We start from the raw sequence: 57,671 nt of genomic DNA, 5'->3' as shown, positions 1-57,671 counted from the left end.
GGGCCGCGAAACACCAGTGTCATGGCAGCCGGAACAAAGGTCAACGACAGAATCATCGCACCGGCCAAAGCAAAAATGACGGTCATCGCCATGGGGCGGAACATTTTCCCTTCGATTCCGGTCAGACTGAGAATCGGCAAATACACCACGGCAATAATCAATTCACCATACATCGTCGCCTTGCGGACTTCCGCCGCCGCCGAGCAAATTGTTTCTTTGAGCTCCTCTTTTGAAAGCGTCCGACCAAGCTGGTGTTGTCGTTCGCCAATACGTCGAATGGCGTTTTCAACCATGATCACCGCACCATCCACAACCAGCCCAAAATCAATCGCACCCAGGCTCATCAAATTTCCGGAAACTCCGAATACATTCATACCAATGGCCGCAAAGAGCATCGAAAGCGGAATGACAGTCGCCACCAGCACGGCGCCACGCCAGTTTCCAAGGAGGACAATCAGAACCAGGATCACAATCAGCGCGCCTTCGACCAGATTGGTGATGACCGTTCGCAGGGTCCGGTTCACCAGTTCCGTCCGGTCATAAAAGGGAATCAGGGACACGCCTTCGGGAAGTGATTTTTTCACCTGCTCCACTTTGTTTTTGACACCTTCGACCACGGTTCGAGAATTGGCGCCTTTGAGCATCAAGGTGATGCCGCACACGATTTCACCTTCTCCGTCAGCCGTTACCGCTCCCTGCCGAACCACGGCGCCCGTGACAACCGTGGCCACGTCTCGAACAAAAATAGGGATGCCTTCGGGGCCGGTCTTGATCACGATTTCCGCGATATCCGCTGAATTGTTTACTAATCCAATTCCCCGCATGACATATTGTTCCGCGCCATGTTCGATATAGGCACCGCCGACATTGGCATTGTTCCGGGCCACCGCGTCCAAAACATCACGTAGCGTCAACCCAAGACCGTGAAGTTTGGTCGGATCAACCTGCACCTGATATTGCTTTTCCAACCCGCCGAAGCTGTTGACTTCGGTGATGCCTGGCACGCCAAGCAACTGGCGGCGAACAATCCAATCCTGGACCGTTCGGAGCGAAGTCGGGTCATAATCGCTGCCTGGATCAGCTTTTAATTCATATTGATACACTTCGCCAAGGCCGGTGGTGATGGGGCCCAGTTCCGGCGAACCGAGGTTTGGTGGAATCTGTTCGCGAGCCTGGGCCAGCCGTTCTGAAACCAGTTGGCGGGCAAAGTAAATATTGACACCGTCGTGAAAGACGACCGTCACCGCCGACAACCCAAATTTTGAGACCGAGCGAATTTCTTCGACATCCGGCAAACCGGTCATGGTAATTTCAACCGGGAATGTAATTTGCCGTTCGACTTCGAGTGGCGACAGGGCCGGCGCCGCCGTCAAAATTTGAACCTGGACGTTGGTTACATCCGGCACGGCATCAATCGGCAACCGACGAAAGCTGTACCATCCGCCGCCGACCAGCAGAAGCACCACCAACCAAATCAGCAGGCGGTGAGTGACTGAAAATCGAATAATGGTGTTGATCATAATTCTTAGGGTTCGGGGTTCGGGGTTCAGGGTTCAGGGTTCGGGATTCGGGGTTTGGAATTTTTGGGCTTTTTTATTTTGCAACAGGCCGTAAACGACCTGCCTCAACTCAACCACTGCTACGCAGCGAAAACCCTGACAAGGTAATATGATACTTTTTTCATGCTTCATCCTTTCAGAAGCCTTAAACCCTGAACCCTGAACCCTGAACCCTCAGTGATCGTGCTCACCCATTTCACCTTTGAGCAACTGGGTTTTCAGCGTGAAACTGCCCTGGGTGACAATTTTTTCGCCGTGCTGGAGTCCAGTTCGAAGGCGAACCAACCCGTTTGATTCTTCGCTGATTTCGACTTCACGCACTTCAAAGGCGCCAGCTTCATCGGCTTTCGGGAGAAACACTATTGCCTGGTTACCGACCTGTTGGACCGCTTGTGCTGGTATGACAACTTCATTGTGCGGGGAAGCACTGGCGTCAGGTTTGACTCTAAATTCAATGGTGACAAACATTCCGACCCGTAACGTCTCTTTCGGGTTGTTGACCTCGATTCGAACCCACGCCGTGCGGGTATTTTCATTGATGAGCGGATCAAGATAGTTGATGGCACCTGTCAGCGGCTGATCTTCAGGATTGGGAGTCCGAATCGTCGCCGGGTCGTTGGGTTTGAGTTTTCCAATTTGTGACACTGGCACACTGGCCATGACCCAGACAGAAGCCAGATTCGAAATCGTAAACATCGGCTTTCCCGGATCAACGCCAACCCCGGCGTTGACCAGCCGTTCGGTGACGATGCCCGACAGCGGAGAATGAATCGTAACCTGCGCGGTATCTTCGTGGTGGTCACCATGTTCGCCAACCACTGGCGCGCCAAGGGCTTTAAGGCTGTCGCGCATATGGGCGACATCCACTTCAGCCGTTTCAACCGCTGCTTTGGCTTCCTGGACTTCGCGATTGAGATTGATGTTGCTTTGAAAATCGAACTCGGCTTTTGCGGTTTTGTAAGCCGCTTCAGCCGCCGTCAAATCTCGACCAGCGACAATTCCAGAATCAGCCAGTTTGCGGGTTCGATCCAGGTTGATTGACGCTTCATCGAGCCGGGCCCGTGCCTGGAGCACGCCAACTCGATTTTCCACTTGTTGGACACGTTCGTAGGTTCGCTGAGCAATGGCCAGCCGGGTTTCAGCCTCGTGCAATTTACCGTGCATTTCGGCAATCAATGGGCTCGAAAGCCTGGCGAGCACATCGCCGGTTTTGACCCGACTGCCGAGTATCACCAGAACTTCATCCAGACGTCCGGAAACAAGGGATGAAACTTGCTGGGTTTGCAGTTGGTTGGGCTCAACCGATCCGGTGACCTGAATCAACCCGGCAGTTGATTTTGAATCCACAGTCTCAATTGTGATTCCGGCAGCCTGGAGCGCCTCAGGTGACAGTATGACTTCCGCTTCGTGATGCTCTGATTCGGCATGGTCATCGGTATGAGTTGCACTTTTGTTGCCGCTCCGGAGCCAGATAAACCCGACAATTCCGGCAACCAATACAAAACAAAGGGGAATAAAGAGAGCTGGTCGCAAAAAAACCGGCGTCTTAAACGGACGGAGGCCATCTTCAATTTCTGGTTCAACGTTCATGGGACCTTCTCCTGAAATGTGGGTCTGGAACCCAAACTTCACACAATTCCACGCTTCAAAGTAATACCATTTTGGGAATGAAAGGCTCGTATCCGAAGACAGGCAAGTAGTTCAATCAACTGAACCGAAGTGAGCTACTGACGACTGGCTACCGACGACACCCTGGTATTATTGCTTGATGGAACCGATGAATTGGGGAACAAAACACAATTGTATGGGTCAAAGAGTCTGTTGAATCAGAGTGATTTTGGAGGGCGAAACAACCGCTGCAGCCGGGAAGACCCCAGCACAACCCTCTCCGCAGCAAAAACCAGCGGAGGTATATCAGGTCGGGCAAAGGTAAAGACCGTGGTGGATGTAATGTGTGAACAACAGCCAAAACAACAATGGTCACAGCCAGCATCGTCATCCCCAACATAGTTTCCCGAATACATCTCAGGCTGGTTAGTTGCGGAGGCAGCGGGTTCATCCAGCGACTGATGGGCCGGAGTGGAATGTTGGTCAGCGCACACTTCGATATGTCCCACACAATGTGGAAATAAAACATCCGCAATCATCAGGTCAAACCCGACGCAGAGCAGGAACGCGAAAGCCAGCATTTTGTGGACTGACTGAAACGACATGGGCCTTGTCCAATCGGCTGAAATATGCACAACTGCTTATGTAATGGGCAAACCTTACGCAAAATGAGCCCAGAGTTCAAGCTTTAGCTTGTCTTCAAACAAACAATCGGGCCATTCAACTGGTGTCAAGCCGTTGAAAGACTTGTCAGTACCACCTGCGTGAGCGGGTGGGAGTTGAAAGCAACCAGACTCACCCACTGACGCGGGTGGTACTGACTCCCTGACTCTCTGATGTGTCTCCAACACAAAATTCGGTAGAAGCAGGAATAACCATTGTGTATCAGGGAAGCACCAAAAAAATAAAGGTTGACAGAACCAAATCCTTGCTTAATATATGAACACTTGCTCATATGTTGAAAGGTTCATATGCCCGAACATTCCACTTCCTGCCTGACTGAACACGCCGGAGACGCTCTGGTAAAAGACTCAACCGTTTACTTGCTGGATGGCACCACGGCCTTCCAGGTCGCCGAACTCTTTAAAGCTCTGGCTGACCCCACCCGCGTGCGAATCATCAGTTTGTTGGCTGAAAAGGAAATGTGCGTGGGTGAAATTTGCCTGTTGCTTGGAATGACCCAATCCGCTGTGTCACATCAGTTGCGGTTACTCAGAACGCTCCGACTGGTGACGGTTCGCAAAGATGGCCGGCATGCATTCTATGTTCTGGTTGATGACCACATTCGCAGTCTTTTTAAACAAGGAGTGGAGCACATCCAGCACGGGTGATTGACTTCCGCTCGTTCAATACCGACCCCGAAAGAGAAAGGAATTTCCTATGTCCTGTACTGTTCACAACGATCACACCCACGTTCATACCGAAAATTGCGGCCACGTACGCGTTCAACACGAAGACCATGTTGATTATCTGCACGATGGCCACCTCCACCACGCCCACGGTGACCACGTAGACGAACACACCCTCGCCGTCAGCGAAACCAATCCCGATAGCTGCGCTCCAACTGAATGCGAATGCCACCACGATGGCTGCGGACACCTGCAGGTTCCGCATGGCGATCATATGGATTTTCTGGTCAATGGGCGGCTTCACCACATCCACGGTGATCACTGTGATGACCATGGCGCGGTGGCCACGCAGTAAAAGACCTTCGTTGATGACAAGGAGATAGGGTGACAAAGTGACAAGGTGACAAATGAGGACTGTTCAATTTTTTCTGTAACCAGTCAATTTAACCTGGAAAAACCAAGTAACTGGCTCTTTCTTTAGTCATTAAGCATTGAATATAAACAGTTTATCTAAACTTAAAAACGAGCTAAAAAATCCAGTCTAGCCATTTGCACAAAAAACTAAAAAGTCTCAACTGAAGTGATGTCACCTTGTCACCCTGACACCTTGTCACCTGGTCCCCTTGTCACCCTGTCACCTTGTCACCTTGTCACCCAGTCAGCTTGTCACCCGGTCTCCTTGTCACCCTGTCTCCCTGTCACTCTGTCATCTTGTCTCACTTTCCCTGTTTTTTTTCATCTTTTTATCCAATTTTGAAGTGGATGCCTCGCATCCTGAAACAATCAAGTAATTCAATCAAATGAACTTAGGGAACTACTGACTACTGACTACTGACTATAAACCGGCATTCTTTATCCTCCACAATTCGGATGGCTTGAGTTCTCGGGCAATTCGGTTTAGTTTCAAGCCCTCGGTCCAACTGAGAAATCAATCCACTTCAATTACGTTTCGGTTTTACCATGACAAAGGGACAAAACAATTGTGTCAAAACAGTAGCGGTGTTTAATCAAGCCGGAGGTGTCGGAAAAACCACCCTGACTCGGGATCTGGGATTTGAACTTGCCGGGCGTGGGTCACGAGTATTGCTGGTGGATGCTGATCCACAGGGAACGCTGGGGGTTTTCTTTGGCGAAACACCCGCCGAACGGCCCGTGACGGATCTCTTCTGGTCATCAATCTGCATGCGTGGGGGACCAAAAGGGGATCCGATCCGAATTCAGTCAGAATTTGGAGTCCACCTCGGGTTGGCCAACCATACCTTGATTGATGATGAATGGGTACTGGCGCAACAACACGACCCGGCCCGCCTGCTGGGTGTTTTTGACCGCCTCAAAGCTAAATATGATCTGATTTTGATTGATTGCCCTCCCAAAATTGCTGAACTCACCCATCAGGTGCTGCTGGCGGCGGATGCGCTTTTGATCCCGGTTCAACCTGAAGGAAAAGCTGTGGTTGCGTTTGCCGAGGTCCATCGCGAAATTTTGCAGGTTCAACAACGACGAACCAATATGCGGCTGCCCACGATTGAAGTTTTGGGAGTTGTCCCCACGATATTTAACCCGCGACTGGTTTTGCACCGTCATCATCTGGAAGAACTTCGCGACCGGATTTGTGCTTCGTTTGGATACCCGTTGTTTCCGGCCATTCGCGATTACGTCAGCGTGGCCGAAGCCGGCACGCAAGGAATGCCGCTCAAAGCCTATGATGCCAGATGTGCCGCCAACCAGGATGTGAGTGCTGTGGCGGATAGGCTCTTTGACCAAATCAAAGTGCCCAGTCCGTTGAGTGAGGTGGTCAATGGCTAAAAAATTGCGCTGGAGCGTTTCGGCTGAACGACTGGCCCAACTTTCCCAAATGAGCCAGGACTCACCACCAGGCTCAATGCCCGTCGAACCACCCCAGCAGATCCTTGAAAATCCACAGGTCATTTGGGTTGATCTGGATCAAATCCGCCCAAATCCCTTTCAACCTCGACGCGAAATGTCAGCAGACCGGCTTGATGAACTCAGTTCCAGTATCCAGGCACACGGCTTGTTACAACCTCTGGTTGGAACCCCAAATGAAGATGGGAGTTATACCTTGATTGCCGGTCATCGTCGGTGGGCAGCTTCTCGCCAGGCTGGGCTCAAACATGTGCCGCTCATGGTTCGAACCGTGAATGAACCCGAGCTGAAATTACTGGCGCTGATTGAAAATATCCAACGCGAGGACCTGCACGTCGTGGATAAAGCCCTGGCCTTGGCCGATCTTTCAAAAAATCTGCCAACCACAAAAGATGCGGCAGGGGTGGTTGGCTTAAAACGCACCACCCTGGCCAACTGGCTTCGGATTGCTGAACTGAGTGAAGCAGTCCTGGCGCTGTGCCGGCAAAACCCGGAAGCGACGCTCAATGGAATGCTTCAACTCTCCCGACTGGCTTCCAACCAGCAGGTTCCAGCGGCCAAACGATGGCTTTTGCGGATTAAGGATCAGGGATCAAAGGCACAATCCGAACCGCTAAAAACTCAAGCCTCATCCGTCGCGGCTCAACGCTTTAAGGTATACCTCCCGGAACGGGAGTTTTCCTGCACGGTTGAGGTCCGATCCAATGCCCATCGGGCGGTTTTGTCGGATGAAGACGTGCGGCACTGTTTACAACTGGCTGCCGATCAACTTCGAGAACGCCTGGCCTCTGAATCGGAACAGACAGTTTTAACCTGAATTTTCTTCCGAACTTCTGCTGAGGAAATCACCCTTTTCGCAACCGACTTGATTCATTTTCAGTGTATTCTGTGTATGCTGTGATTTCCTTGTTTAAAATTCGATCCGTGCTGGGTCACCAGGAACCTTTTCCGGCAGACTGAGATTACTGGATTTCAATTCGCTCAATTCGGGAAGGAAACGATATGCAAAATTTTATTCGCGGACAAAAGGCTCGATTATCTGAACTCGTCAGTGGTTTATCGTTTGAAGTTGTATTGCAGGTTGGTTTTTCCAGCCCAACACCAATTGATTATTGTTGTTTTGTGGTTGATGCCTCCCAACGGATCATTGATGATCGGTATTTAATTTATTCACGCCAAATGCAGTCCCCCTGCGGATCAGTTCGGTTGCTTGACGGTCCAGGGAGCCCCGCCGCCCGATTTCTGGTCAACCTCGGCAGTTTACCCAAACAATCGCAAAAGCTGGTATTCACGGCGACCATCAATGGCGCTCCAGTCATGAGCCAGCTTGCCTATGGTGCCTTGCAAATTATTGCCAGCACTGGTCCAGCCATCCAATTTCCATTGAGTGGCGCCGATTTTTCGGCTGAAAAATCAATTATCATCGGTGAAATTTATCTGAAAGATGATTGGCGATTTGCGGCGGTCGGTCAGGGATTTGGTGAAGGATTAAGTGCGCTCCTGCGGAAGTTTGGTGGAAACCAGCCGGCGAGTGGTTCCCCCAGCCCAGGGCAAGCGCCTGAAATTCCGACACTGGTTCAACCGGCTCCGGCGTCACGGCCCCCAGCCGCCTATCAAACCATGCCGATAAGTAGTGCCCGGCCTGACACTTCACCAAACCTCCCGCTCCAGGCCACGACCCCATTTGGACAGAGTAACTTGCCACCTGTGATGCCCCCCCCGCCCGCCGCACCTCGCGCCCCTCAAGCACCAATGCCACCAACCGTGGCGGCACCGATGGCGCCACCACCACCATACAACCCCGGCGGTCAACCACCTGCTGGATCCGGGATTCCAACCGTGGCGGCTGGTATACCACCCGTGGTCAATTCACCATATGGACAGGTGCCCCATTCTCCTCCACCCCAGAACCAATCCTGGGGTGCGCCACCACCCAACCCCAATCCCTACACCCCTCACGGTCCACCCATCAATCAACCGCGCCAGCAAGGGTCAAAACTTGGCAAAATCCTGGCCATTGGCGCCTTGCTGGTCGTGGTTTTGTTTGGCGGATTGATTGGGATTGGTTTGCTGGTGTCTAATTTTAATAAACCCACGGCTGAACAAGTTGCCCGCGAACGTCAGGAAACCGAGCTCAAAGCCTATGCCAAAGAGCTGGCGGCCCTCACAGGTCTGGACTCCGCCTCCGGGCGAGGGTACACAACCGGGAAGATCTATGTTGTGGATAAGGAATTGGGAATTGGTGATTCGCTGAACTATTCGGTCAAAGCTGACTGGCAGGCGAAAAGCAAAGATGAAATCGGAACCGTGGTTTTGGTCAAAAAAGATGAGAAGGTAATCGGCCAGTATGACCTGGAAGGCAACGGCGGGAAAGTTGATGCCAAAGTTCACATTTGGACAGTCACCGTGATTGATTTGAAAAACAAGTTGATCACTATCGAAGACGAAATTGCCGGTTCAGACCCACCACTGAACATCAAACGGAAAAAAGGGGATCGGACAGCCGAGTACGGTGGCTATCCAAAAGTGATTGAATTTCTTGAAAAATTAGACCGAAAGGTTGATTCAGCCTCTGGTTCATCAAAATCATCCAGCGCCAGTCCCACAGTTCCAGCCAGTGATTCCGAGGAAACACCAGCGCCAGGAGGTAACGGGTGGAAACAACCTTAAAAAAAATTCACGAAGGAAAACCCCAAAGTTAGATGAGGCCGCTCGCGTTCCTTCGTGAATATTTCGAGGTTACGGTTTATGTGCTCCCCGATGTTGGCCTGAAATCCCAGTCAGGCCAATTTATTTTCATTGATCGGAATTTTCTTTCCCAAACCTGGTCGTTCTGGCCAAAATTGAAGTCACTTTTTTGTTTTCTGCGGTTTATTCACCCATTTTCCCATTTGGAAGTTTGGTTATTGGAAAACAAAGTGTCTGAATGCCGCCGATACCTGATGCCCTCGGTTTTGTCCGCCAGGATTTTCCAAACCGAAATCTGTTTGGTTTTCACTCCACTTTGCAAATCAGCCGTTCAACCCTATTATTAGCGGACTCAACGGTTCCATTTGGTTTTACTCTCAATGATTTGGAAAGGGGTTCGTCATGCATATTCTCGCTGTTGCCAACCAGAAAGGTGGGGTTGGCAAAACGACTATTACACGTGAGTTATCAGCGTGCTTTGCGTTACGTGGGTATCAGGTTCTGGCAATTGATTGTGATCCACAGGGAAATCTTACCCAAAGCTGGGTCAATACGGATGTGTTTGAAGGCACCCTGGCCCACGTACTGATTGAACCTGAAATTCAACAGGGCCAACGGCGCGAACCGCTTTCGATTGCGGATACGATTGTCGAGTCACCGATTAAAAACCTCGATCTGATTCCCTGTGATATCCGGCTGGCCCGTTTTGAACAGCAACCTGAATATTTAATGCATCGCCTCCGGAAACAGCTTTATGAGCATGCCTCCAGTTATGATTTGGTGTTGATTGATTGCCCTCCTCAGCTTGGCAAATTGCTGTCTGCCGCTCTGTATGCCGCCCACTTTGTGGTGATTCCCTGTGCGGCAGATGCTATGGGATTGCAGGGCCTGGCTGATCTGGCTCATACCATTGACCAGGTCCGGAGCAATGTGAATGCTGAATTACAAACCCTTGGGGTGGTCGTCAATTTATACAAACCGACGCGGAATTTATCGGCTGAGTCCAGGGCGGCAATCGAGGATGTACTCCCGCTGGTCAAACACGTTTTTGACACCAATATTCACGACTACGCCAAGATTGCCGAGGCACCATCTCAACATTTACCCGTCGTTATCTACAGCGAGGATCATCGGGCAGCAGATTTGTTTTGGGCCTTAACGGATGAGATTCTGGACCGACTGAATATGACTCGCCAAAAAATTTCGGTGGTGAGGTAAGTGAGCCATGACAAAACCTAAATCAAAAAATTCAAATGAAGATGTCCTGCGCAAACCGGCGGCGAAAAAGCTTGGGTTAAAAATCAATCCGATTGGGATGCCTCATGATTTTCTGCTGCGAAATCAAGAAAAAGCCGAATCTGAGCCTTTGACACCAGCCCCTTCCATCATGCCTGAGGCCAGGGGATCAGAGCCTTCACCGCCTCAAAACACACGTCATACAGACATTTCAAACCCTGGTTATACGGGGGTTCAAACCCCTAGCTATACAGAGGTTCAAACCCCTAGCTATACAAAACCCTATTTAGCCTCCCAAACTATTGAAAATAAAGAACAGCACAGCATTCAAAGTGAGGGCTATACAGAAGGTCAAACCCCTAGCTATACAAGTTCAGAACTGTATAGCTCGCTGTATAGCTCGCTATACAAGGGTTCAAACCCTCGTATAGCAGACGTTCAAACCCAAAGCTATACAGAAGTTCAAAACCCTCTCAAAGGCAAGAAGACAAAACTGGTTGCAATCCGACTAAATATTGACCTAATTGAACTTATAAAATCAGAATGCCAGCAATCCGGTGAAACATTCACAGTGTTTATTGAGTCGGCTGCTATACAGCGGTTAAAACAAGCTGCTATACAGCGTTCGAACCCCGTGTATAACTCCCCCCCTGCACCCCCCCATGATGATATTTTGATGATTGATGATAATATCATCCGCGCGCATGCGAGATTTGCTATACAACCCTGGTCGCCGCGCGATGATCGCGTGGGGAGGCGGTTCAACGGGACAGATCCGAGGTTGATCGACATCGCGATGATCTTGACGGTTGAGCGCAAACTCCGGGGAAACACCTCCCGCATCCCGATCAAGAGTTTTTCCTACTTTGTCCCTGAGCTGGAAAGCCTCATCGAGGATCACCGGGAAAACCGGCTGCCACTTTCGCTCGATGATTACCACCGTTACGTCCTGGACGCCTGGGAACGGCGAATCAAGCCTCTCCGGGACGAAAAGTGGCAGCTCAACGAATCCTCCCCGGAAAAACAATCGCCAAAAAAGAAGAAATAACCCTAAGTCCTTTTTTTTCTTTTTGTTAGTAACAATGAAGCAAGGTCAGATCGGTAAAATCACCTCAAAGCCAGCATCCCGAGCCAAGGTAAAAACGCTTTAAACGCCCGTGGAGCGATTTTAAAAACCAGGAACGATTTACTACTCGTTTTTTGAAAAAAAACCTCAGGAAAGCCAAATAAACGCCATTAAACGCTATTTCACGATTACGTCACACCCCCGAAAAAGACAAAAAACCAAATCACTCCCGTTTTCCCTCCACAAACAACCTTGAAAAGTTTTCGAGGGCCGGGCCGGGATTGTGGACTGAAAATCTCCAGGAAAAATACTTTAAATTTCGGGAAATAGTAGCTTGAAATAATTTTATAGAAAATCCCGAAAAGACGACTTAATTCCTGTTATTTTCTCACGGAAAATTAAAGTATTTTTCTCTCTTGAGTGGGATTATTCGCACTTCTACTGAACTTTGTGTTCGAGATAAATCAGGAGAGTCGGTGAGTCAACCTTACCCGCGCCAATGTAGTGGGTTGGCTTGTTTTCACCCCTGCCTCCGCTTATGTAAGCAGGGGTGAAAAGTCTTTTATTTTCCAGCCCTAACTTGACCTGACACAGAATGTGATAAGAACGCATAGAAAACTTCGAATAGAGTCGTTTTTGGCTTTGAAAAAATTTTCTGTTTACAAAGAATATTCAACCTGTTTTGTTAAACAAAAACCAATCAATGAAAAGAAAAAAAGAAAAAAAGCGACTCAAGCAGGGAAGAAATTTCAACCAGCAACGTCTATTCACCCAGATACCGTCAAAAAACCATCTTGAATTCCGACATTCATCCCCAAAAAGCAGGTGAATATCCAAACCCAATTTCAGTTCCATGGTTCCACCGAAAATGAATTTGAGTGCGTGCGCGCCGCGCAGGCCGGGAGCCGAATTGCATTCAGACAACTTTATGACCAGTACCGGGACACAGTGTATAACCTGATCGTGTACCTCATTGGAAACCGTCTGGAAGCAGAAGACTTGCTCCAAAACACCTTTCTCAAAGCCTACCGGGCCCTGGCTGGTTTTCGATTTGAAGCAAGCTTTAAGACGTGGATTCTCCGCATTGCCCACAACGAATGCACCGACGCTCTGAGACGAAATCACCCAGACATGGTCCCTATCGAAGATCTTTTTGGCAGCCAGGAGGAAATAGACCATTCGCGGCTTCCAGACGATCTACACCTGCAATCGGAGCGACAGGAGGTGTTGGCCCAGGTGCTACTCGAACTCTCACCGAAATTACGGACAGTAATCATATTAAGATATGTTGAATCATTGAGTTATGAAGAAATAGCAGATGTTTTGGAATGCAGCATTGGGACGGTTTCATCGCGACTTCATCGGGCATTGACGGAAATGGAGGCGCAGTTGCGCCCATTCAAACGGATGCTGTAACCGCCGCTTTCAATAATCCCAGAATTTACTAAAACTGAACCTTTGTGAGGCTGATATGTGGTGTTGGAGAATTGATATACAACGAAAATTGATGCCCTATGTGGATTCAAGACTGAACCCACGGGCGGAATTCAAAATTGAACAACACTTGCTGGATTGTCCTTCGTGCCGGGTCAGAGTGGATCACCTCCGCCGTGGCCAGCGATTTGCCCTGGCCCTGGAACGGCATCAATCCTCTGATTCAGGCTGGGAGGCATTGGAATCGGCACTGGATGCCACCCCCAATGAGCGAACTCAACCGGACCCCCCTCGATTCCGCCTGGAATGGCTAACCTGGCACGGAATGGCGGTGACAGCCGGGTTCGTGGTTGGAGCAGTGCTTGTTTTTTCAGTCTGGTTTGCGTTGAACTCTGACATCACCAGTCCCGTGAAAGGCAAAATACTTAAAAACCTGGTTGGGGAAGAGGAAGACCAGGCTTTTCACGAGGTATCAATTTCGAAGATTGAAAGCAATACCGAGCCTCATATTGTGGTCGAAGGTGTGGTCAACGAAGTCAGAATTGATGCCGACGGAGACCTCACTTTCCGGTTGGTTGAACACGTCAACCAATCGTCGCCCTTTGTGGTCTGTGAAGTGCTCAATCCCCGTCAAATCAAACCGCCTTCACCAGGTGAGCGGGTAAGAGTGTATGGCGTCAGCCGTTATGACAACAAACATACCCACCAGTGGTATGAGGTACACCCGGTGATGAATATTGAAATCGTCAAGAATGAAAAATAAACCTCAGCGATGACGGAACATTGCGGGGATAGAGATAAATTCGTCATTTTCCCAGGTCGTTCAAAAAAGAAATAAATCTTGCACAGAAAGGGCTTAGCTCCTTTTTTTTATGGAGAAACCAATGTATAGCCGATGGATCTTTTGTTGTTTGGTGGCGGGTCTCATTGCGGTCTCACCTGGTGCGACTTCATTCAAAACGCTGGCCGCCCCCCAAGCAAAAACTCAAACCACTGTAACCGGAACGGTAAAGGACCGAACCGGAAAATCCTTCCCGGATGCCAGAATTACCTTGCTCAATAGCCAGCAAGCCATCATTGCCACGGCACGGACTGATGCTGAGGGAAAATTTGTCTTTTCAGCCGTTCCGCAAGGAACCTTTGAAGTCAATGTTGAAGGGCTGGGGAATTTACAGGCTCGTCAGGCAATTCAGGTCACGGATGGCAGTCCAGTGGAATGTGAATTGATCCTGGACTTTAGCCCGTTTACCGATGTGGTAACCGTGACGGCAGATGTCGGCCAGGTTCAGGATAAAGATCAATTGGGTCAACAGGTGAATGTTATTCCGGCAACCACAATTCAGGAACGTGCCACTGAGGTGATCGCCCAGGTTGCCGCCGGGGAGGTTGGTGCCGCGTTACAAAGAACGAGTCCCACGATTGGCGGAATTTACGTCCGGGGGCTGACTGGGAAAAACGTGGTTGTGTTCATTGATGGCGTCAGATATTCAAATTCCGCCCAACGCGGTGGAATCAATACGTTTTTGAACTTGATTGAACCCTCAAACCTGCGCAGCGTCGAGTTGTTACGAGGACCAAACAGCTCTCAATATGGCAGCGACAGTTTAGGGGGCAGCATTCAGTTTGTATCAAGCCCGGCAACATTTTCCACCACCGGGTTTGATTTTCATGGGCAAACCAGCCTCTTTGCTAATTCCGCCAGTGCCACGTTTGGACAGGCCACCCGGTTTGGTTTTGGCGGGAACAACTTTGGCTTTTTGGTGAACCTGGCAGCGCGTCGCACCAATACGCTGAGGCCGGGAAATGGCATTGATACCCATGCTGCGGTGACCCGGTTTTTAGGACTTCCATCCAATATCATCAATGGAAACCGGCTACCCGACACCGGATTTACGGAATATGGCGGAAACATTCGGTTCAATTATGCTTTTGGCGGCGGAAATCAGTTTATTTTCAACTATCAGCGCAGTCAGCAAGATGGCGGAAAACGCTATGACCAGTTGCTGGGCGGGGACGGCAACAACATTGCTGAACTGGAAAACCTGATGCTTGATTTCGGATATGTCCGGTTTGATACCCAGCGCCTGGCGATTGCCGACAATTTTGCCGTGAGTTTTTCCTTTAACAGCCAGCGGGAAGAACGTATCAATCAGGGCGGAAACGGGAATCCGCTTGGTTCCATCACGTATCAACCAGAACGGACGCGCACCTATGGGCTGCAATTCTTTGGGAACAAACGGGTCGGCAACCATAACTTGCTGCTTGGTGGAGATTACTACCACGACCGTCTCATTTCTCCAGCCTTTACCGTGAGTGTGGTTTCGAACTCTCAAAACTTTTCGCGACCCCGGGTACCCAACAATGCCTTCTATCACAACTATGGGTTTTATGCTCAGGATGTGTGGAAAGCAATTCCTGAACGTCTCAACATTTCGGCCAGTGTTCGATATGGCGCCGCATCTTACAAATCCAGAGCCATAGACAGCCCAATTGTGCGGGGCGAGCGACTCTGGCCAGATGATTCCTTGCGGGTTGATCAAGTGACCTTTCGAACCAGCGGGGTTCTCAAGTTGATCGGCGGGTTATCGTTGGGAGCAAACTTTAGCCGTGGTTTTCGGGCGCCGCACATGACGGATCTGGGCACCCTGGGATTAACCGGAGATGGTTTTGAAATTGCCGCACCCGACGTGGTCGGTCTGGGGGGCGAGGTTGGCAATTCAGCCAGTTCAAGAGCCGTCACCACGGGGCGACCCGTCACGCAGGTCGGTTCGGAAGTCAGCAAAAATTACGAATTGAGCCTGCGGTTTCGCAATGACTGGCTGGATACGGATTTTGGTGGGTTTATTACCGATATTGACGACAATATCCAGAAACAAGCCCTGATTTTGCCACAAGGCGCCGTTGGGAAATCCCTGGGAGGTGAAGTGATAACCAGTCAGCTTCCTTCGGGCGTGGTCTTTGTTGATGCCTCAACCAATCCGGTTTTGGTCCGCTCCAATTTTGACAATATCAGACTGTGGGGCCTTGAATATTCGCTGGATGCCAAACTGAACGCTGCCTGGAGCCTGGGTGGAAATTTCACCTACATTTATGCCCGCGACAAAGCCACCGGAGTACCTCCCAACCTGGAAGGCGGAACCCCGGCACCCAATGGGACGCTCCGTTTGCGATACAATCCTTCTGGAAAACGATATTGGGTTGAAGTATCAGGATTTGCGGCGTATCGGCAAGATCGTCTGTCTTCGCTCGATTTAAGTGATCGCCGAACTGGCGCCAATCGCTCACGGACCTCAATCCGCAATTTCTTTTACAACGGAGCAACGGTTCGAGGGCTGGTTGCACCGGGCACGGATGGCCGTTTCGGTACCGCCGATGACGTACTACGCCAAACCGGAGAAACCCTTGAGCAGGTTCAAAATCGTGTTTTGGGAAATTTAGAGCAATCCCCGATGTTTCCCTATGTTCCTGGATATGGACTGCTCAATGTTCGAGGTGGCATTCGACTGACAGACAATCAGGAACTTTTCCTGGCACTGGAAAACATTACTGACGCTTCGCATCGGGGAATTAACTGGGGGATTGACGGACCGGGAATTAACTTTACCGCCCGCTACACCATCAAGTTTTAGTGTGAGTCAGTAGTCAGTAGTTGATGAGTCAGTAGTCAGTAGTCAGTAGACAAAACCCGGATCGTTGAATTCGTCGAATTCTTGAAAAGAATTGTTCCTAACTGACTCAAATCGAACAAAATACACTTGACAGACACTTCAAAATCCCAACACTCGACTACTGACTACTGACTACTGACTACTGACTCCCACCCTAATTCGTTTTCCGAGCCTTGCGTAACTCAGCTTCAAGTTGTCGAGCCAGGGATGGTTTAGCCGGCTTTATCGCTTGCACCAGTTTTTGGGCTTCGTCCAACCTTCCAAGCTTAATCAGAACCAATCCAAGGTTAAATTGAGCTTCAGGAAATTGTGGGCGAAGCTCAATTGCTTTTTGGAATTCGATCAGCGCCTGGTCATATTCACCCAATCGAAAATGACTGATTCCAAGGGTATTGTGAGCCTCGCTCAACAATTGTGGACGCAAATCCGCCAGTGCCGTCCGGGCTTCTTCCGCATGTTTTCCTTCAGGGTAGAGTTTGAGATAACCAAAAAAGTCTTCCGGTTTTTGGCTGTTGGAAATGAACTGCCATAACAGATCATCATCCAGTGGAGGCAGGGGAGGACTGGCGGGAATGGTGGTCACTGCCTGATTGGAATTGGCGGAATCGGCAGCTCGGGTTTGATCTTCTTCAGGCTTGACCACAACTGGTTTTTTGCCTGCAACCTTCAATCGTTCAATGGTGGTGGTCAGCTCGGCAATTTGTTTTTCAGCCTGTTGGCGTTGGGTTCGTTCCCGTTCCCGGTCAGTTTGAAGGGTTTCAATTTGCTGTAATAGTTCTGGATTCGGGTTGGTTGCAACCGGAGTTGGGACGGGTGGCGGGGTGTTGTCGGCGGTGGTCGGAGGTCCTTCAGGTGACTGGTGTGACCGAAACGCGATAATCGAAAGGGTTGTCGCCAGAACAAACATGGCCGTCAACCCGGCCAGAATTAACCCTCCGGGTGAAAAAGCAGGGCGAAAAAAGTCTTTGATTTTTTCCCACCAGCCTTCCCTTTCACCCAAAACCGAGGTGTTGAAAGCTGGAACTGATTCGGAATGATTGACAAATTCAAGAATGGCTTTGAGGTTTTTATATTTTTCTTGCCGTTCTGGCGCTCGGAGAAACACTGACTCAAACTGCTGGGTTTGATCCGTAGGGAGTTGATGGAGCAAATATGCCACAATCAATTCATCTTCAAGTACTTCTACTTGCTCAAACAACTCATCGTCCTTGAGATATTGTTGTTCGAGTTCAACCTGTTCTGTTTCAGGAAGTTCACCCAGCAGATAGGCGGTTAGTTTTTCATCAGGAAGGGTCATAAGTAATTTTTCAGCGAATGTGGGTGAGACACATCCCAATGATCAGGTCAGGGCTGAATGACACCTGATGAGGGGGTGTTGAGTCAGGTCCCGCGTCAGTTGTGGGGCCTCTGAAAATGAATCAAATGAGCGTGAATTGATCCTGAGGTTTGCTTTCCAAAAGGGAGTTGAGCTTGAAATCCTTTCTTACCAGAAGTGGTTCAATAGAACGCTGTGAGAGCTTGAATCCAGGGCACTTGTTTAAATGAGACCAGGGTTTCCCGATTTTGCACAATGGCGGAACAATGCCTATTTATCATCAAGTGCCATTTCTCAAAAAATGTTTCATGCTTTTTTCTGAAGGCTGAGGGAGCGGGTCAAACATTTTCGGATGCTTTCTTCGAGCCTGGTTTTCATTCGATGAACCCGGATTCGAATAGCGTTCATGGGCAATCCGAGTACTTCAGCCAGGTGTTCCCGATGGTTGATCTTTGAGTCGGTGTCCTGGCGATAATATTCGAGAAAGAGCGAGCGATTTTCGGTTGTCAGACGAGAGAGAGCGTGTTCGAGGCAGGTGAGCCGTTGTTCACGCTCCTGGCGTTCGGCTTCTTCAAGTTCGAGGATGGTTGGGTGGATTGCTGGTTCAGGCGGCTGGCGGTTGGTTCTTTCATCCCGCTCGATGGACTCACCCACACGCAATTGGATTTTGCGATATTCACGCAGCACGTTGCGGGCAATGCCATAACAATAGATAAAGGGATCCGTTGCCTGGACCTGGACTCCTTCACTCAGCTTTCGTGCCGTACGAGTGAAGACTTCATCAACCAGATCTTCAGATGAAGCTGCCCCCTGACTGATGAAAACCTTCAACAGCCGACTTCGCAGCTTTTCATAAGCCACTCCAGCCGCTTCTCGATCTGAATTGAGCCATTGGAGCAGGCTTTCAAACTCATTCAGTTCATTTTGAAGGGAAGAAGAAACACTTTTGTTGACCACGGGTAGGTTGACTTCCTCGGTAAGTACTCAATCAAATTCGATCTGGTTGAATTCAATTTGTGCAAAGCCATGTTAGATGCGATCAAGAGGAATGTTAACCCCAAAAAGATATTTCGCCGTCAGGGATGACCGGGTTGACGAAATCGGGGTCATCATCCAACTGGGAACCACTCCTTTTCCAGGTGGATTTGAGAACCAGAACCTGTTTGGGGATTGAGCCATTATTCTTTGGTTGAAGCCTCGTCATCGTCATTGGAAATGCCCAATCGTTTCAATTTTTCGACAAACGTGGTGCGTTTCATATTCAAGAGCCTGGCGGCTTGCATTTTGTTTCCGCCAGTTTTTTCCAACGATTTGCACAGCAGGTCGCGCTCCAGTTCGGTCACAATCTGATCAAAATTGAGGCCCTGATCGGGAATGGTGTCAATGGGTTGAAACAAAGGGGTTTTGGCTGTGCCTTCACTGGCAGTCACCGCTCGCAGGATATCTTCTGGCAGATCCTTGGGCAGAATGGTTGTGGTGGCGCCGCTCAAAGCCGCGGCGCGTTCCATTGAATTCTGGAGTTGCCGCACGTTTCCCGCCCATTTATAGGACTTCAAAATTTCCAGGGTGCCTGGCTCAATAGATTTTTCAGGCAGGCCGACGTTGAGACAAAATCGCTTGAGAAAATACTCGGCCAGGACGGGAATATCTTCTGGTCGTTCGCGCAACGGAGGAAGGTGAATATTGATGACGTTGAGCCGATAATATAAATCTGGCCGAAATTTGCCTTCCTCAATTCGTTTTTCCAGATCAGCACTGGTGGCAGCCACAATGCGGACATCAACCTTCACGGTCCGCGAAGAACCAAGTTTTTCAAATTCGCGTTCCTGTAACACCCGTAATAACTTGGATTGGAGCGGAAGGCTCATATCTCCAATTTCATCAAGAAATAAGGTGCCACCTTCGGCTTGTTCAAATCGCCCGTCGCGAGCTGTCACCGCCCCCGTAAAAGCGCCTTTGACGTGGCCAAATAATTCATCTTCGAGCAGATGTTCCGGAATCGCCGCACAGTTGAGAGCGATAAAAGGTTTGTCAGCCCGTAGGCTTTGCAGATGAACCCGGCGAACCAGCAACTCTTTACCCGATCCGGTTTCGCCTGTGACCAGCACCGTGGTGTTATAGGGGGCAATCGCTGCGACATGGGCCAGAACTTTTTGCATGGCCGGGGAGGTGGCAATTAGTTCGCTTCCTTTGGACTGATCACCGGTTCCGCTGGCCGGAGTGGCTTCAAGCCGGGCGGCAGCAACATTGATCAAATTGAGAAGGTGATTGAGGTCAAAGGGTTTGGAGAGGAAATCTTCAGCACCGCATTTCATTGCTTCAACCGCCATTTCAACGGTGCTTTCACCCGTAGTCACGAAAATTGAAATTCCAGGACTCAGCCGCAGGAGATGAGGAATGAGCTGAATTCCCGACATCCCAGGAAGATTCACATCTAACACTGCGATATCAAATTTTTTCTGAGAAGCCAGGACAATTGCAGCTTCAGACGAGGCAACGCCCTCGACCTCAAAGGATTTACTGAGGATGTTGACTCCGATCTCGCGGGTCAGTTTATCGTCTTCGACGTACAAAATCCGTGCTGGCATAAGCTTTATGAATACAGAAGAATTGAAGGGTGCGAGATATTACCTTACTTCGGTGATGTCTTTGAAGCCTAAACCTGGAAGAAAATGATGAAACATCTGAAACGACCAGTTATCCACCACATCAGTCATCAGTAAAGTGTTACTCGTCGGATGACTCACGTGCGGATTAACAACTGATCGAACTGCAGCCCCAGTTTTCCTTTCTTTGATTTCAAAGACTTTGTTTCAAGCGTCAAATTCGAGTCAGTCACAGCCGTGTTTTATCCACCCTCAATGGATGGGCTGACGCTTTTCCGCCAGTGTCAGAATGATTGGTGATTTCTGACTGAAAATTGGTGCTGGGTCAAAGATCGCCACTGAATTCTTGGACTTTATACAAAAATTTTGAAGCCGGTTCAGGCCGGGTTTGTCGAGGCTATCAAATTGGAACCCAAAAGGTTACCTGACTGAGTTCAATTCTTTTGAAATTGGAATCAGGCAATCCTGCACGGTATGGCACCAGGCTTGTATAACAGGTTAGTGAACAGGGTCTGTCAGCAAGAGGTGACCAAAATTTGGACTGTGGGAGGTTGGATATTTATGAACTCAGCAAAATTCGTGATGACATTCGTGATGGTATTGATGTGTGTTTTGGGGTTGGGATGGAACTCAGGAAATGCAATCTGGGCCCAAACTGGCGCCGCCTTGGTAGATAAAGGAGAGTCCGATCAGACTGATTACATTATTGGACCGGGTGATACCGTTGATGTCCGGATTTTTAAACAGCCTGAAATGTCGGGGCGCTTTCGAGTGAGCGAACTGGGAAATCTCAATCTTCCATTTGTCGGGGTAATTCAGGCCGGTGGGAAAACTGAAGCCGAGCTGACCGAAGTCATCCGCGAGAAACTGACCAAATATTTGAAACAACCTGAGTTAAGCGTCACCGTGAGTGAGTTTTTATCCCAGTCGGTCACGGTGGTCGGTGCGGTCAAAACAGCGGGAAAATATCCGCTGAGACGACCTGAACGAATACTGGATGTCCTGGGAATGGCAGGCGGGTTGACTGAAACCGCTGGAAAATCAATCCAGCTTTTACGGCGGCCAGTGAGTGCCACATCTGACACAGCGCTCACTTCGGATGCTGTCGAACTTGTGACAATCCAGCTTGCCGATTTACTGACAGGTCGTCCTGAGTACAACCAGCCGTTGGTGAATGGAGATTTGATCAGTGTGCCCGAAGCCGACACGATTTATGTCACCGGGAATGTGACCAAACCTGGTTCGTTTACGCCACGTGAGCGTGTGACACTCTCCCAGGCAATTGCCCTGGCCGGGGGACTCACCCCTACGGCCCAGAAATCAAACATCAGTGTATTTCGAGGGATACCGGGTTCAACCGAACGCCAGGAGCTGGTGTTTAAACTCCGGGACATTGAAACCCGAAAAGTGGCCGACCCGGTTTTGCTGGCCAACGATGTGGTCTATATCCGCGGGTCGGAATCACGCAGCATCGGCTATGCGTTTCTGCGGGCGATTACCACCGGTTTTGGAACGGCAGCCGGGTATGCAATTTTCCGATAGCCACCAGGTTGGTGAGACAGTGCCATTCCAGGCCCTTCCAATAATTTTATTGTTCTGTAATTTTCCTTCTGGTTAATTCGTGGTTTGTCCTCTTATCGTGAATTTTGATTCAGAGAGGCTGCCATGTCAGGTTCTGGTTGCGGGAATGAGCAGTTTCCGAAACCAGAGCCTTTTTTTCTTTCTGAAGAGTTTTATTGAGAAGAAATGCCTTGTTTGAACTTAACCCGGATGGGAAGGACCTGCATATCGTTTTTCAACCTCTCCTTAAAAACACACAGAGCACCGCGTGACTGTTTGATTGTACACGCTGTGCTCTGGGATTGATCAAGTTTTCTGTTTGAGGAATAGTCAGTTTACATCAGGTTTTGCCCAAAGATGCTCGATTGAGTTTCCCCACGTAAAGCTTGAATAATCAGTTGTTTAAATGGTTGTCAACGCGTTGACACTTTTTCACTACTGGCCATCAGTGGCTTCATTGAGCAGGATTTTGATTTTGGAATAGAACAGCTCGGTTCGACTTTCAAACGCTGAATCCGTACCAAGTAAAACCCAGATGTTGCCGCTGGCATCGGTTTTGGCCTGGAATTTGGCGCCATCAGTGCCCAGCGTTTTGAAGTCGTAGGTGCTCAAATCACAGTTTGGCCCGGTGGTCGCAATCGTTCCAATCGTAATGACGTCTTTGCCGCCTTGAGACTGGTTGCCTTTATCAATGTTGAGCAACGTTGTTTGTGGATCGGCAACCGGTTCAATCGGCGAAGCCCCAACCTTGAAATAAACGCCATCTCCCGGAGCACCACCAGCCCCGACACAGCCGGTTGGGGCATTGGAGGCAATCTGGACGTCAAACTGGATTGAATATATCGTGTCTGGTCTGAGCCCGGTCAACTGCCGTTTGATGAACATAAACAGGTCGTCGGTCTGGTTGGTCCCGCCGATGAAGAGCACTTTTCGCCGTTCACCCAGGTTTTTCGGAAGCTTCTTGAGTTTAAAAACGACCTTCTCGCGATTGATCACATCCGTGGTGCTGTCGGCAAAACCAGCCGTCCAGCCCTGTCGCCCATCGCTAAAATCAAAGGAAAATTCGTGTTCAAATGGATTCTGACGCGTGGCTGGAAGCGGGCTCCCAGCCTGAATTGAAGGTATTGAAAGTGTCGGAAAGGTAAACGTCGCCAGCACCATAAGAGTGCATAAACAAAGCAAACGCAAAGATTTCTGCATACTTTTGCACGTTCCTGATTGTTATTTTTTGGGGATGGTTTTGACTGGAAGGTGCGGGGTGCTACGTTGAAATCGAAAAATTTGTTCACTTTGCCCGCAGACAAAAAGTCAAACATCGTACTGTGGCATATGCCACACCCGGTGCTGCATATGCCACAAGGTTTGACCTGGAAGTTTCTTGTATGATTTTCCTTACTACTGCATTTTCATAGAGTTACATCAGATTCATCCACTGGCACGTCACTTGCCCAACCAGAGGCAGCAATCTTTGAAAAGAATCAATGGAGATGACTGTTATGAAAAACCGATGGGTAGTCCTGATTGGGTTGGTGTTAAGCCTGATAATGGCCCAAACCGCTTTTGCCCAGGATTTGACGATGGTGCCAGGGCCATCAAAAAAATTTGGAAATTACACGATTTCACTCCGCCTTCCTGAAGGTGGGCTGGTGGCTGAAGAAGAGCAACAAATCGAATTTCGTGTGGTTGATCACACCAAAGAAGACCCGGTTTTGGGACCCGCCGCCATTGTACGAGCCAATATCGAATCAATTGTTTCGATGCCGTCAATGCCGTCAATGCCCAAAGTTGAGGAAGTTGCCCACCCTGAAGGCGTTCCGGGTGATTATGGCCTCCACCCGACTTTTGCCCACGGAGGCGACTACACGCTTTTGCTTCGGATTACACCTCCGGGGGGTGAACCGTTTGTGGCTGAGTTTCCACTCTTTGTCGCCGATTTTGATCCTGCGGTGAAGCGCGTTGCCCGTCCAAAACCGTATCGCGTCGAACTCAAAACCGAGCCTGGAAAAGTCAAAGCCGGTGAATCAACCACGCTCAAACTCAAGGTGTTTGGAAACCTGGAAACGGCTGATGCCACCGGGAAACTGACTGGCAAGCGGGAAACGGTTCAAATTAAGCAGTTTGATATTGCCCACGAAAAATACCTGCACATGATTGTGGTCCGCAAAGATCTTGGGTTTTATATCCACGAGCATCCAGTTATCCAGCCTGACGGCTCATTTATCTATAAGGACTTTGTTTTCCCAACTCCTGGTGAGTATCAACTTTTTGCCGATGTGGCGCCGAAAGGGGCTGGCAGTCAGGTGTTGCTGGCCAATGTCAAAGTTGAAGGCAAGGGAAAACCTGAAGTGAAGCCAATTACCCTCGAACAAACCAAACAAACCGAAATGACGGTTGATGGTGTGAAAGTGTCGCGTCAGGACGCCAATATTGTCCCGGCTCGAAAAACTTCGTTGCTCACCTTTTTGCTCAATAAGCCGACCGGTGAGAAGGTAACCGATGTCGAACCATATCTGGGCGCAATGGGCCACCTGATTATGATCAATCAAGACAGCCAGACTTTTGTCCATTCGCACCCGGATGAACGCGATGCGACCAACGGCAAAAATGGTTCAATTACGTTTCTGGTTCGCCCACCTAAACCAGGGCTTTATCGGGGATTTTTTGAATTCCAACGCAACGGCAAAGTTTCACGAGCCGAGTTTGTGTTTGAAGTGAAAGCCGAGTAATCGGGTTCAGGGTTCAGGGTTCAGGGGTTGAGAACAACGGAAAAGGACATAAAGGACATAAAGGACGAAAAGGACATAAATTCGAAGACCCTGAACCCTGAACCCTGAACCCTGAACCCTGAAAAATTCGAAGACCCTGAACCCTGAACCCTGAACCCTGAACCCTGAACCCTGAACCCTGAACCCTGAACCCTGAACCCTGAACCCTGAACCCTGAACCCTGAACCCTGAACCCTGAACCCTGAACCCTGAACCCCGAACCCTGTCACCTAAAGGTATTTTCCTATGCGATTTGACCGAATTGTTTTCACGCTCATTGTTTTTCTTGGATTGCTGGCTGGGCTGACAGTGGTTGATACCCCGACTCAGGCTCATCCAACCAAAAAGAAATTCCGCAAAAAATCGGCGGCGACAAAACTCCTCAAAGAGACGCGGACCAAAATGGACACAGCCAAGGCTGAATTGATCACTGGTGGCAAATATGCATGCTGTATCAAACCGGCCTGTGATATGTGCGCCAAAATTTCTGGAACGTGCCTGTGTGCCGTCAATGTCCTGCAAGGCAAAGGCGCCTGTGGCGAATGCATGGAAGGCTGGCAATCGGGCAAGGGGAGTTTAAAGGGTGTTACTGCCGAAAAGGTCCAGTTGCTCCCAACTCTGGTTCAACCCGTCGCGGCGATTGAGGTCAAACCAGAACCCAAACCAGTTGAACCGGAAGCCCCGCAACCAGCAACTGAATCTGTTCAACCAGCCGCAGCACCAGCACCTTCGCATCAGCACCTGACCGAAGCCCGTTCGATGTTAAATCAGGCCAAACGGACGCTGGTGGCCGAAGGTCGCTATGTGTGTTGCATCAAAGGTGGGTGTGATTCCTGTGCCTATGAAGGCGAATGTGGTTGTGGTGAAAAACTGGTCGAAGCCCTCAACACAAAGAAGAATGGAACCGGCACTCCAACCAAAAAGACCAAAGATGAAGATGGTGTCTGCGGCGAATGTTATGACGGATGGCACGCCGGTCGTGGTGCCTATGCCGGGATTGATTCAGCCGAAGTCAAACTGGCGCCGATGGACAGCATGCCGTCCTCCTTTGCCGTGGGCACCATGTTTCGTCAGGGCTCTGGAACATCGTGGCTCCCGGAAAATACCGCGATGTATGCCAAAATGAAGGACGTTGGCGACTGGATGTTGATGTATCACCCCTATGCGTTTACGACCTACAGCAACCACACCGGTCCACGCGGAGATTCAAAATTCTACAGTGCCAACTGGTTTATGGCGTCGGCCCAGCGCGAAGTGAAGGGGCTGACCGACAATGGAAACGGCGTGTTGATGATTCGGGGAATGTTCTCGTTTGATCCGATCACGGTTGGCCGAGCCGGGTATCCACTGTTGTTCCAGACTGGGGAAAGCAATCGCGGAAATCCACTGGTTGATCGCCAGCATCCCCATGATTTAATTATGGAACTGGCACTGGCCTATAGCGCTCCGATTACTAAAAACCTGGTGCTTTCGCTGTATGCCGCGCCAGTCGGTGAACCCGCCCTTGGCCCATCAGCCTTTCCACACCGGCTTTCGGCGATGGATAACCCCGAAGCGCCGCTCAGCCACCACTGGCAGGATTCAACTCATATTGCGGCAGGTGTTTTCACCCTTGGCCTGGGAACGGAAAAATGGAAACTGGAAAGTTCGATTTTTACCGGCGCTGAACCCGATGAAAACCGCTGGAACATTGACCAGCCGAAGTTTGATTCCTGGTCAACCCGGTTTTCGGTCAATCCGCACAAAAATCTGTCCATGCAATTTTCTTATGGCCATCTGCGCGAACCCGAAGCACTCGAAGCTGGAACCAATATCCATCGCTACACGGCATCGGTGTTGTATAACCACCCGTTTTCAAACGGTTCCTATCTGGCCTCCGCTTTTGTCTGGGGACGCAACGAAAAACGCAATCCTCGATTTGACGGATATGGCACCAATGCGTTCTTGTATGAAGCGACCTATGTTCGCAAAGAACAGCAGAGCATTTTCTGGCGCTATGAAAATGTCGAAAAAGATGAATTGTTTGTTGGTGAAAATGATGAGCACCGCCCCGCTCGGACCCCGGTTCATCACGACGAAGGCAATCCTGAGATCTTTCGAATCAATCGCTTTACCATTGGCGGCGTTCAAAACCTGCCAGTTCCGGGGGATTTACAAATCGGCGTCGGCGGCTCGATCAGTTTTCACGCCATTCCCTCGGCATTGAACCCCGTCTATGGCAATAATCCAATTTCCACCAACGTGTTTGTTCGGTTTCGGTTTAAACGGTGGGGACTTTTTTGAGAATGAAGAAAGTGGTTAGTGGTTAGTGGTTAGTGGTTAGATCCTGGTTCTTGGTTCTTGGTTCTTGGTTCTTGGTTCTTGGAAAGCATTGATTTCTAGGGCCAGATACTCCACGTTGAGTGGTACCCGCCAGTTCCCCAGTCTTCATCTTGAGTCGGATCAGTCAACTCATCGCCGAAACCCTGAACCCTGAACCCTGAACCCGATTTCAGTGGGATTTTATTTTCTTCTGGGTCCCTAACCACTAATCACTAGCCACTTTTTCCATTCTTCATTCTTCCTGGGGTGGCTTATGTTGAAAAACTACAAAGAAGTCTGGATTGGGATTGCGTTGGGCGGCGGAATCTGGGCGCTGGATGCCGTGATGAATATGGGCATTTTTGGCGGATATTGTTGCCCGCACTGCGCTGAAAATGCGGTGCTGGGCACCATGCCTCAGTGTTTGTTGCGCTGCCTGGTCGTGATCACGACGACCACCACTGGATTTGTCCTGTGGTTGAGTAACCGGCGGCGGCAGCAGATGCAGAGTTTACAGGCGACACTCGACACATTTCATCAAGAAGTTGCTTCGCCTTTGCTGCTCATTTACGGCTATACCCGGATGCTGCCAGCCAAAGAAGGCTTTCCTGTCACGCGTGAAACGGTTGAACTCATTCGACAAATTCAGCATCAGGCTGACCGGATGAATCAATTGATTGAAAAATTGCCGCCCCCTGGTTCATCTTTGACACCCGACAGTAAAGCCACCAGTATTTCAACTTCCCCAACCCGAACTTCAGACGAGTCGCTTGCGCCCCATGCCAATTGAACTGACCCGCACCCGTGTTGAAATCGTGTTCATTCCGTTAAGCGTGGTCCTGATCACGCTTTTTCACTTTGCAAGTATGCAGGCCGCCAGTGTGCTGCTCCACGAGATTTCACAACGGCTGTATTATCTCCCGATTATCTTTGCCGCCTATCGGTTTGGACTCAAAGGGAGTGTGTTGTGTTCGGTCTTTGCCGCTGGTTTGTATTTGTCTCATCTTTCAGGGCATCGCCACGAATCAGAAAAAATTGTCGTCAATCAAGTGGTCGAAGCGGTGATGTTTCAAGTGGTCGGCATCGCGACTGGACTCTTGAGCAATGCCGAACGGCGCCAGGTAGCCAAACTTGAACAGGCTTCGCTCGACCTCAGTCGTGCCTATCGGGAATTGCGTGAAACCGTGAATCTCTTGCTCCATACGGCCCGGCTCAATTCACTTGGGGAAATGGCGGCTTCCGTTGCGCACGAAATTCGCAATCCACTGGCCGCGATCAAAGGCGCCTTTGAGATTGTGGCCGAAGCCGTACCGGCTGATAATCCACGCCGCGAGTTTGTAACGGTTGTTGAAACCGAACTTGAACGACTCAACACCCTCGTTTCAGATTTTCTGAGATTTTCCCGACCTCGACCACCTGAGAAAAAACCGATTTCAATCAATACTCTGATTTCAACGGTTTTGATGTTTGCTTCGCCCCAGGCTCAGAAACGAAATGTGGTGTTTGTCACCGATCTGGTTGAAACGCTGCCTCACCTGCTGGTTGACGATGAGCAAATGAAACAGGTGTTCCTCAATCTGGTGCTCAATGCCATTCAGGCCCAACCTCAAGGCGGAACCGTCGAGGTAAAAACCCGCACCGTGCCAGATATGATTGAAATTTCGATTCGTGATTATGGCTCTGGTGTTCCACCCCAGGCCCGTGACTCTATCTTTGAACCCTTTGTGACGACCAAGCCTGACGGCACCGGGCTCGGGCTCGCGATTGCCTATCAGCTTGTCAAACAGCATGGCGGAGACCTGAAGTTGGTAGACGTCACTGGCCTTGGCAGTGAATTTGTCGTGAGTCTGCCGATACAATAGGGTTCAGGGTTCAGGGTTCGGGGTTCAGGGTTTTCGGAAGGGATGAGGGATGAAAAAAATCACCTTGTCACCCTGTCACCCTGTCATCTTGTCACCTTGTCAGGGTTCCGGGTTTTCGAATTTATGTCCTTTTCGTCCTTTTTGTCCTTTATGTCCTTTTCTGTTTTGCCTGAACCCTGAACCCTGAACCCTGAACCCTGAACCCTGAACCCCGAACCCCCAATCCTATGAAACACATTCTTTTTGTTGATGATGAAGCTTCGTTTCGCCAGGTGATGGCTTTTCGGCTCAAGGAATTTGGGTATCAGGTTTCCACTGCCGAACATGGAGCCCGTGGACTGGAACTTTTTCTTTCAGAGCACCCCGACCTAGTGCTGGCTGATTTTTCGATGCCCGAATTAAACGGCCTCGAACTGATGCAAAAAATCAAAGCCATTTCGCCCGATACGCCAGTCATCCTGATTACTGCGTTTGGGGACGTCGCCACGGCGGTCAATGCCATGAAAGCCGGTGCTTCTGATTTCCTGACCAAACCCGTGGAGATGGATCAACTGCGGCTCACGCTGGACCGGGTCAGTAAAGTGACTGAACTCGAAGATGAAAACCGAAAGTTGCGCGCTCTGGTTGAAGAGCGGCTTCAGTTTGGCGCCATCATTGGTACCTCAAAGCGGATGCAGGACTTATTTCATATCCTGGAACGTGTTTCCCGAACTGAAGTGGCGGTGCTCATCCTGGGCGAAAGCGGGACTGGCAAGGAGCTCGTTGCCAAAGCGATTCATCAACACAGTGCCCGGAAAAAGGCTTCATTTGTCACGATTGATTGCGGGACCATCCCGGAAAACTTGATGGAATCAACGCTTTTTGGGCACAAGAGAGGCTCGTTTACCGGAGCGATGACCGATCAGCGGGGACTGTTTGAAGAAGCCAATAGCGGGACGGTTTTTCTGGACGAAGTTGGCGAGGTGCCACTGCTGCTCCAGCCAAAGTTGCTTCGAATCTTGCAGGAAGGGGAATTTACCAAACTTGGCGAGACCCAGCCGCGCCGGGTTGATGTCAGAGTGATTGCCGCCACCAATCGTGACCTTTCCAAAATGGTGGCCGAAGGAAAATTTCGCGAAGACCTGTTCTTCCGGCTCAATGTGATACCCGTCAAGCTCCCTCCGTTACGCGAACGAAAAGAAGACATTCCGCTCCTGGCCAACCGATTTCTGATCGAAGCTGGAACTCGCTATGGTCGAACCACGCTTCGATTTTCACCAGAAGTCTTTCGGATTTTTCAGCAATACGCGTGGCCAGGGAATGTCCGGGAACTCAAAAACACAATTGAACGGTTGGGGATCCTGGCCGCCAGTGAAATCATCCAGCCTCAGGATCTCCCTGAGGAAATCCTCCAGGTCACTGCCGGATCAGGTGAGTTGCCGTTTTCTTTGCCGGATTCGGGATTGGACCTTGAAGTCATGGAAAAAGAAATCCTGCGTCAGGCACTGGCCAAACACAACGGAAACCGGACGCACACCGCCCGCTATTTGCATATGACGCGGGATACATTGCTCTATCGAATTCAGAAATTTGGGTTGGACTGAGAAAATAGGGTTCGGGGTTCGGGGTTCGGGGTTCGGGGTTCGGGGTTCGGGGTTCGGGGTTTTCGAATTTATGTCCTTTTCGTCCCTTTCATCCTTTTTGTCCTTTTCCCGAACCTGGAAGCGCGGAACCCGCCTACTCAACCGTGGTTGGCTCGGTTCGAAGCATCAGCGAGATGCTGCTGCCGACCCGGATTTCATCCTGGTCGTTGAGCTTGTAGGGGGTATTGGGGCGTAGTTTGCGTGAATCGTTGATGACGGTTCCATTGACGCTGCCCAAATCTTCAATATAGAAGCTGTTATCTTCACAAAAAATTCGGGCATGGCGGCGGGAGACTCGGGTTTTGATGTCAAATTCCGACAAATCAATATCGGGTTCCGAAGCGCTTCGGCGGTCAATGCGGCCAATAAAGACTTCTTTTTTGAAGATTGGAAAACTGTAGACCATGGCCCGGTTTGGTGCCAGGACAACCAGTTTGGCAATCGGGTTTCCCATCGTGGCATGGACTTCGTGATGGGTCAGGTCTGGATCATCGTGAGAAGCGGCCCGGGTTCGGACCAGTTCGATTTCAGTTGCAATCTGGACGAAATGGTCGAGCAACTCTCGAACCGCCGGGGGGGTTGCTGCCCAATCTTCAGGACTGATGGTGGGAAAAGGCTTCCGTTGATTCATGAAAATAGTACTTTGTTAAAATATAAATGAGGACAAGCAACCGACGCTCAGGTGCAGATGGAAACATAGATAATAACAGCACATGAGGCAGGTTTGGCAATGTTTGAGTGTTGAATCAACTGCACATTTTATGGTCCGGCTGAAAGCCGATTCTGCCGTTGGAAAAACGATTGGGCACAGTGAACGCTGTGCCCAGGTTTTGGATGATTTGACTCACGCGGCATTTAACTGGGACGTGCATTGTGGACACCGAACGGCATTGACCGGAATTGGTGAGCAGCAGTATGTACAATCTTTCGTTGCTGGAGGTGCTGGTTCTTCTGCTTTCTTAAACCGATTGACCTGTTTGATGAGCAAAAAAATGGCAAACGCAACGATCAAGAAATCAAGAATGGTGTTGAAAAACAGACCATAGTTAATTGTGACCAGTCCCGCCGCCTTGGCTTCAGCCAGGGTGGCGGCTGGTTTATCTGAGAGGTTGATGAATTTATTTGAAAAATCAATATTTCCTAAAATCTTGCTAATCGGTGGCATTAAAATATCGCCCACAAACGAAGTCACGATTTTGCCGAAGGCGCCTCCGATGATGATACCAATAGCCATGTCGAGCACATTTCCACGCATGGCAAATTCTTTAAACTCTTTGAGCATAGGGGTCTCCAAAAAAATTGATATTGATCGTGTTTTGAGGATTGTGGCGAATGCCGGTATTCAGGCTGGAAGGGGAAGCGAAGGCAGCAAACCATTCCACCGAACAAGTTCTACTGTCAAGCAGGAGCATTCCTGCAACGTGATAATCGTGGAAAGGTCGGTTGCATTCGGAATCTATAGCTTTTCAGATAAATATTTCCTGAGTTTCTATTGTGGGAAATCTCAGAAACTATTGAAAAATTTGGTTTTATTTTCCGTGTATTCCGTGTATTCCGTGGTTTCTTATTCTGAAAATCTATAGCAAAACTCGGCCAATTAGCGACAAGTCGCTGGAATCCAAAGCGATGACAGGTCATCGCACTCCAAATTGTATTCGGTTATTTCGTTTTGAGTTCCCATTTACCGCCAACCCAGCGGTATTCCTGGTCATATTGCTCATCATCCTGACTGGCGACATGGCGTTTGACCGGTTGACCTTGTTCGAGATCCCACTTTTCATCCCATTTTTCATTCCGATTGTAGTCAATTTTAAGCCGTGACCAGTGAGGCTCAGTGCCATCCCGATAAAAGTTGACTTTAAACGGTTCACGGTTGAAGGCATCTTTAATTTTATCGCCGGAAACGGGTTTGGAAAGCTGTTCGATGATGAGTTGATCCATTCGGCGGGCGCCAGGAGCAAGTGGAATGGCTGGTGGTGCCGGTGGCGTTGGGGCATTGGGGGGCTGGCCAATTGGTGGCGCAACCGGTGCTGGTGGCGCGCTCGGGGCCGCTGGTGCCACTGGGGCTGAGGGGGCTGGTCGGCTACCGAGAAAGTAAAAACTAATGACTGTACAGGCACCTATTCCGGCCACGGAAATCAGAACTCCACCGATCAGGATGTTTCGAAATGTCTTAAATTTCATCGCCATGAAAAATTTCTCCCTCAGTTGTAGGCATCATTCCCCGCTCAATAGGAACGGTGCAATTGCAATAAGCATATAAACAGGGAGATGGTCCCTCAGCAAGGACAAAGGCAGGTGTCAGAAAATTCCCGAGATACTGGGTACGAAACCGACGGGCGGGATAACAGCGCCAGGCATTCCCCAGATCATCGAGCGTGAAGGAACACGCCCCAGCCCAGCACGGTCGGCCTTGAAATGACCAGGCGATTTTTCCAAGCCCGTTATGCCCCCCAAGCTGGACCAGGTGCTGTTGCTCTTCCGGCGTGTACTCAATCACATCCCGGTTTTGTTTTTCAGGTTGAATTTTAAACCTGAGACCCTGATTGGCGAACCACCTGGCCAGTTCAGCCAGTTTTGAAAGGGTATCACGGGTGGCGACACAGGTGATGTTCAAGGATGCGCTTTCGGGTAACCGCTCCTGAACCAGTCTGGCTTTTTCTGTAAATTGAACCAGTAACGTCTGATCGCAGACATATTCAAGATGCAGACTGGCCGAAAATACCCGCAATGCCGTTCCGGCGGCGTGCAGGAAAGCCAGGAGTTTTTCCTCTGTTGCTGAAAAATTGGTCACTACGCTGACCAGATGTCCCAGACGTTGAAGTCCAGCCACAATTTCCAACAGCGTCGGATGCAAAAAGGGTTCGCCCCCCGAAAGTTTGACTTCCCATTGTCCCGGCAATCGCGCGAAGCCTTCCAAAAAAGCCTGTGTGTCTCGCGCCCAGCGGGCACGATTGTCCAGAAACCGTTGTGTGCAATAGCTACAGCGGTAATTGCACGTGGTGTTGATGTTCCAGGTGATGACTCCCGTGGTTGGATGGGGTGTGGCTTCAAATCCGCCAGAATAGTATTTCGGCGCTGGCGGCCAGGGCGCGGCTGGTATCGCGTCGGCTTTCAGTTTTGGTTTTTTAGGTAGTTCAATTTTCTCCATGGGAACCTAACATTTGGTTTCGAAAATAGACCAAACCAAACCCTTCCATTTCTTTGATTTGAAAACCTTTCCGAATGAGCATCCGCTGGAGTTTTAGATTTGGTTTGGCACAGTGAACGGCATGGACGATCCAGTGTATTTGCGTCAGGTTGGTCAGTTGTGCATATTTTTCGACCAGGAGGGCGAGTGTCAGGAGAACGCCTTCGCCTCCACCATCAATGTGGGCCAGTTCAAGCGTCAATGTACACTCTGTTTTCTGAAATTGAGCCAGGATTTTGGCCGATCCAATCTTCAATTCGATTGGCTCGCCGGTAAAAATCAAAGCTTCAAGATCAGGCAGCGGAAAATGAAAAACCTCGTCAAGTGTATAGCCTTCAATGAAGATTTGAGCCATAGCGTACTTACAATTTTTTGATCATGCGTGAAGCTGGCAGGGAATTGCCATCTGGCATTGGAATCTCAAACCGATTGGTAACGCAATACCTCATCGCCGCATACAATGGCTCGCCGGGAAGCGTTGCCACCAGTTCAAAGCGTCGAAACCCAGCCTGAACAGCGGCTGATTCACAGGCATTGATAATCAGACGACCGATACCCTGGCGCTTCCAGTCTGGATGAACAAAAAATGCCCGAATCCGGGCGGCTTCAACGGCTGGATCAAGCCGGGAATCAACCGTGGCGGCTTTTGGTCTGGTCTCCGCCAAAGAGCGTCTTGCGTTTGCTCCAGCCACCGCAACCGACAATTACGCCGCTGGCTTCCACTACAAAATAGGTTTGATCGTCAATGAGTTGGGTATCAACGCCAAAAATGTGGACGATGGCGCTTTCAATTTGATCAGCGGTGTAGACATCCCGGCTGAGTTCACGAACCGAAAGCGGGATCAATTTCTGCAGGAGTGACACGTCTGAATGATCGGCAAGTCGCAGTGTGAAGAGCATACGCAAAGTGGGGAGACTGAATTTTCATCAGAAGGTTAGTATCGGACAGGATGAAACCACGAACCAAACAGGCTGAAATCTCGCTCACACACCGGGCTCAAACGGTTTGGAATAACCGCTGGACTCCCTGAATGTCTCATAACTCCATATTCATCAATATAAAAGCAGTCATCTCCGGTTCGGAACATTCCGGTTTGAACCAACGGCACCATGACGGCGGTAAAACTGGAAGGCTCGGAATCGGTTTTTTTTCGGGCTTTCCAAATCAACCGATAACCATTGTAAATCCCCATTTTGCGGTTGATTTCTTCCGAGGGAGTCTCGTTGACATGCCTGCATCCCTGGATTTGAATGACCGGGTAGTACAGATGATTGTCAGTGTAGTTATCAAAAGTAATCAGGTCGCAGGCTGTGTCTTGCATCACAAGGACTTGCCCAAGGACAGCGCGGGCAGTGATTGCATTTTGCACGCGTTGTTGCACCAGCCAGGCGGGAAGCAGTGCCAGGAGAAGCAGGTAAAACGCGAGTTTTTCAACCAGGGTGAGTCCTGGAAGCACAACTTTCCACCAGGGGAGTCCTGGTTTCGGATCAAATGCTTTCTGTTTGATTGATTTGGGAAAGTACGGCTGAAAAAACCAGTCTGATCGAAAGGGGAGCGGGATTGAAACTGGTCGTTGACGCCGATGAACAGCCACTTTCGAAGTCATACCCTGGTCAATGATTGGCTGACAGCGGCTACACCGACAGGTAATCGGGTCAAAACAATCTGACTGATGGCAAACGTCGCATCTTTGGGCTGGGCGCTGAGCAAAAATTTGAAATGACATAAGCTTCATTGAGTCAATCAGGAGAGCGTGTGGGTAGAAAAGAAAATTCAAAAGCATTTCCTAAAAGTGTCAAGGAAATAATTTGCATCTGATAATAGCTCTTATGTTGCTTCCTCACCCAAACCAGGCAATCACTTTCTGAAGCAATTTTCGCCACCTGGATAATTTTGGCTGATGTCTGGCTTTTTGATCTCGCTTTCGGGCAAAACTCTGACAGGCAATATCCAGGCCCACCAAATCAATCTGGTCAAGTGCTGCGATCTCCGTTTCAGATAACCCTGCCTGCCGGGCTACCTGCTGCGGATTGGACAGAAACAATTCGCAATAACTGGTATCGGCATACAGTCGAGCGACAAAAGCTTCGAAGTGTTCACTGGACATAGCAGAATGAAGAATTGGGAATGAAAAATGAAGAAAGTGATTAGTGATTAGTGGTTAGTGGTTAGAAATCAATACTTTCGGAGAAGAACTATAGATTTTCAGGTGCGACTTCGTGTCGCACCTGAAAGGCTATAATAACTAACCACTAACCACTAATCACTAACTGTCTTCACTCAGATTTGCGTTACGGCCCAAACGGAGGGCCTGTCGGGCTTGTCGAAGCTGTTCGAGTAGCACGGTAAAAGGTGGAAATGCCCCATCACGCTCAAGCAAAACCGTGAGCGGGTGACAGGTTCGTCTGGCAACTTCGGTGAGCAGAGCATATACCGCTTCGGGAACATCGTGAAGATGATCGTCCAGGAGTCTTCGCCCCCTGGTTTTATTTGCTGAAATCCATCGTCCTCCAGCCAGGTGAATGCTACGAACTCGTTCAAGCGGAAGCTGGTGCAGGGCCTCGACCGGGTCGAAGTCAAAGTTGACTGCATTGGCATACAGGTTGTGCAAATCCAGGAGCATCCCGTTTTGGGTTTGGGAAAGGATGCCGTTGAGCCATTCGACTTCGGTCATCTGGCTGCCAGGAGGATCAATCAGAGTGGCGATGTTTTCCACGAGCGGTGCGGTGCCAACAACCCGGCGTGCCTGTTCCAGATTGGCCAGCGTGCCTTCAATGTTGGCTCCGGTTCGTGGAGGCGCCGCCAGATGACCAATTTCGACGCCTCCGGCCCGAACAAACGCCAGATGTTCGGACCAGAATTCGGGCTCAAGTTCATTGACCAGCCGGGCCATCTGGTCAAGTCGTCTGGGTTCAACTGGCGCAATCGAAGCCATTCCAAGTGAAACCCCGTGCAGGACAACCGGCACCTGAGCCGCCAGTGTTCGCAGGGCCCGAATATCAACCTTTGGCGCCGAAAAATAATCATCGGCAATGACCTCGACCACATCAATCTGGTCGAGGTTTCCAAGTATTTCAGGAGCTAATTTAGGTCTCCAGCCAAGGCCAACACGATGTGGTTTCATACCAGTTTGTAGTCAGTAGTCAGTAGTCAGTAGTCAGTAGTTCAATAAATTGAGTTGATTGAATTACCTGGCTGTTTTCTAATGCGAGGCTTCCATAAATAAAGAGTGAGTGGGGTGAGAGACTGGGGAAAATTATTCAGTTCATCTTTTTCAGCCCTCAGCCCCAGGATGGTTTGTTCTACCCTCCACCGCAGCCACCACATCCACCGCCACCGCAGCTACTGCCGCCACCACAACTGCTTCCACCACCGCAACTACTACCACCACTGCTGCAACTACTCACCCCACCACAACTGCCACCACCTGATGAACTCCAACTGCTGCAACTGGTGGTTGATGGGTTTGCAACCGCCAACGGGTAATGTTTTTGAGCCAGGTCCAGGCTGGTGGGCGGAAGGGCTGCTAACCCATAAACCGCCGCAAGTGAGGTTACATGGTCGCTCAGATCAGGAAGCTGGTTGTTGGGAAGCGGGTTGACCGATTGGTTCTCAAACCAAACTGGTTGATAGAGTTTTTGAAGGTCGTTTAAAACCGTATCGCCAAGGCGTGTTCTTCGCGGAAACGAGGTGAGGGCCAACACAACCGAAAATCCAATCGCCAGGAGTATCAAAAACAGGATGTTGAGATGCCCGGTTGAGAGGGCATAGCCAATTTTTATCGCCGCCAGCCCAATCAGGATACAAAGTGAAATCCCAAACCGAAGGCGGCGGGCCCGCGTGATATGTTCATCCGGAAGCAATCCAAGTTGTTTCAGCCAGTCTTTCAAATAGAGGCAACTGTTTTTTGGTTTTGCATCCTTGAAAATCGAATTGGCGACATTTGGAGTTTGAAACCAGACCAGCAAAGAAGCTTCAAGCGGCGCTTCGGCTTTGGATGGGGTCTCGGGAGCAGCAGTGACCAGAAAAGTTGTTTCACGTTCGACCAGCAACCCTCGGCGGAGCAATTCAATCGCGGCCAGTCGGAGGGTTTCAGCCTCTCCTCCACGAAGATAGGCAATTAAATATGGGTCTTTGAAATCGAGTTTGGGGCTTTGACCGCCTTCCCGGCGATAGCGTAGCCAGATATTTCCGAGGCAGACACCAATTCCCGCTGCCAGGTAGAATCCCAGAAACTGGATTCCAGGTTTGGAAATCAGCAGCGCCGTGGCACAGAGAAACAGAACTCCGGCCAGAATGATCAGGGCATTGGCCACCAATTTCGATTGAACAGGTTGAGGAACTGATTCGGGTGACGTCTGACAGTGTGGACAGGGTTGGGAAAGGGGTTGAAGTGAACCACAACGTGGGCAGGTTGTTGTCGGTGGTGTCGGTCTGGCGGCAACGTTTGACATAATGACCTCCTTGGGTTGGAAAAGGTGGTTGCCGGTTGGAAAGGAACGCTTGGGAGGCGTTTGGTGTGGTACGGAGCCCACGTAAACAGGATGTTACATCAGAAAAAAAGCCAGTAGCGAACAAGAGCGAGTAGCGAGATAGCGAGTAGCGAGATAGCGAGTAGCCAACCCAGGACAAGAAATCTGTAATTGGACATCATTTCAGTTTTGTGAAAGTGCATAAAGTTTTGGTTTTGGTTTAAAACTACTCGCTACTTGCTATCTCGCTACTCGCTCTTGTTCGTTCATTTTGTAGTTGACACTCAAGTCAAAAAAAGTATACTTAACGCTGTTAAGTAAATTTTCTTTGTTTTTCGAATTGTTTTGAAGAAGTTGAACTCGATATGGGTGTGAAAGAACGTCGGCAACGTGAAAAAGAATCTTTGCGCCAGGAAATCCTGGACGCCGCCCGCGAACTGTTTGCGGTTGAAGGCTATGACAATGTTTCCATGCGCAAGATTGCCGAAAAGATCGAATACACTCCAACCACGATCTATCTCTATTTTCAGGATAAAGCCGAACTCCTCTATGGCATTTGCCAGGAAATGTTTGGCGAACTGATTCAGTCCTACAGCAAACTGGGCGAATTGGAACCGGATCCGGTTTCGGCTCTGAAACGTGGTCTGCGCATCTATATTGACTTTGGTTTGTCACACCCTAATCACTACAAAGTGGTTTTCAGCGGGATGAACCACAATTGTGATTTTGAGAAGCGATTCCCCTTTGAACAATCCCTTGGGCACGAAGCTTTCAGCTATCTGGTTGGGATCGTTCAGGCGTGTATTGACCAGAAGGCGTTCCGCCCGGTTGATGTGGCCACGGCCAGTCAAACGATTTGGGCCGCGATTCACGGGCTGGTGGTGCTCTTGATTGATCATCAGGATTTTCCATGGGTAGATCGCGAACAACTCATTACCCATCTGATTGATACTCTGGTCAATGGCTTAAAAGCCTGATTTTTTTGCCTGTTGCTTAACGCCGTTAAGCATCTTTTTTGCGTTAAACGAACGAGGTACTTCCGAATGAGACGGCTCTCCTGGCGCAACTTAATCCACGATAAGGTTCGGTTTGGCGTGACTCTGACAGGTGTGGTGTTTGCCGTTATTCTGGTGGCGATTCAAATTGGGTTGCTGGTTGGGTTTAGCCGGGCTACCTCAGACATCATCCATCATTCAGGAGCTGACCTTTGGATTCGATCCAAGGATGTTCCCTATATCGAAGTTGGCGTTGTGTTTAGCGAACGCAAGCTCTATCAGGCACGTGCGGTGCCAGGCGTTCAGTGGGCCGAGAAATTCATTCTGCAATTCATTGATTGGAAACGCCCGGATGGTTCAAATGAAGGCGGAATGGTGCTTGGGTTCAACCCGGATCGCCCACTCGGCGGCCCGTGGAATCTCACTGCTGGTCAAATCGAAGACCTGAAAGCGGATGACACCATCATCATTGACGAACTCTATCAAGAAAAACTGGGAGTGACTCGTCTTGGCCAGGTGGTTGAAATCAATAATCGTCGGGCCAAAGTGGTTGGGTTTACGCGAGGGATTCGAACCTTTACCACGTCTCCGGCCATTTTCACCTCATTTAAAAACGCACTCAACTACGCCAATTTTCGCGAAGACCAGACCCAGTACATTCTGGTAAAAGTTGCGCCTGGATATGACGTCGAGCAGGTCAGGCGTGAACTTGGTTTGCGAATCAAAGACGTGGATATTTCAACGGCTGCCGAATTTGGCCAAATGACCCGAGATTACTGGCTGTTTAGCACCGGCGCCGGTGTCACCGTGATTGTGGCGGCCATTTTGGGGTTGATTGTCGGCGTGGTGGTCGTCGCTCAGACAATTTATGCCTCCACCGTTGATCACCTCAAAGAATATGGCACTCTCAAGGCCATGGGTGCTGACAACAGCTATATCTATCGAGTCATTATTGAACAGGCTGTCATCAGTGCCGTCATTGGATATGTGCTTGGAATTTCAGTCAGTTTGCTCGTCGTCCAGGCCAGTCAAAACGGAGTCACTGCGATTTTTATGCCCTGGCAGGTTGGCCTCGGTCTGTTTGTCCTCACGCTGATGATGTGCATTGGGGCTTCGATTGTCTCGATTAAGAAAGTAACTCAAATTGATCCAGCCATGGTTTTTAAGGGTTGAAAAACTCCTGGACTCAGGGCTGAAGAGAATGACTACCTTCGAAAACCCCGAACCCCGAACCCCGAACCCCGAACCCCGAACCCCGAACCCCGAACCCCGAACCCCGAACCCCGAACCCTAAAAAATATATGCAACACGCAATTTCAGTTGAACACATCACGAAAACCTATTCGAGCGGCGCCAGTGCCGTTCACGCGCTCCACGAAGTCTCAATGAAGGTGGTTCCAGGCGAGCTGGTGTTGATGATGGGGCCGTCTGGAAGTGGAAAAACGACACTTTTGTCAATTATGGGTTGTATTTTGACGCCGACCTCTGGGCGTATCTGGATCAAAGGTCAGAACGTGTCGGCTTTATCTGATTCCCTGCTTCCAAAAGTGCGTCGGTCACACATTGGATTCATTTTTCAAGGGTTCAATTTGTTCCCGGCCTTAAATGTAGGTGAAAACGTAGAGGTCGCCCTCGATCTGAAAGGGATTCGTGGCAGCAAAGCACGCCGGATTTCCCAGGAATTGCTCGAACGGGTTGGCCTGGCTGACAAATTGTATTCGTATCCGGCTGATCTTTCTGGAGGACAGAAACAGCGCGTCGCCATTGCCCGTGCCCTGGCCGGAGATCCAGATATCATTCTGGCAGACGAACCCACGGCGGCGCTCGATAGCACCAGCGGCCAAACCGTGATGGAAATGTTGCGCGAACTGGCCCACGAACGTGGACGCGCGGTGGTCATTGTGACCCACGATAATCGGATTTTGCATTATGCGGACCGAATGGTTCGAATTGAAGACGGCAAACTCAAGGAATTGCCAACTCAGAAATTGGTGACAGTCGCAGCACACTCAAACCAGGGTTCAGGGTTCGGGGTTCAGGGTTTATAGAAAGACAATTTTTTCAATCAGTTCATTCGCATTGTCAGGTATCTGGGAAATCATGGTCAGGTACCCAGCACAATGCACCAGAAACGGAGAAAATTATGCGAAAGAATTTTTTTGTAGCGATGGTTTCAGTGGCGATGGTCGGCAGTCTGGCCTTAACCGGGTATGCCGTAAAACTGGTTGAACCTGGAAAAGCTTTTGAAGCCGCGGCGACCACCAAAGAAAAATCACCTACCAATCTCGTTCCAGGCTCGGGACGGATTGAACCACGTTCTGAAGAAATCAAAATTAGTTCGCAAGTCAGCGGAAAATTGAAATCCGTGCTGGTCGAAGAAGGTGATGTGATCGAAAAAGGTCAGGTGCTGGCCGAACTTGAGAACGCTGATTTTGTAGCGCTGGTGGCTTCGGCCCAGGCCCGGCTCAAGATTCGTGAGGCCGAATTGCTCAAGCTCAAAAATGGTTCACGCACTGAAGAGCGCCGCGAAGCCCAGGCCAACGTTCGCGAAGCCGAGGCTCAGGTTGCGAATGCCAGACTTGAGTACGAACGCAAACAAAAGCTCCTCGCTGAAGGGTTTATTGCTCGCCACGACGTAGACACGCTGGATCGAAACTATCAGGTGGCCCAGGCCCGGCTCGAAGCCCTTCGCGAACGGATGAACCTCATCGAAACCCAAACTCGGGCTGAAGATCTGGCTCGCGCCGAAGCTGAAGTCCAACTTGCTCAGGCCGAAGTGCAGGAAGCCCAGGCGCGACTGGCCAAGACGATTATTCGCTCCCCGATTTCTGGAATTGTGCTTCGCAAACATCTGCACATTGGCGAAAGTGTTTCCGACACCAATCCAAACCCGATTGTGACCATTTCAGATCGGCTGGCCCAGCGTGTGCGGGTTGATATTGATGAATCGGATGTGGCCAAAGTCAAACTCGGGCAAAAAGCCTATGTTACGGCAGATGCGTTTGGCGAGAAGCAATTTTACGGGAAGGTCGTCCAGGTCGGGCAAATCCTGGGGAAGAAAAACATTCGGACCGAAGAACCAACCGAACGCGTAGACACCAAAATCCTGGAAGTCCTGGTTGAACTCGAACCAGACACCCGATTGCCACTTGGCCTGAGAGTGAATGCGTTCCTGGTTGCCGAAGGGAAATAATGTCGCCATTGAGCATTTTCAAGACATTTAGGTCCGATGTAAAAAAGCAACCGGTTCAGGGTCATGGTATGTTTCCTGGCCGTTCTCAATGATTTTTGGTTTTGGCAATCTCAAGCAAGCTCTGTGAAATGCATTAACTATTGCCATCCGGTCACCATGCGTCTTGATAGCGGCTGGGATTACTTCTTCTGATATAGCCCAGCATTGCTCAAGCAAAACCTTCTTTTTGAAGCCGATTGCCACACCAACCCCAGCTTGTGCAAATTGGCGTGCAATTTTCTCTGACTCACAGGCACAAAAGAGCACCAGCGGTAAGCCCTTTTCATAGCCTCGAAACTGATCAAGCCAAAATTGAGGTTTTTCTCGAACCGCTTCTGCCGTGATTTTACCGTCAGGGAGAGGTTTCCAAACAGTATCGGAAGTTTGAAGGTTCCCACCAAAACCATGTCCGATGTAAACCCAGGCCGTTAACTCTTTTTCCCGAAACAGATGGCCACTCACAAAACTGGCCAAAGTTTCTCCATTCAAAGATGGGTGAACATGAAAATGATACCCAAAAGGCAGTTTTCTTCTTATCCGTGCAATGTGCTCAGAGGCGCCAAACAGATATGGCAGCCGATCTACATTCTTGTTAAAAGAACTCGTAACCAAAAGATGGGGCTCAGTTTGTTTCGAGTTTGGAGGAAAGAGTGACCGACGTGGGGGGATAACTTCGATTTTCCCGATCCGTCTTAATGGAGGAGGAGTTTTTTGTTTAATGTGCAGGCAAATGAATACTGTTTCAAAAATCCCTGTAGCCTTAATAAGTCTTTTTCCTTTTACCCATTCTTCAAAAGCAGGTTCCAGCTTTGAACCAGATGATTTGTCATTACACAGGATAACTGTTTCAAATTTTGCCCTGCCTGGCGCAATCTGCTTTATTTTACTTTGGTCATCAACATGGATGATTGCAATTTCTTGAGCTTCACCTTTTTTAAACCCATCCCCCATGTTTCTGACTTCTTCAGGAAAAAAGCTTCTCAATTCTGAGATTTTTGGAATCCATAGTTTTGAATCCTTATAGATAATTTCTTTCACTTGACTTGCTCGTGCAAGAGAGCGTAGGGAGTGCTTGTGCAGTTCATTTGCAAATCTATCAGCTTCGGCAGTAATCCGATCAAAATACGCTTCTGGTAACTCAATTAAGTCATCAGCATAAATGTTTGGCTTGTGATTCTCTTCCTGAACTGGAAAAATTTTACGGAACCAGACGTGAAGTGCGTCAATGTACGTGAGGTCAAATTTGCGACTCACTTCCTGGCTAATGACAAAGGTAACTCTGGCCCCCCAGGAGAAATTTTGGGCCTGTTGTATCAATTCCTGGTAATAATCCAGTTCAAATGTTTGTGAAATGTGAGGTCCATAGAGGCAGAGAAAAACATGATACCGTTTATTTTGGGATGGCTCATTGGTGTAATGGGTTGGTAAATCCAGGACAAGGTCATTCCACTTTTTTTGTTGAAAACTGGGTTCATGCCCTTGAGGGTCATTTTCAATCCAATAAGCAAGTGGTCTCGGGGAACCTTCACTAAGGACAAAAATGCTAACTGGCATATGTTTCCTCCATCACTTCAAATTACTCATTATTTTTTGGAAAGGTAAGGACAAAGCGATGGCCCAATTCAGCTTCTTCTTCACCAGCCAATTCATCTGTTCGATCTTCAATCCTGCCTTTATAGCGTATTTCAACCAACTTACCCGCCAGATACAAAGATAGATACCGACCAGTGTTTTCTTCCTTTTCTTTGCTGTCCGGTTTTCCATGAAATGGCCGGATATAAGTAAATGGTGCAAATAAACGGTTTCGTGCAGGTTTGGGGAGTCGCCAGCTTTGGTCTTCAAAAATTAGATGGGCTCGTTCTTTTGTTTCTGAACAATAGATGGCCATTTTGGTGGATGTTTTACCAATTTCCGCTTGTCGTTCAAACCATTGCAGCATTCTGGAGACAATAGTGTAAAGGTCCTCACGAGTTGCAATTACAGTACAGTCCCCATGGATTTCGCAATCAAACATGGGCAAATGACCTTCCAGGAGTGCAGTGATAAATTCCGCGACTTGAATTTCTTCCAAATAGTCCGGGTCAAGGTTGTCTGTACTAAGGGACATCAATGAAGTTCCTATACTCAAGAGATCCCGTGCCCAGATTTGAAGTCCATCTAATATGCCTTGAGGAGCCTCGGGGTTCAAATCAGATAAGAGGTTAAGCTGTTCTTGTCCAACCATCGAACACAATTTAGCCAGTCCTTGTAGTTCTCCTTTTAACTCTCCTGAGCGCTCGTAGAATTCAGAAAGAAGGTTGATTATCAGTTCAATCAGTGTTGGATTGAAAAACTGGACAAGGGTTTTTCCTAATTCCTTAACATCTTCTGTAAATTGATTTTCCGTTGAATTGTTCTTAAGAATACCCAGGGTTAATCTCAGTTCTCGGATTGAGAACGGGATAAAAGCAGCTCCATCTAACGTGAGTGATAACTCTGGACTGAGGCGTTCCCGCCAAAAGGATTCCTGTGCATTCAGAATAAATGGGTCCGCCCCTTTAAAGTCCACAAAGGTCATCAATTGAATACCATCTAATTCCCGAGAATACCCTTGTGGAATATCTAAGCTTCCTGCACAACATTTGGTGCCTTTGTTGTCGGTTAACAAAATCACAAACGGTGCTCCCAGGCTTTCTTCGAGTCGAGGGGCGATTATTTCCTGACAAAACCTAACAATACTCTCTTCCTGGTTTCGAGAGGTAAACGCAATTTCTTTTAGGAGTTGTGAACTACCAAGGCAATCAGTTTCAATTGCCCAGCGTAAATACAGAGCCCGAATATGGCTTACGAGTCGAGCAAGTCCAGCAATCCCAATCAGTTCATCCTTTAAGAGATATGCTGCAACGCCCAGTTGGACCGCACTCTTGTAGTACTCAATGTTCGGCCAGGCTGAGCAAATCACAAATTGTTGAGATGATAGTTTTCCTGCCCTTTTTCGTCCTTTGCGAATTTCTAACCCAAGATCAGCACCTGTTAATCCTGGGTCGTTTGGGTCTTCGTAATCTGGCTCAATCAGCCTCATGTCAAGTAAGGCTACAGCTAACTCATCACCAAGTTCCTGGGCCTGTTTTCGAACTTCTTTGATATTTTTTGGGGTAACCACCTGGAAGCCGCATTTTTGCAAAGCTTTTGTGTATGCTAACCGTTGAGCAAATTCATCCTCGACGACCAGGATTTTTCCGGGAATTCTATTTTGGGAAAGAGATAAAGATGGGGTGTTGATCAAGTGTGTCATTGGTTTGTTCCTTCTTTGAGTTTCGGAAATATGAGGGAGAATTTGGTAAATCCTGGCCGGGATTCAGTCAATTCAACTTTGCCTCCATTTTCTCTCATCGCTCTTTTCACAAGATACAGTCCCCAGCCTCTCCCTTCCCTCTTGGTCGAAAAACCTAGATCGAAGATCCTATCCTTTAGATCTTCAGGGATACCAGGGCCGTTATCAATTATATGACAGTGAATCCAATCACCAAGTTTTTCAATATTAATGTGAATAATCCCATCGCGTCGAACACTCATAGTACTAATTGCATCACTGGCATTCATCACCAAATTTGAAATTGCCATTGAAGCGACATTGAGTGGAAAATCAATTTTGAGATCATTTGGAATCTTGATTTGGAGCTGTATTTTTCGAAGCGTTAAGTTTCCATCGAGAAGAGTTTGGGCATGTATGGCTGCTTCAGATAAAAGACAAGGTTTTTGACCTTCATACTGGGTGAAGCCTCTTAATTTTTTTGCAAGTTGTTCTAAATGGCTTGTTTGTTCAGGTAATTTTCGGATCAACTCTGCAATTTCTTCGTCAGTTGTTGTGAGTGTATGATCTTCTAATGCCTCCCTCAGCAATGGAAGGGAAAGTGATACATTCCGAACAATATTCACAATTTGGTGAAACAGAGTGTCAATTGTTACTGCTGCAACGGCTAACCCTTCAACTTTGGCTGCCTCGTGAAGTTTCTGCTGAGTAATGATTCCAGCGAGGCTAATATCCGCAATTTCACCCAAACGTTCAAGGAAGACTCTCCACGGAGAGGGGGGGATTATCTCATGACCAAAATCTTTACGACTGATACCAAACCAGATAGAGGTTTTTGATTTAGGGAGTGAGAGGCTTATGACTTTTTGACCTGATAAAGGAGAATTTGAAACCTCTTCTATTTCTACGCTAAAAGCTGGGTAAATCGGTTGAGATTCTAGAAATTGTCTCAGTTCAGGTTCATTCTTACCTCCGATTATTTCCTCAGTTTCCGGATTTCTGGCAAACGTTATTTGAATGCCCAAGCGAAGTACTGTTTGTTCAATTTGAGCTTCCCAATCTTCAAACGTATTTGAACTATTGAGTTTAATACTAAGTCCATTTATTGCAATATTAAAATGAGTTTGATAAATTTCAAGGATGTATTCTGAGGTGAGTGCTGCAAAGGCTCGCCGGTGTAAATAATGAGTGCCTAAAGCGAGATGATTATCTGCAGAAGTTCCATCATCGTGCTGAGGTATAATTAATATCAAGTTTCCAATGGTAAGTTCTGGGTGGTGTTCTGTTCCTCGCACTCTCAAACCCGAATATAGTTTTTGTGTTTTATGGAGAGAATTATATTCATTGTGAGAATCAGGTTGCTCTGAGGGGAACTTTGTAAAACCAATATCAATCAATAATTCAGTTTTGAGCGGAGACAAAATATTTTGAATCATCGCAGCGAGTTGATTTATATCGTCCTGTATCCCTCGTTCACTGCTTTGTATGGTTGCTTTTTCCTGGCTCACTTGCCATTTTGCAAATTCAATTCCAAATTGATCAGTAGCGGCATGCTCGCGAAAGGCTTGAACAGACGGAGAAAATAGCGTTGCGAGTCTTCGTAAATAGCTACGAGCAAAAGCCGTTATCTTTCGAGGGTTTTTTGTCGTTGCTTGAATATATCCAACAACACTCTTTTGGAAAACAATTGGAACTAGAACGAATGATTCACTTTCTATTTCCCAATCACTAACACCAAGCTGTTTATACTTATCTGGGTCATCAGTAAAAATGAATTTTGAGAAGATAGATCCGGTACTTTTTCTTAAATTTGAAAGCCAGACTGTTTTGACTGTTGTTAACACCTGTCCAACGATTGTCTTTTGATCTGGTAGGTCAATGATGTCGATATTGTCTGGATACTGACCAGGATACTTAAAGATGAGCATTTTAGGAGAATGAGATACAGGGATTCGGATAGAAAAGTCGACTGTATCAACCTGTAATCGCTCCTGAATTGTCTGTGGAATATATAATAATTCCTCAGCGCTTTGTGCTTCAGCAAGTCTCTCCAACATCAAAAATGTTGAATGAAGTAGCCCAACTATTCTTGCTCTCGCCATTACAACAATTGCAATGACAAAATAGCTGAATCTTAAAGGTATTATTAGAAGTAAGACTATAATTGAATCAAGCCCATTAGAAATATCTTCTATACGAATGCCTGATACAAGCAAAACACTATTTGCTTGATCAGCAAAGGAAGATATTGGAACTATTACATAACAGATTGAAGTGAGCGAATAAAGTATTGAAACAGCATATGCAGCCACTTTCCAAAAATATTCTAAATGAGCGTTTCCTTTTTGATAGTCAATATTGGCGCTTAGGGCTCTCCCAAAATACATAAGACAAAATACTGATGGGATTGAATCCAACGATCTATTAAAAGACTCAGCACCCTTTCCATACCAATTCAACGCAATCGAAAATAAAGCTGGGATAGCCATTAAAGTGATAATCGTGACCCATCCACGGTGAGATAGCCGCTTTAAATACAGCGTGGCGGCGGCGGCAAAAAAGAAAACATTGTTTATGGCAGACCCGGAAATCGAGATGACATCTAAAACTTCCTTTGATGATTTTTGGAAAACCCATTGGAGGAAATAGCTGACCGCAAAGGCAATAAAACCTCCCAAAAAGTAGAAGGTCCAATCAACTCCCTGACCTTCTCTATCATTTTCGGTGCTTTTACAAAGGACAAAAAAACCCATCGCACAGGTGGAAGCCATCAGCGATGCGATGAGCTTCATCTCTGGAAGGTGGCGTGCAGTAAGTTCAATGAATTCCACAAGAAAATTAGACATGGTTCACGAATAGCTTGAAGGAGCGATATTGAGTCACGGGTGATCCCATCCTGTTCAAAATCTCTACTGGAAAAAGACAAAGTGGTTTTGATCGGAATGGTCCGGTTAAGTGAGTTTTGGTGGCTGATTGTGTCCAATGAAAAAATGTCGGGTTGCCTGTTTGGAAAAGCTTTGAAGAAATGAAAATTGCTTCAACAGAAAAGGCTGGTCTGAATGACTCCAACCCTGATGGAAGTGCCCAAAAGGCGGATGTCATGAAATGAATCCGCCTCGGGTTGATTGATGTTAATCCTTAGGAATGAGCCAGGGCGCGGATGTCGCCTTCCACGATGCATTCGACTTCAATGTTGTTGATCTGTTCCGGGATGTGAGCCCGGAGACTGGTGTCCTGGATGTAGACTCGGACGCTGTGTTCGCCGATTCCAAACCCCTGGACTCCCGGTACGTTTTTGAATTGTCGTCGCAGCTCCGCTTTGGCCGCCATAAGCGCCTGCTTGTCCGGTTCGGTAATTATCATGTGGAGCTACCTCCTGCTTACAAAATTTCCACTTGAAATCGGGATAACACTGGTTCAATCGGATTTCCAAAGGTTGTATTGCCGCCTCCGGCAAACAGGAGCGCTACGGGACGTTTGGTCACTCCGTCAACAATCAGTGATCCTGAATCCCCTCCAGCACTGAAATTGCCGCCGGCGCCAATAATGGAAATTTGATCTTCAAACCAGGCCCGGTTCCCGCCATATCTTACCCAAATATCAGCCGATAAATCCATGATAACTCCGATTGTATGCCGGGTCGTTCGGCCATGCTTGCGGACGGATTGATATAGCGCCGCAGGCATCGGAGGATTGGAGATCCGCCCGATGGTTTCGATTTCCGGAAATACATCTCCCAGGTTGTCAACTTTGGCAATGGCGGCATCCATTGTATTGGCGTTCCCTGTAAAATCCATCGCTTCAAAGTCGGTCAATTCAGCAATCCGACTGGTTCCTCCATCTGCCGGTCCAGGTTCCAGGATGTCGTCGCCAATGCTAGCCGCATTTGAATCAGCCAGAACATGGTTATTGGAGAGGATATAATGGTCTCCAGTCGAAAGTCCGGTTTTTTTGACCAGACAGCCAAGTGTTCCAGCCGTGATTTGAAAATGACCGACTGAAACACCACATTTGACCGGGCGAGCCGTGGCGACCACATCTCCGACGGCAATGACGTCGGTTGGCATTCCATTAATCTGGGATGGAACTTTATCCCCGGCACTCAGCAGGGAATTGGGCAGCTTCGAACGAACATAAACCCGGACGGCGAGTTCCTCAGTTCCCGCACCGAGCGTTTCCTTGGCACCGTAGCCGAATCCAGAAATATTACTGCCTGGTCTCAGGATTGCGGCAGCTTGCGAAGAAACCGTTGGCGCCAGGCTGAGAAAAAGCGGCGTTGTACCAAACATTCGTTCGAGAAGCTCGCGCTTATATTGGTGGGCTTCCTGTAACAGCGCGTTTGAGACGGTAATCGGCGGCATGTGTTTATCTCCTCAAAGTTAGTTGAGTTAAAGTTCTCTCCCCTCCCGTTCTTGTTGGTGTGGGGCAGTCAGGGTTTAAATGAGTACCTGTTTTTTCTAAGAAGGAATTGTTAGTGTTTTTTCCAGTTATATTGATCATATTCCGATTACCCAGTTTGCAAGTGAAGTCAGGCACACTTCAGCTATTCAACCAGAGTTGAAATTGGACTGGTCAAATACACGGCAAAGACACAGAAAGGCTCGGTTCCAGGATGGCTCTTTTATCTACTGAAAAAAGATGACATCTCCTTTGAGAGTATTTAATCTATTTGATATCAACAGTTTGCTTCTCAAATGAAAATTAGGGGGACTAACTCATCTGATGAGAAACACGTGAAGATATGTGGAGTTGGGTTTCACATATCAGAATCCAAAAACCTGGAAGCTCAAAAAGAAAAGCAGATTGATTTGATGATTGAATACTTTATTGATCCGCAACAGTAAATTGATCGTGAAATGAATTCAAGTGTTTTTTATTGTTTTCTGACATTTTAATGAAGGAATTGCTTTCTTCAGGCTCAACGAAAAATCACAAGATAATTTGAGATTTTGATTGCTGAATCTCACCACAGAGGAACATAGAGGCTTCCACAAAGGAAATTCCCTCTGTGTCCTCTGTGGTGAAAAAATTGTTAGAATAATTCGCCGTTTAAAACTGGAGCATGTTCGGTCAAAATCACTGGTTCGAGCGTGATCCGCGATTTGATCGAGTTTGAAATCAGGCAGTATTTTTCGGCCTTTTCAAGCAATTTCAACCCTCGCTCCAGATCTTTGGTGTTGGAGATGACCAGCACTGGCCGGATTGAAATTTCGGTGATCTGAAGGCCGACACCTTCCACTTTTTCCAGCTTTCCAGTCGCGGTTGAATCAAAGCTTTCGAACTCAAGTTTGGAATTTCCCGCCATTGCCAAAAAAGTGGCCATAAAACAGGAATTCACTGAAGCCACAAACAGGTGCTCGGGGCTCCAGTAGCCTTCATGCCCGCCAAACTCCGGCGGAGTAGCCACCTTCATTCCGGGAAGGCCCGCAACCTTCAGGTCTCCGATTTTTTCCCGATCCCATTTCACTTCGACTTCATAAAAATATGGCATGGCCATAGTGCTCAGCCCCTTTCTGAAATTTTCGTCTTCAGATTGAGGTGCAAGTTTTGTGCCAGAGGAATTTTTCTCAGAAGGTTGTTTGGGAGGGAGCGTTCACTCCGGCGGTCGAGCCCCAGGGAACACAAGGACACAAAAGGTATCTCGCCGCCGGCAGTGGACTACTGGTTTGATTGACCAGCAGGCTTCAAAAGATGCTTTCCCCGGCTGAGGTTGACCCCAGATAGATTTTCGATTGGAGCCGAATGTGTAAATTTCCACATGTTTTTCAAAGTAAACGACCTGCCTCAATTCAACCACTGCAGAAGAAGCCGGTTTTATTTTCTGTGTGTTCCGTGTATTCCGTGGTTTCTTGCTCTGAAATTCTATACCAACCGATCTTCAATAATTGAAACCCTGAACCCTAAACCCCGAATGATGCTTGATTCCCTTCCACACTCCAGACCATAATCGCCAACCGTTTTTCCCCCAAGTTTTTGCATTCCCATCAAGTTGTGTTTTTGACAGCCCCACATTTTTGCTCACGAGGATTGCTATGACCGCAAGGTACCCTTTGACGAACTGGCTCCGGCGACGCTGCCTGTTCTTTCTCCTTTTAATGATGATTCCTGTACCGACGTCGGGTGCGTCGGGCAAAAGCTATAAAACTCGAAAATGGAACCAGGACATCATTTATTTTCTGTTGATTGATCGCTTTATGGATGGTGACCCGGCAAACAACATTCCACCCGGAAGCGACCCGGAACTCTATGATACATCACAACAAAACCTTGACCGGTACCACGGCGGTGATTTGCGCGGCCTCGAACTGGCGCTCCAAAACAACTATTTCACCGATTTAGGAGTGACCGCCCTGTGGATCACACCGCCCGTGCGCAACACCTGGTATTCAAAAGTTGAGGATAAAAGCGGGTATCACGGCTACTGGGCGCAGGATTTCCTTGATATTGATCCACATGTGGTCAGTCGAACCAGACTTGGCGGAGGCGAATACCCCGACACCCGCGAGGGCCGCCTTGAGCACTATCGCGATGTCATCCGATTGGCGCATCAAAAGAATATCAAGGTGATTCAAGATGTCGTGATGAATCACGCGGGCCCTGTTTTTTACTATGACGTCAATGGCAATGGGCAATTTGATCAGGGCTATACTGACAAAAACAACAGCGAGTGGATTCAACCCTTTCTGCCGGATGGTCGCCATACCAATGCCAAATGGGCTGAAGTCGCGAATTGGAACATGGCCAAAGTCGGCCCGGCGGCGGGCGAAGTGATCAAGTTATCTGGTTCGCGCCCCGTGAAACTCAAGACGTCCGGCATTTTTCAGAGCTTTGATGCCTACACTCGCAAAGGATACCGCGATGGCAGCCTTGGGAAATCAGACGGCGAAGAAGTCGAATGCGACTTTTTTGCCCTTCGCGATTTCTGGACGTCAAAGAAAAATCCGGTATTCGACAAGCTGGTTGATGAGTTTGTCGAAGTCTATCGGTTTTATATTCAGGAACTTGGCGTGGATGGCCTGCGGATTGACACGGTCAAGCACGTTCACCATGAATTTTGGGATGTGTTTTCTGAGCGATTGCGGAAAAAACTCACGCCTGATGCCGCCAAACGATTGATTCTCTTTGGTGAAGTGTATAGCGGCAATCCACGTGACCTTGGGAAATACACCTATCGAGCTGATGGAACGGCCACGCCATGTTTGGATTCGTTGATTCATTTTCAGACGAATTATGCCATTCGTGATTTTCTGCGGGTGGATGGAAATGGATATAAAACACCGAATTCGCTGGCTCAGATGATTGAAGATGCCTATGTCACAAAGGACAACAGTGGTAGGCCGATGTACAACCCGAAACCAGGTCTGGATGGACTTTCCGCCCGGCGGAAAATGGTCAATTTTGCCGAAAATCACGATGGACTCAACCGGTTTCGAGCCAATGGTGTCAGCGAACAAAACAATCTGCTGGCCTCGGCGCTGGTGCTTACGCTGGAAGGGATTCCCTGTTTGTACTACGGGACGGAAGCCAGCCTGATTGCCAACAGCAAAATTGAAGGCGACAGCGAAGCCGGACGGTTGACCTTTTGCAAACCAAATGACCTGGAAACCCTCAAGCAAACCCGAAGCAACCGGAGCTTTGTGGTGCTCTCGTCTTTGATGAAATATCGCAAATCACTGCCGGCACTTGAAAGCGGTCAGATTTCGACGCTCTGGGCTGATTCATCAGAGAGTACTGAAGATGACGGAGTGTTTGCCTTTGCTCGCTTCATCCAGCGTGGAAATTTCATTGCAACCAAAGATAGTGTCGTGGTGGTCGTCAACGCCAATGAAAAAGAGGCCAAATCGGCAGGCACCGCCCAAAAACGAGTCAAGCTGGTATCTCGCGATGGCAAACCATTGATTTCGAAGGGGGCCAAACTTGTTCGGCAACCGGTCGCCGGGCAGGATTTAACCCGCAATCTGCCGGTTCCAATCGAAGTTGATTGGAGCACTGGGGTACCGGAAGTTGTGCTTAGTGTGGCCCCGAAATCAGTCAATGTGTTTAAAGTGAAGTCCTGAACTGCACCTTGGCTCAGGAGCAAATCGCCATCGGTTTATCCTCCTGGGCTGACTTCAAATTTTTTTCAGCCTTTTGGTTTTTTCAACCCATTACTCACTCCTGGCAAACGCACTATGACTCTCCACCTTCGACGAATTCTGTTTTCACTTTTTTTCATTTCAGGCTTTTGCGGTTTGTTATACCAGACGGTTTGGCTGCGACTTGCCTTTGCGACTTTTGGGATTATCACACCAGTCCTTTCAATTGTGGTTTCAGTTTTTATGCTTGGTTTGTCTTTGGGATCCTGGGCTGGAGGAAAATGGATTGGTTCCCTAACCCAAAAATCAAACCGCTCAGCCGCCATGTTTTATGGTTTGGCTGAACTTGTTATTGCTTTTGGTTCAATTGTTGTTCCGTGGCTCTTTGAATTGAGTGGGCGGTGGCTTTTGGGTGCCGGTGAATCTGACTCAGTTCGATATTTATTGTTTTCCGCGGGTGCGTTAACCATTTCCATCTTTCCCTGGTGTGTTTGTATGGGGGTTACGTTCCCCTTTATGATGGCGTTTGTCAAAGAACGAACTGAAACGGACACCAAAAGTTTTAGCTTTCTTTACCTGGCCAATGTGATCGGCGCCATGTGCGGAACCCTGGTTACAGCCTTGATCCTGGTTGAGCTGTTTGGGTTTCGCCACACGCTGTGGGTTGCGGGAATCTCAAATTTTGCTATCGCGGTGGTGAGTTTTTGGCTTGGCATGTCACCCAAAGAGAAGGTTGACCAGCCAGAAGAACCAGCCCCAGTTGAACTGGAAAGTACCGCACCTGCCGAGATGTCATCTGAATCTTTGCTATTAGCGTTGTTGTTTACGACCGGGTTTACCTCAATGGCCATGGAGGTGGTTTGGACGCGTGCCTTTGCTTCAGTGTTATCAACCCAGGTGTATGCCTTTGCGGCCCTGTTGTTTGTCTATTTGCTGGCCACCTGGATTGGGTCGCTCCTGTATCGCCGGGATGTTGCCTCTGGTCAGGTTCAATCAATCTCAAAACTGGTTGCGTTTATCTCAGTCAGTGCGTTTCTGCCGTTACTGATAAATGACCCGCGGCTCATTCCAAGTGTTCCCTGGGCATTTGGCAACCTCCGGGCAATTCCAGCATTGGTCAGTATTTTCCCCTTTTGTGCTTTGTTGGGATATCTGACCCCAAAAATTGTAGACGAATACTCGGTTGGTGCTCCTGACCGTGCTGGGAAAGCCTATGCCGTCAATGTGTTTGGTTGTATTTTGGGTCCTTTGGTTGCCGGCTATTTGTTGCTGTCCTGGATGGGCGTCCAGGGTGCGTTAGTCCTTTTGGCGGTCCCGTTTATCTTCTTTTTAGCCAGGACTTTCCAGGTATTAGATGAAAACGTGCGCTTCTTTTCCGCCGGGTTGACCGGGGTGAGTTTATTCTGTTCCCTGTTTGTCATTCACAGCCATGAAAACCCAGTCCCCCCTGGATTTCCGCAACTGGTTAAAAGAGACCATCTGGCAACGGTTGTCAGTGCGGGGACGGGTCTTGATCGGTTGATGTTTGTCAACGGGTACAATATTACGGCGCTGACTCCCATTACCAAGTTCATGGCTCATTTACCAATGGTATTTCACTCAGGAAAGCCGGAATCAGTACTTACTATCTGTTTTGGAATGGGGACCACCCACCGGTCCATGCTCAGTTGGGGTGTCAAGGCCACGACCGTGGAGCTTTCTCCGGCTGTCCGAGATTCGTTTGGGTTTTTCTTTCCTGATGCGCAGGTGGTGGTTTCAAATCCCAAAGGGAAAATTGTCATTGATGATGGCCGACGGTTTTTGAATCGGACCAGCGACCAGTTTGACATCATTACAATTGATCCTCCCCCGCCCGCTGCCGCTGCCGGCTCCAGCTTATTGTACAGTGAAGAGTTCTACCAAACCTTGAAAAAACGATTGAAACCCAATGGAATTGTCCAGCAATGGTATGGATTTGGCGAACCACAAACGGTGAATGCCGTCGCTCGCTCGTTATCCAACTCATTTCCATACGTTCGGGTTTTTCCTTCAGCCGAAGGGTGGGGCTATCACTTTATTGCTTCAATGTCACCACTCCCACAAGTCACAGGGGCTCAATTACTTGCCAGATTATCTGATACTGCCAGAAAAGATCTGGTTGAATGGTTTCAACCTGATATTCCCGATAAGACGGTTGAAGCAATTTTTAACCGGATGTTGACCAATGAAATCCCAATTTCAAAGCTGGTTGATCCAAACCCTGAAGTGAGAATTACGGATGACCGTCCCTTTAACGAGTATTATTTTCTGAGAGTTATGCGAAATCCTCAATAATCTATCAGTGGTTGAAGCACAGACTTCTGGAAGGGGAATGCAATGCGACAGGGTACTGTTTTATTCAGTCTGGTGGTTTTCATTGCTCTGGGTGCCTGTTCACTCAAACCACCGACTCAGCCAGCATCCAATTCCAAACCAGAGCAAAAACCAACCTTGTCAGAAGCCAGACGCGGGTTCAAAACCCGGCTCATCAAAACGGAAACCGACAGCGAGCTGGTTGTCGTGCCTCCCAAAGCATTATTTCAGATTGTTTATTATCAATCGCCGATTGGGAAACTGGCGGCATATGTGAGCCAGCCTCCGCCGGATAAACAGAAACGTCCGGCGATGATCTGGCTCACCGGTGGCTTTAGCAATAGCATTGACAATACGCCGTGGGCCCCAGCCACTCCTGACAATGACCAGTCAGCGAGTGCTTTTCGCCAGGCGGGGATGATCCTGATGTTTCCGTCGCTTCGCGGTGGGAATCTGAATCCGGGGTACAAAGAAGCCTTTTACGGCGAAGTTGACGATGTTTTAGCCGCGATTGAATATCTTTCGAAACAGGAATTTGTAGACCCAAACCGAATTTACCTGGGCGGACACAGCACCGGAGGCACGCTGGCCCTGCTGGTGGCGGCTTCAACAGATCGGTTGAGGGCTGTGTTTTCCTTTGGACCGGTCGAAGACGTCTGGGGCTATGGCCCGGATAACCTCCCGTTTGACACCACCAATGATCGCGAACTTGACCTCAGAGCCCCCAAACTGTGGCTGCATTCGATTAAAACGCCGACCTTTGTGTTTGAAGGCACGGTCGGCAACTGGGAATCGCTCCAGGAGCTTTCACGGTCATCACAAAACCCGGTCATGCGATTTCATTCCGTGATTGGGGCCGATCACTTCAACATCCTGTCGCCTGTAACGCAGGTGATTGCCACGAAAATTAAGCTTGATACCAGCCCAATCGTCAATCTGGAGTTTCAAGACAAAGAACTCAATGACCTGTTTATCATCAAATAATATCAGTTCGTAGTCAGTAGTCAGCAGTCAGTAGTTCGCTCAGTTTATTTGGTTATACCATTTTGGAATGAAGCCATCGTATCAGAGAACAGTTAAATTATTTGATCAAATAGAGTTAGTGGACTACTGACTACGATCTACTGACTACAAACTGGTATTAAATCACTTGACTGCTTTCTAATGCGAGAATTTTATTGCCTGTTGGTTAACACTTGGGACCTGGAGGTTTGGATTAAATTTGTTGGTTGGTTCCTTGGTGCTCATCGGCTAATACTGTGATTCTGAATCGGCTCAAATTTGGCGGTTAAAAGCTCGCGAAAGGTCCAGACATGGTCGGTTAACCCAGCCGCGATCCCTGGGGTACGGGGTTTCCATTTGGGATGAATCACACCCGAGGAGCGACGCTCAGAGTCAGGCAGAGGGAGACGCAGACTTAAATGAGGACGGGCAAAATTGTAATACACCTGAAAGAAGACAACCCGGCGCTCCAACTGCTGGCGCTGTTTGCAAAAGTGCAAGGTTTTGCGAACCAGAGGGGCCAGCGCCTGGCGCAAGGTGAGATTGAGACGTTCAAGC

The 57,671-nt window shown here is 48.8% G+C and carries 47 protein-coding genes and 1 pseudogene (1 of these 48 running past the window's edge); 24 read left to right on the top strand and 24 right to left on the bottom strand.

Translation table 11 applies throughout. The features are described 5' to 3' along the window. The 3 genes from HY774_07435 to HY774_07425 form a co-directional block, all read right to left on the bottom strand. Window positions 1-1,520, bottom strand: the 5' end (the start) of a protein-coding gene (locus tag HY774_07435) for an efflux RND transporter permease subunit (protein MBI4748306.1). The gene continues 1,567 nt to the left of window position 1, outside the view; only the first 1,520 of its 3,087 coding nucleotides appear in the window; its start codon is at window positions 1,518-1,520; the stop codon falls past the left edge of the window. A gap of 213 nt (window positions 1,521-1,733) precedes the next feature. Next, the gene (locus HY774_07430) at window positions 1,734-3,149 is read right to left on the bottom strand and encodes an efflux RND transporter periplasmic adaptor subunit (protein MBI4748305.1); all 1,416 of its coding nucleotides are present in this window, start codon (window positions 3,147-3,149) and stop codon (window positions 1,734-1,736) included. A gap of 236 nt (window positions 3,150-3,385) precedes the next feature. Then, window positions 3,386-3,772 (bottom strand): hypothetical protein, encoded by a 387-nt coding sequence (locus tag HY774_07425; GenBank protein MBI4748304.1) that lies wholly within the window; start codon window positions 3,770-3,772, stop codon window positions 3,386-3,388. Window positions 3,773-4,138: 366 nt separating this feature from the next. On the opposite strand from HY774_07425, the gene HY774_07420 reads away from it, so the two are divergent. The 11 genes from HY774_07420 to HY774_07370 all read left to right on the top strand — a co-directional run bounded on the left by HY774_07420 (window position 4,139) and on the right by HY774_07370 (window position 16,453). Next, complete coding sequence (locus HY774_07420; protein ID MBI4748303.1) at window positions 4,139-4,498, top strand: helix-turn-helix transcriptional regulator; 360 nt, start codon at window positions 4,139-4,141, stop codon at window positions 4,496-4,498. A gap of 49 nt (window positions 4,499-4,547) precedes the next feature. Then, window positions 4,548-4,871 carry a hypothetical protein gene (locus HY774_07415; protein ID MBI4748302.1) on the top strand — a complete coding sequence of 108 codons (324 nt, stop codon included), beginning with the start codon at window positions 4,548-4,550 and terminating at the stop codon, window positions 4,869-4,871. Window positions 4,872-5,476: 605 nt separating this feature from the next. Further along, the gene (locus tag HY774_07410) at window positions 5,477-6,322 is read left to right on the top strand and encodes a ParA family protein (protein ID MBI4748301.1); all 846 of its coding nucleotides are present in this window, start codon (window positions 5,477-5,479) and stop codon (window positions 6,320-6,322) included. Next, the gene (locus HY774_07405; protein MBI4748300.1) at window positions 6,315-7,217 is read left to right on the top strand and encodes a ParB/RepB/Spo0J family partition protein; all 903 of its coding nucleotides are present in this window, start codon (window positions 6,315-6,317) and stop codon (window positions 7,215-7,217) included. Before HY774_07410 ends, HY774_07405 begins: the two co-directional genes overlap by 8 nt. Before the next feature lie 185 nt (window positions 7,218-7,402). Next, the gene (locus HY774_07400; GenBank protein ID MBI4748299.1) at window positions 7,403-9,070 is read left to right on the top strand and encodes a TerD family protein; all 1,668 of its coding nucleotides are present in this window, start codon (window positions 7,403-7,405) and stop codon (window positions 9,068-9,070) included. Between the two features lie 420 nt (window positions 9,071-9,490). Next, window positions 9,491-10,306: a ParA family protein gene (locus HY774_07395; protein ID MBI4748298.1), complete on the top strand. Its 816-nt coding sequence runs from the start codon at window positions 9,491-9,493 to the stop codon at window positions 10,304-10,306. 7 nt (window positions 10,307-10,313) lie between these two features. Next, entirely contained in the window at window positions 10,314-11,372 is a 1,059-nt protein-coding gene (locus HY774_07390; protein MBI4748297.1) for a hypothetical protein, read from the top strand. A 654-nt stretch (window positions 11,373-12,026) separates the two neighbouring features. After that, complete coding sequence (locus HY774_07385; GenBank protein MBI4748296.1) at window positions 12,027-12,188, top strand: hypothetical protein; 162 nt, start codon at window positions 12,027-12,029, stop codon at window positions 12,186-12,188. An 84-nt stretch (window positions 12,189-12,272) separates the two neighbouring features. Then, window positions 12,273-12,806: a sigma-70 family RNA polymerase sigma factor gene (locus HY774_07380; GenBank protein ID MBI4748295.1), complete on the top strand. Its 534-nt coding sequence runs from the start codon at window positions 12,273-12,275 to the stop codon at window positions 12,804-12,806. 55 nt (window positions 12,807-12,861) lie between these two features. Continuing rightward, the gene (locus HY774_07375) at window positions 12,862-13,587 is read left to right on the top strand and encodes a zf-HC2 domain-containing protein (GenBank protein MBI4748294.1); all 726 of its coding nucleotides are present in this window, start codon (window positions 12,862-12,864) and stop codon (window positions 13,585-13,587) included. Window positions 13,588-13,708: 121 nt separating this feature from the next. Further along, window positions 13,709-16,453 carry a TonB-dependent receptor gene (locus HY774_07370; protein ID MBI4748293.1) on the top strand — a complete coding sequence of 915 codons (2,745 nt, stop codon included), beginning with the start codon at window positions 13,709-13,711 and terminating at the stop codon, window positions 16,451-16,453. A gap of 193 nt (window positions 16,454-16,646) precedes the next feature. Here the strand turns inward: HY774_07370 and HY774_07365 are convergent, their stop codons facing one another. The 3 genes from HY774_07365 to HY774_07355 all read right to left on the bottom strand — a co-directional run bounded on the left by HY774_07365 (window position 16,647) and on the right by HY774_07355 (window position 20,395). Next, window positions 16,647-17,789 (bottom strand): tetratricopeptide repeat protein, encoded by a 1,143-nt coding sequence (locus HY774_07365; protein ID MBI4748292.1) that lies wholly within the window; start codon window positions 17,787-17,789, stop codon window positions 16,647-16,649. A gap of 324 nt (window positions 17,790-18,113) precedes the next feature. Then, window positions 18,114-18,764: a hypothetical protein gene (locus HY774_07360; GenBank protein MBI4748291.1), complete on the bottom strand. Its 651-nt coding sequence runs from the start codon at window positions 18,762-18,764 to the stop codon at window positions 18,114-18,116. Window positions 18,765-18,985: 221 nt separating this feature from the next. Next, window positions 18,986-20,395, bottom strand: coding sequence for a sigma-54-dependent Fis family transcriptional regulator (locus tag HY774_07355; GenBank protein MBI4748290.1), 1,410 nt, complete (start codon window positions 20,393-20,395; stop codon window positions 18,986-18,988). Window positions 20,396-20,974: 579 nt separating this feature from the next. On the opposite strand from HY774_07355, the gene HY774_07350 reads away from it, so the two are divergent. Beyond that, window positions 20,975-21,955 (top strand): SLBB domain-containing protein, encoded by a 981-nt coding sequence (locus HY774_07350; GenBank protein ID MBI4748289.1) that lies wholly within the window; start codon window positions 20,975-20,977, stop codon window positions 21,953-21,955. A gap of 453 nt (window positions 21,956-22,408) precedes the next feature. On the opposite strand, the gene HY774_07345 is transcribed toward HY774_07350, so the two are convergent. Then, entirely contained in the window at window positions 22,409-23,173 is a 765-nt protein-coding gene (locus tag HY774_07345) for a hypothetical protein (GenBank protein ID MBI4748288.1), read from the bottom strand. Between the two features lie 296 nt (window positions 23,174-23,469). Between HY774_07345 and HY774_07340 the strand changes: the two genes are divergently transcribed. The 5 genes from HY774_07340 to HY774_07320 all read left to right on the top strand — a co-directional run bounded on the left by HY774_07340 (window position 23,470) and on the right by HY774_07320 (window position 30,484). Beyond that, window positions 23,470-24,699 carry a hypothetical protein gene (locus HY774_07340; protein MBI4748287.1) on the top strand — a complete coding sequence of 410 codons (1,230 nt, stop codon included), beginning with the start codon at window positions 23,470-23,472 and terminating at the stop codon, window positions 24,697-24,699. A gap of 285 nt (window positions 24,700-24,984) precedes the next feature. Beyond that, window positions 24,985-27,021 carry a hypothetical protein gene (locus HY774_07335; protein MBI4748286.1) on the top strand — a complete coding sequence of 679 codons (2,037 nt, stop codon included), beginning with the start codon at window positions 24,985-24,987 and terminating at the stop codon, window positions 27,019-27,021. 292 nt (window positions 27,022-27,313) lie between these two features. Further along, window positions 27,314-27,829, top strand: a complete 516-nt coding sequence (locus tag HY774_07330; GenBank protein ID MBI4748285.1) for a hypothetical protein — start codon at window positions 27,314-27,316, stop codon at window positions 27,827-27,829. Then, complete coding sequence (locus tag HY774_07325; protein MBI4748284.1) at window positions 27,819-28,901, top strand: hypothetical protein; 1,083 nt, start codon at window positions 27,819-27,821, stop codon at window positions 28,899-28,901. The genes HY774_07330 and HY774_07325 overlap by 11 nt, the downstream gene beginning before the upstream one ends. 227 nt (window positions 28,902-29,128) lie before the next feature. Beyond that, window positions 29,129-30,484, top strand: a complete 1,356-nt coding sequence (locus HY774_07320) for a sigma-54-dependent Fis family transcriptional regulator (protein MBI4748283.1) — start codon at window positions 29,129-29,131, stop codon at window positions 30,482-30,484. Between the two features lie 133 nt (window positions 30,485-30,617). On the opposite strand, the gene HY774_07315 is transcribed toward HY774_07320, so the two are convergent. From HY774_07315 to HY774_07270, 10 genes and pseudogenes are all read right to left on the bottom strand, one after another. Beyond that, entirely contained in the window at window positions 30,618-31,154 is a 537-nt protein-coding gene (locus HY774_07315) for an FHA domain-containing protein (GenBank protein MBI4748282.1), read from the bottom strand. Window positions 31,155-31,367: 213 nt separating this feature from the next. Next, entirely contained in the window at window positions 31,368-31,805 is a 438-nt protein-coding gene (gene mscL, locus HY774_07310) for a large conductance mechanosensitive channel protein MscL (GenBank protein MBI4748281.1), read from the bottom strand. 377 nt (window positions 31,806-32,182) lie between these two features. Then, entirely contained in the window at window positions 32,183-32,713 is a 531-nt protein-coding gene (locus HY774_07305) for a hypothetical protein (protein MBI4748280.1), read from the bottom strand. Further along, window positions 32,697-33,674, bottom strand: a complete 978-nt coding sequence (locus HY774_07300) for a radical SAM protein (protein ID MBI4748279.1) — start codon at window positions 33,672-33,674, stop codon at window positions 32,697-32,699. Before HY774_07300 ends, HY774_07305 begins: the two co-directional genes overlap by 17 nt. Then, complete coding sequence (locus HY774_07295) at window positions 33,661-34,068, bottom strand: hypothetical protein (GenBank protein ID MBI4748278.1); 408 nt, start codon at window positions 34,066-34,068, stop codon at window positions 33,661-33,663. The genes HY774_07300 and HY774_07295 overlap by 14 nt, the downstream gene beginning before the upstream one ends. Before the next feature lie 7 nt (window positions 34,069-34,075). Beyond that, window positions 34,076-34,613: pseudogene (locus tag HY774_07290) on the bottom strand (GNAT family N-acetyltransferase). Window positions 34,614-34,648: 35 nt separating this feature from the next. After that, the gene (locus tag HY774_07285) at window positions 34,649-35,440 is read right to left on the bottom strand and encodes a hypothetical protein (GenBank protein ID MBI4748277.1); all 792 of its coding nucleotides are present in this window, start codon (window positions 35,438-35,440) and stop codon (window positions 34,649-34,651) included. 114 nt (window positions 35,441-35,554) lie between these two features. Further along, window positions 35,555-35,821 (bottom strand): hypothetical protein, encoded by a 267-nt coding sequence (locus tag HY774_07280; GenBank protein ID MBI4748276.1) that lies wholly within the window; start codon window positions 35,819-35,821, stop codon window positions 35,555-35,557. Between the two features lie 159 nt (window positions 35,822-35,980). Next, window positions 35,981-36,838, bottom strand: coding sequence for a DUF692 domain-containing protein (locus HY774_07275; protein ID MBI4748275.1), 858 nt, complete (start codon window positions 36,836-36,838; stop codon window positions 35,981-35,983). Window positions 36,839-37,016: 178 nt separating this feature from the next. Further along, a complete protein-coding gene (locus HY774_07270; GenBank protein MBI4748274.1) occupies window positions 37,017-38,168 on the bottom strand; it encodes a TIGR04222 domain-containing membrane protein in 1,152 nt (383 codons plus the stop codon). A gap of 383 nt (window positions 38,169-38,551) precedes the next feature. On the opposite strand from HY774_07270, the gene HY774_07265 reads away from it, so the two are divergent. From HY774_07265 to HY774_07250, 4 genes are all read left to right on the top strand, one after another. Next, window positions 38,552-39,163 carry a TetR/AcrR family transcriptional regulator gene (locus HY774_07265; protein ID MBI4748273.1) on the top strand — a complete coding sequence of 204 codons (612 nt, stop codon included), beginning with the start codon at window positions 38,552-38,554 and terminating at the stop codon, window positions 39,161-39,163. A 66-nt stretch (window positions 39,164-39,229) separates the two neighbouring features. Further along, window positions 39,230-40,354, top strand: a complete 1,125-nt coding sequence (locus HY774_07260) for an ABC transporter permease (protein MBI4748272.1) — start codon at window positions 39,230-39,232, stop codon at window positions 40,352-40,354. A gap of 128 nt (window positions 40,355-40,482) precedes the next feature. Continuing rightward, the gene (locus HY774_07255) at window positions 40,483-41,229 is read left to right on the top strand and encodes an ABC transporter ATP-binding protein (protein MBI4748271.1); all 747 of its coding nucleotides are present in this window, start codon (window positions 40,483-40,485) and stop codon (window positions 41,227-41,229) included. A 95-nt stretch (window positions 41,230-41,324) separates the two neighbouring features. Next, window positions 41,325-42,374, top strand: coding sequence for an HlyD family efflux transporter periplasmic adaptor subunit (locus HY774_07250; GenBank protein MBI4748270.1), 1,050 nt, complete (start codon window positions 41,325-41,327; stop codon window positions 42,372-42,374). A 27-nt stretch (window positions 42,375-42,401) separates the two neighbouring features. Here the strand turns inward: HY774_07250 and HY774_07245 are convergent, their stop codons facing one another. The 6 genes from HY774_07245 to HY774_07220 form a co-directional block, all read right to left on the bottom strand. Next, window positions 42,402-43,967, bottom strand: coding sequence for a hypothetical protein (locus HY774_07245; protein MBI4748269.1), 1,566 nt, complete (start codon window positions 43,965-43,967; stop codon window positions 42,402-42,404). 22 nt (window positions 43,968-43,989) lie between these two features. Next, the gene (locus tag HY774_07240) at window positions 43,990-45,687 is read right to left on the bottom strand and encodes a response regulator (protein ID MBI4748268.1); all 1,698 of its coding nucleotides are present in this window, start codon (window positions 45,685-45,687) and stop codon (window positions 43,990-43,992) included. Beyond that, window positions 45,684-48,551: a sensor histidine kinase gene (locus HY774_07235; protein ID MBI4748267.1), complete on the bottom strand. Its 2,868-nt coding sequence runs from the start codon at window positions 48,549-48,551 to the stop codon at window positions 45,684-45,686. The genes HY774_07240 and HY774_07235 overlap by 4 nt, the downstream gene beginning before the upstream one ends. 292 nt (window positions 48,552-48,843) lie before the next feature. Further along, entirely contained in the window at window positions 48,844-49,068 is a 225-nt protein-coding gene (locus tag HY774_07230) for a hypothetical protein (GenBank protein MBI4748266.1), read from the bottom strand. Window positions 49,069-49,085: 17 nt separating this feature from the next. Continuing rightward, window positions 49,086-50,066, bottom strand: coding sequence for a hypothetical protein (locus HY774_07225; protein MBI4748265.1), 981 nt, complete (start codon window positions 50,064-50,066; stop codon window positions 49,086-49,088). 671 nt (window positions 50,067-50,737) lie between these two features. After that, a complete protein-coding gene (locus tag HY774_07220) occupies window positions 50,738-51,202 on the bottom strand; it encodes an OsmC family protein (protein ID MBI4748264.1) in 465 nt (154 codons plus the stop codon). Window positions 51,203-51,737: 535 nt separating this feature from the next. On the opposite strand from HY774_07220, the gene HY774_07215 reads away from it, so the two are divergent. From HY774_07215 to HY774_07205, 3 genes are all read left to right on the top strand, one after another. Further along, complete coding sequence (locus HY774_07215) at window positions 51,738-53,762, top strand: hypothetical protein (protein ID MBI4748263.1); 2,025 nt, start codon at window positions 51,738-51,740, stop codon at window positions 53,760-53,762. A gap of 114 nt (window positions 53,763-53,876) precedes the next feature. Beyond that, window positions 53,877-56,093, top strand: a complete 2,217-nt coding sequence (locus HY774_07210) for a fused MFS/spermidine synthase (protein MBI4748262.1) — start codon at window positions 53,877-53,879, stop codon at window positions 56,091-56,093. Window positions 56,094-56,135: 42 nt separating this feature from the next. Then, window positions 56,136-57,095, top strand: a complete 960-nt coding sequence (locus tag HY774_07205) for a prolyl oligopeptidase family serine peptidase (GenBank protein MBI4748261.1) — start codon at window positions 56,136-56,138, stop codon at window positions 57,093-57,095. Window positions 57,096-57,355: 260 nt separating this feature from the next. Here the strand turns inward: HY774_07205 and HY774_07200 are convergent. Next, window positions 57,356-57,671 (bottom strand): hypothetical protein (locus HY774_07200; protein MBI4748260.1); only part of this gene is annotated, 316 nt, incomplete at its 5' end.

Source organism: Acidobacteriota bacterium (assembly GCA_016208495.1).
Classification (GTDB): Bacteria; Acidobacteriota; Blastocatellia; order Chloracidobacteriales; family Chloracidobacteriaceae; genus JACQXX01.
The sequence above is the reverse complement of the archived record's forward strand: the minus strand, read 5'-3'. Positions and strand labels throughout refer to the sequence as shown.

Coding starts and splice junctions, on each gene's coding strand:
- HY774_07430 (MBI4748305.1), bottom strand. CDS start 3,149: ATGAACGTTGAACCAGAAATTGAAGATGGCCTCCGTCCGTTTAAGACG.
- HY774_07425 (MBI4748304.1), bottom strand. CDS start 3,772: ATGTCGTTTCAGTCAGTCCACAAAATGCTGGCTTTCGCGTTCCTGCTC.
- HY774_07420 (MBI4748303.1), top strand. CDS start 4,139: ATGCCCGAACATTCCACTTCCTGCCTGACTGAACACGCCGGAGACGCT.
- HY774_07415 (MBI4748302.1), top strand. CDS start 4,548: ATGTCCTGTACTGTTCACAACGATCACACCCACGTTCATACCGAAAAT.
- HY774_07410 (MBI4748301.1), top strand. CDS start 5,477: ATGACAAAGGGACAAAACAATTGTGTCAAAACAGTAGCGGTGTTTAAT.
- HY774_07405 (MBI4748300.1), top strand. CDS start 6,315: ATGGCTAAAAAATTGCGCTGGAGCGTTTCGGCTGAACGACTGGCCCAA.
- HY774_07400 (MBI4748299.1), top strand. CDS start 7,403: ATGCAAAATTTTATTCGCGGACAAAAGGCTCGATTATCTGAACTCGTC.
- HY774_07395 (MBI4748298.1), top strand. CDS start 9,491: ATGCATATTCTCGCTGTTGCCAACCAGAAAGGTGGGGTTGGCAAAACG.
- HY774_07390 (MBI4748297.1), top strand. CDS start 10,314: ATGACAAAACCTAAATCAAAAAATTCAAATGAAGATGTCCTGCGCAAA.
- HY774_07375 (MBI4748294.1), top strand. CDS start 12,862: ATGTGGTGTTGGAGAATTGATATACAACGAAAATTGATGCCCTATGTG.
- HY774_07370 (MBI4748293.1), top strand. CDS start 13,709: ATGTATAGCCGATGGATCTTTTGTTGTTTGGTGGCGGGTCTCATTGCG.
- HY774_07365 (MBI4748292.1), bottom strand. CDS start 17,789: ATGACCCTTCCTGATGAAAAACTAACCGCCTATCTGCTGGGTGAACTT.
- HY774_07355 (MBI4748290.1), bottom strand. CDS start 20,395: ATGCCAGCACGGATTTTGTACGTCGAAGACGATAAACTGACCCGCGAG.
- HY774_07350 (MBI4748289.1), top strand. CDS start 20,975: ATGAACTCAGCAAAATTCGTGATGACATTCGTGATGGTATTGATGTGT.
- HY774_07345 (MBI4748288.1), bottom strand. CDS start 23,173: ATGCAGAAATCTTTGCGTTTGCTTTGTTTATGCACTCTTATGGTGCTG.
- HY774_07340 (MBI4748287.1), top strand. CDS start 23,470: ATGAAAAACCGATGGGTAGTCCTGATTGGGTTGGTGTTAAGCCTGATA.
- HY774_07335 (MBI4748286.1), top strand. CDS start 24,985: ATGCGATTTGACCGAATTGTTTTCACGCTCATTGTTTTTCTTGGATTG.
- HY774_07330 (MBI4748285.1), top strand. CDS start 27,314: ATGTTGAAAAACTACAAAGAAGTCTGGATTGGGATTGCGTTGGGCGGC.
- HY774_07325 (MBI4748284.1), top strand. CDS start 27,819: ATGCCAATTGAACTGACCCGCACCCGTGTTGAAATCGTGTTCATTCCG.
- HY774_07320 (MBI4748283.1), top strand. CDS start 29,129: ATGAAACACATTCTTTTTGTTGATGATGAAGCTTCGTTTCGCCAGGTG.
- HY774_07315 (MBI4748282.1), bottom strand. CDS start 31,154: ATGAATCAACGGAAGCCTTTTCCCACCATCAGTCCTGAAGATTGGGCA.
- mscL (MBI4748281.1), bottom strand. CDS start 31,805: ATGCTCAAAGAGTTTAAAGAATTTGCCATGCGTGGAAATGTGCTCGAC.
- HY774_07305 (MBI4748280.1), bottom strand. CDS start 32,713: ATGGCGATGAAATTTAAGACATTTCGAAACATCCTGATCGGTGGAGTT.
- HY774_07300 (MBI4748279.1), bottom strand. CDS start 33,674: ATGGAGAAAATTGAACTACCTAAAAAACCAAAACTGAAAGCCGACGCG.
- HY774_07295 (MBI4748278.1), bottom strand. CDS start 34,068: ATGGCTCAAATCTTCATTGAAGGCTATACACTTGACGAGGTTTTTCAT.
- HY774_07285 (MBI4748277.1), bottom strand. CDS start 35,440: ATGTCATTTCAAATTTTTGCTCAGCGCCCAGCCCAAAGATGCGACGTT.
- HY774_07280 (MBI4748276.1), bottom strand. CDS start 35,821: ATGTCCAGTGAACACTTCGAAGCTTTTGTCGCTCGACTGTATGCCGAT.
- HY774_07275 (MBI4748275.1), bottom strand. CDS start 36,838: ATGAAACCACATCGTGTTGGCCTTGGCTGGAGACCTAAATTAGCTCCT.
- HY774_07270 (MBI4748274.1), bottom strand. CDS start 38,168: ATGTCAAACGTTGCCGCCAGACCGACACCACCGACAACAACCTGCCCA.
- HY774_07265 (MBI4748273.1), top strand. CDS start 38,552: ATGGGTGTGAAAGAACGTCGGCAACGTGAAAAAGAATCTTTGCGCCAG.
- HY774_07260 (MBI4748272.1), top strand. CDS start 39,230: ATGAGACGGCTCTCCTGGCGCAACTTAATCCACGATAAGGTTCGGTTT.
- HY774_07255 (MBI4748271.1), top strand. CDS start 40,483: ATGCAACACGCAATTTCAGTTGAACACATCACGAAAACCTATTCGAGC.
- HY774_07250 (MBI4748270.1), top strand. CDS start 41,325: ATGCGAAAGAATTTTTTTGTAGCGATGGTTTCAGTGGCGATGGTCGGC.
- HY774_07245 (MBI4748269.1), bottom strand. CDS start 43,967: ATGCCAGTTAGCATTTTTGTCCTTAGTGAAGGTTCCCCGAGACCACTT.
- HY774_07240 (MBI4748268.1), bottom strand. CDS start 45,687: ATGACACACTTGATCAACACCCCATCTTTATCTCTTTCCCAAAATAGA.
- HY774_07235 (MBI4748267.1), bottom strand. CDS start 48,551: ATGTCTAATTTTCTTGTGGAATTCATTGAACTTACTGCACGCCACCTT.
- HY774_07230 (MBI4748266.1), bottom strand. CDS start 49,068: ATGATAATTACCGAACCGGACAAGCAGGCGCTTATGGCGGCCAAAGCG.
- HY774_07225 (MBI4748265.1), bottom strand. CDS start 50,066: ATGCCGCCGATTACCGTCTCAAACGCGCTGTTACAGGAAGCCCACCAA.
- HY774_07220 (MBI4748264.1), bottom strand. CDS start 51,202: ATGGCCATGCCATATTTTTATGAAGTCGAAGTGAAATGGGATCGGGAA.
- HY774_07215 (MBI4748263.1), top strand. CDS start 51,738: ATGACCGCAAGGTACCCTTTGACGAACTGGCTCCGGCGACGCTGCCTG.
- HY774_07210 (MBI4748262.1), top strand. CDS start 53,877: ATGACTCTCCACCTTCGACGAATTCTGTTTTCACTTTTTTTCATTTCA.
- HY774_07205 (MBI4748261.1), top strand. CDS start 56,136: ATGCGACAGGGTACTGTTTTATTCAGTCTGGTGGTTTTCATTGCTCTG.